This window comes from Microbacterium sp. MTN4-26, from assembly GCF_042846595.1.
Classification (GTDB): Bacteria; Actinomycetota; Actinomycetes; order Actinomycetales; family Microbacteriaceae; genus Microbacterium; species Microbacterium luteum.
In genome coordinates this window covers 113091-169993 of record NZ_BTGO01000005.1, presented here as the reverse complement: position 1 = coordinate 169993, position 56903 = coordinate 113091, and the positions used below count along the sequence as shown (strand labels likewise).

Here is a 56903-nt window from a genome sequence, read left to right as displayed (position 1 = left end):
ATCGACCATCGTGGCGCTGTCGACCATCGTGATCGCGCAGATCACCCACGCCCCCGTCGCGCACGTGCTCTTCGACGTGATCTCCGCCTTCGGCACCGTCGGGCTGTCGACCGGCCTCACGCAGTCCCTGCCCGACCCCGCCGTCTACGTCATGGCGGCGACGATCTTCATGGGGCGCATTGGTACAGTGACACTCGCCGCGGCCGTGGCCGCGACATCCCGATCGCAGCTGTACTCGCTGCCCGTCGAAAGGCCCATCGTTGGTTGAGCGCATCCGCGGCGACGCACCCGTCCTCGTGATCGGTCTCGGGCGCTTCGGTGCGGCCTGCGCCGGCGAGCTCGACCGGCTCGACCGCGAGGTGCTCGCCATCGACGAGAGCCTCGACCTCGTGCAGAAGTGGTCCGAGCGCGTCACCCACACCGTGCAGGCCGACGCCCGCAACCTCGAGGCGCTCAAGCAGGTCGGCGCGCAGGACTTCCAGGTCGCGGTGGTCGCGGTCGGCTCCTCGATCGAGGCGTCCGTGCTCATCACCGCCAACCTCGTCGACCTGAAGGTGCCGCAGATCTGGGCGAAGGCGGTGTCGCAGTCGCACGGCAAGATCCTCGCCCGCGTGGGCGCGAACCACGTCATCTACCCCGAACGCGAGGCCGGCGAGCGCGTCGCGCACCTCGTCAGCGGTCGCATGCTGGATTTCATCCGGTTCGACGACGACTTCGTGCTCGCCAAGATGTACCCCCCGAAGTTCATCCGCGGCGTCGGGCTCAACGAGTCGGGCGTTCGCACCAAGTACAACGTCACCGTCGTGGGCGTGAAGAGCCCGGGCAAGCCGTTCCGCTACGCCGAGGCGGCGACGGTCGTCACCAACCACGACCTCATCATCGTCTCGGGCACCAACAGCGACATCGAGAGGTTCGCCGCCCTCGACCGGTGACGGATGCGCTCAGCGCAGCTGAGCGAACTCCTCCACACGTCGCGTGGGACCGACGACCAAGACCGTGTCCCCCTCGTCGAGGACCGTCGCGGCGTCGGCGTTGGACCATCCCTGCTGGCCTCGCTTGAAAGCCGCCACGGTGACCCCGTGAGCCTGGCGGGTGTTCGTGGCGCCGAGCGGCGTGCCGCTCAGACGCGCGGGGACGCTCGTCTTGACGAGGGCGTAGCCGCGGTCGATCTCCAGGTAGTCCATCGCGGCACCGCGCACCAGGTGCGCCACGCGCCGCCCCATGTCCTTCTCCGGATAGATGACGTGATGCACGCCGAGCTGTTCCAGGATGAGCCCGTGCTGCTCGCTCACCGCCTTCGCCCACACCACCGGGATCCGCATCTGCAGCAGCAGCGACGCGGTGAGGATCGAGGCCTGCACGTCGTCGCCGATCGCGATGACCACGCGGTCGAACTCGGGAACGGCGAGCTGCTCGAGGGCCTCCCGCTTGGTGCTGTCGGCTCGCACCACCTGCGTGAGGACGCCGTTGAGGGACTGCACGGTCTCCTCGTCACTGTCGATGCCGAGCACCTCGGTCCCGGCGTCCATGAGCTCCACGGCGAGGGAGCTGCCGAACCGGCCGAGCCCGATCACCGCCACCGAGTCCGCCTCGGCGATGCGGTGCGACGACGCACCGAACAGGTGGGTGAAGCTAGCCAATGGCGGGCCTTTCCTTGGGGAACTCGTACGACACGCGCCGTTCGCGCAGTGCCAGCGCCGTGCCGATCGTGAGCGGACCGAGCCGCCCGACGAACATCAGCAGCGACAGGATGATCTCCGCCGCCTCGGGCAGGTCCGCCGTGACTCCGGTGGACAGACCCACGGTGGCGAACGCCGACACGCTCTCGAACAGCATCCGATCGAGCGAGCCGCCGGTGACGATCATGAGCGCGATCGTCGAGGCGACGACGACCCCCACCGCGATGAGCACGACGGCGATGGCCTGTCGATGCACCGCCCGGGAGAGCCGCTTGCCGAAGATGTTGACGGCACCGGCGCCGCGGAGTTCGGCGACGAGGATGAACATCAGCACGGCGAAGGTCGTGATCTTGATGCCGCCGGCGGTGCCGGCCGGTCCCCCGCCGATGAACATCAGCACGTCCATGCCGAGCCAGGTCTCGTCGTGCATCGCCCCGACGTCGACGCTGTTGAAGCCGGCCGTGCGCGTCTGCACCGAATGGAAGAATCCGATGAGCACGCGGGCAGCCGGGTCGTACGCGCCGAGGGTGGCGGGATTGGTCCACTCCAGAGCGGTGATGTAGACCGTTCCCCCCACGAGGAGGATGACGGATCCGAACAGCACCAGGCGCGTGTTCATGCTCCACAGCAGGGGGCGGCCGATCTCTCGTCGCAGCTGCATGAGCACGGGGAAGCCGAGCCCCCCGAGGATGACGGCCGCACAGATCGGCAGGCAGACCCAGGGGTCGGCCGCGAAGCGCACCAGGCTGTCGGCGTACAGCGCGAAGCCGGCGTTGTTGAACGCCGAGACCGAGTGGAAGAGGGCGTACCACGCACCCTCGCCCCAGCCGTGACCGTAGCGGAGCGCGAACGACGGGAAGAGCACCAGGAACAGCGCCGCCTCGATCAGCAGCGAGGTCACCACGATCCGCCGCACGACCCCGCGCACGTCGTCCAGCGAGAGCGCCTTCGCCTCGGTCGCGGCCAGCACGCGCGACCGCACGCTGAGCCTGCGGGCCAGCAGCACACCTACGAGCGAGGCGAACACCATGATCCCGATGCCGCCGATCTGGATGAGCGCGAGGATCACGAGGTGGCCGAGCGGCGTCCAGTAGGTCTCCGTGTCGACGACGACCAGCCCTGTCACGCAGACCGCCGACGTCGAGGTGAACAGGGCGTGGACGAACGACGCCCCCTCGCCGTCGCGAGTGGCGGCGGGAAGCATGAGCAGGCCGGTGCCGACGAGATCGGCGAGGCCGAAGCCCGCGACGATGGTCTGTGCCGGGCTCAGTCGGAACGATCGGCGCGGCCGCGTGTCCGACGCAGCGACGCGTGATGTCACGAGCGGAAACATTACGCCGATCCGGCCGGAGCGCAAGACCGGCGCGATCCGGATCTCAGGCGCCGGCGGCGAGCTCCTTGGCGCGGGCGAGTGCGGCGTCGGTCGCCTCGGCGAAGACGGCGCCCAGATGCGCATCCTGCAGCACGGCGATGGCGCGCTCGGTCGTGCCCTTCGGGCTCGTGACGCGACGCCGCAGCTCGGCGGGTTCGTCGTCGGATGCCTCCAGCAGCGCCGCGGCCCCGATGAAGGTCTGCTCGGCCATGAGCCGCGCATCGGCACGGTCGAAGCCCTTCCCTTCGGCAGCGCGCGTCAGCTCCTCCATCAGGAGGAAGACGTAGGCGGGGCCGGATCCGGAGATCGTCGAGAGGGCGTCGATCTTGTCCTCCGGAACCTCGATGACGCTGCCGACGGTTTCGAACAGCCGCCGCACGAGGGCGACATGCTCGTCGGAGGCGTGCGTTCCGGGCGCGATCCCGGTCACGCCCCGCCCGACGAGCGAGGGGGTATTGGGCATCGAGCGCACTACCGCGACCGACGCGGGCACGATCGACTCGAACGTGGCGACGGTGACACCGGCGGCGAGGCTGACGACGATGGTGCCGGGGCGCAGGTGGGGACCGATCTCCCGCAGCAGGTCGGGGACCATCGCGGGCTTGACCCCCACGAGCACCACGTCCGCCCCCGCGACCGCCGCCGCGTTGCCATCGGCATCGCGCTCGAGGGCAATGCTGCGAACGCCGTCCAGACCGGCGAGCGCATCCGCCTTCGCGGCTGTGCGGTTGGTCACCGTCACACCGCCGTGAGCGAGTCCCGACGACACCAGCCCCTGCAGGATGGACCCTCCCATGGACCCGGCTCCGAGGATGGCGATGGCGGGAAGGGGGGAGGCGACGTCGATCATGTGGCCATCCTACGAGCCGTCTGAAAAGTCCCTCGATGCAGCGTGGAGTGCCCGGATATAGTCGAGGATCGTGGGACGGTGACGCCCCACGACGACCCACGGAGGACCCCCAATGACCCTCTTCGACGGCATCACGTCTCGCCTCGTCGAGACCCCGCGCCTGACCGTCAACGTGCTCGAGCGCAAGGGGGATGACGCCGCGACCCCGCCTGAGAACACCGTCGTGTTCGTGCACGGCAACGTCTCGTCGTCACTCTTCTGGCAGGAGACGATGCTGGATCTTCCGGCGGAGCTGCGCGTGATCGCCGTCGACCTGCGCGGCTTCGGCGGGACCGAGAGCCTCCCGGTCGACGCGACCCGGGGCGTGCGGGACTTCAGCGACGACCTGCACGCGACCCTGGCGGCCTTGGAGATCCCGACCGCCCATCTCGTCGGCTGGTCGATGGGCGGGGGTGTGGTCATGCAGTACGCGATCGACCACGGCGCGCTCAGCCTCACACTGCAGGCCCCGGTTTCGCCGTACGGCTTCGGCGGCACGCGCCGCGACGGCTCGCGACTGACCGACGACGATGCCGGCTGCGGCGCAGGCGGCGCCAATCCCGACTTCGTCGAGCGACTGACCTCCGGCGACGCCACCGACGAGGCGCCGACCTCCCCGCGGAACGTCTTCCGATCCGGCTACGTCGCCGCCGGGTACACGTCCGAGCACGAGGACGTGTGGGTCGCCTCGATGCTGTCCACCTCCACCGCGACGGGCAACTACCCCGGAGACGCCGTCGCGAGCCCCCACTGGCCCGGATTCGGCGCCGGCGACCTCGGGGTGCTCAACACGATGGCGCCGAAGCACTTCGACGTGTCGGGCATCGTCGACATCGCCGAGAAGCCGCCGATCCTGTGGGTGCATGGCGACATGGACGCGATCGTCTCCGACGCATCGTTCTTCGATCTCAATCACCTCGGCGCAGCGGGGGTCGTCCCCGACTGGCCCGGAGCCGACGTCGCGCCGGCCCAGGAGATGGTCTCGCAGACCCGGGATGTGCTGGGCGCCTACGCGCAGGCCGGCGGCATCGTCAACGAACTGCATCTCGAGGGGGTCGGACACTCCCCACACCTGGAGAGCCCGATCGAATTCCGGCGCGCGCTGCTGACCGCGATCGGCTACGTCGGGACACCGGCCGATCCCTCCCCGCCGACGGAGGCGATCATCATCCGCTCGGCCGACTGAACAGCCCTGCCAGACTGGGGCGCATGGAGTACTGCATCTTCACCGAGCCTCAGCAGGGCTACAGCTACGACGACCAGCTCGCGATCGCGCTCGCGGCCGAGCGCCACGGCTTCGACGCCTTCTTCCGCAGCGACCACTACCTGCGCATGGGAGAGGGCGATCCCCGTCCCGGGCCCACCGACGCGTGGACGACGCTGGCCGGCCTCGCACGCGAGACGACCGACATCCGCCTCGGAACCCTGGTGTCCTCGGTGACCTATCGCTACCCGGGCGTGCTCGCGATCCAGGTGGCGCAGGTCGATGCCATGTCGAACGGACGCGCCGAACTGGGCCTCGGAACCGGATGGTTCGAGCGGGAGCACCGCGCCTACGGCATCCCCTTCCCCGACAAGCGGTTCGCCCTGCTCGAGGAGCAGCTCGAGGTGGTCACGGGGCTGTGGAGCACGCCGGACGGCGAGACCTTCAGCCACGAGGGAGCGCACTATCGCCTCGAGGATGCGCCGGCGCTTCCGAAGCCGGCCCAATCCCCCCTGCCGGTGATCGTCGGCGGTGGCGGCCCCCGACGCACGCCCGCGATCGCCGCGCGCTTCGCCACGGAGTACAACATCGGGTTCGTCGACGAGCCGACCGTCGCCGACAAGTTCGCCACGGTCTCCGCCGCGTGCGAGCGGATCGACCGCGATCCGGCCTCGCTCAAGCGCTCGGTCGCGCTGACGACGCTGGCCGGCACGCCCGGCGACGTGCGACGACACGCGGCGGCCCTCGGCCGTGACGTCGCCGACATCTCCCCCGACAGCCACTTCATGGGCGACGCATCCGTCATCGCCGAGAAGGTGCACCGTCTGGTCGAGCTGGGAGCCGAGCGCATCTACTTCCAGCTGTTCGATCTCGGCGACCTGGACCACCTGGAATACCTCGGCAGCGAGGTGCTCCCGCTCCTTCCGCGCTGACGCTCGCGACCCGTCCGGTCCGTCCGGTCCGCGAGAAACCACTTCCGCTGCGAGAAACCACGCAACGCGTGATGTCTCGTGCGCGGAGGTGTTTCTCGGCGCCGGTCAGCCACGCGCGGGTCAGGCGCGGCGCGCGTCGAAGAACGTGCGCAACAGCGCGGCGGCCTCGGCGGCGCGAACTCCCGCGACGACCTCCGCGCGCACGGGCAGGCGGCGATCGCGCACCACGTCGTACATCGATCCGACGGCCCCGGCCTTGTCGTCCCATGCGCCGAACACGACGCGGGAGACGTGCGCCTGCAGGAGCGCACCCGCGCACATCAGACACGGTTCGAGGGTGACCACGAGGGTGCAGCCGTCGAGGTTCCACGTCTCGAGGGATGCCGCGGCCTGCCGCATCGCGACGATCTCGGCGTGGGCGGTCGGATCGTGGCCGGCTTCGCGGAGATTGCGACCCTGCCCGATCACGTCCCCGGTCGAATCGAGCACGAGGGCGCCGACCGGCACCTCGCCCGCATCCAGCGCCCCCGACGCGAGGTCCAGTGCGCGCTCCATCGCGGCGGTGTCGGAAGCGGACGGGGGCAGGCTCACGCCCCCAGCGTAGGGCGGGGCGAGCGAGTGGAATACCCTGGGACTCATGCGCTTGCATGTCGCCGACCATCCGCTCATCACCCACAAGCTCACCGTGCTGCGCAACCGCGAGACGTCGTCGCCGGTGTTCCGTCAGCTCACCGAGGAGCTGGTGACGCTGTTGGCGTACGAGGCGACCCGGAACGTGCGCGTCGCGCCGATTCGCATCACGACGCCGGTCACCGAGACGATGGGCGTGAAGATCAGTGAACCGCGGCCGCTCGTGGTGCCGATCCTGCGTGCGGGGCTCGGGATGCTCGAGGGCATGACCAAGCTCGTGCCCACCGCCGAGGTGGGCTTTCTCGGCATGGTGCGCAACGAGGAGACCCTCGAGCCGCAGACCTACGCCGAGCGCCTTCCCGACGACCTCAGCGATCGTCAGTGCTTCGTGCTCGACCCGATGCTCGCCACCGGCGGTTCGCTCGGCGCCGCGATCGACTTCCTGTTCGCCCGCGGCGCGCAGGATGTCACCGCGATCTGCCTCCTCGCCGCCCCGAAGGGCGTCGAGGCCATCACGGCGCAGGTCGGCGACCGCGACGTGACCCTGGTCCTCGGGGCCCTCGACGAGCGGCTCAACGAGAAGGGCTACATCGTGCCCGGTCTCGGCGACGCCGGAGACCGCCTCTACGGAACGGTCTGACAGCGAGCGGCGCGCCGCTGACGACCCGCGACGCGCTGACAGCCGCTGACGACCGGGCGTGAACCAGGGCTGACGCCCGGAGCCCGAGGGAGCGGCACCCGCCCCTCGCCGAACGGGTGCCGCCGCGCCCTGAGGCGCTTCGCCAATCTACGATCGGGCCGAGGCGACCTGAACGGGGTTGACATCGCCGACGGCGGACCCTAGCTGCGCGTCGCCGCCCGGCCCGGCGCCGAACGACGCATCCGGGTCGGCGCCCACCAGGCGCGCGAACGCGCTGAGGCGCGCCACGCCCTCCGGCGTGCGGGGCAGGTCGTCGAGCAGCCCGGGTGAATACACCACGAACGCGGCGTGCATCGCGCGCGAGACCGCCACGTTGAGGCGGTTGCGCAGCAGCAGGAACTCGAGCCCCCGCGGGGCGTCGCGCCCGGCCGACGCAGCGAGGGAGACGATCGCGACCGCCGCCTCCTGGCCTTGGAACCGGTCGACCGTGCCGACGCGCACGTCGCCGTGACCGGCGGCCTCGAGCGCCTCTTCGACCGCGACCTGCTGCGCGTTGTACGGCGTGACGACGATGACGTCGGCGGCGCTCAGGGGACGCGCAGGCTCCGAGACGGACCGACCGGATGCATCGGTGCGCACCGGCTGCCACGATCGACCGATGAGATCGGTGACGATGCCGGCGACGACCTCAGCTTCTTCGGGCGACCACGTGGCGTTCCCGCGGTGCCGCACGGGATGCGCGTGAAGCCCGGGAGCGATGCCCTCGAGGGTTCGCCGCGCGGTCGACGGGTGCGCGCGCAGCGCCCCGCCGTAGGACAGCGTCGACACCGATGCCGCCACGTCGGGGTGCATCCGCCACGTTCGCGCGAGGAAGTAGCCGTACTCCGCCGGGATGACGTCTGCGCCGTCGATCACCCACCCGAGCGCGGATGTGTCGACCGGTTCCGGATGCGTGCCCTGACTCACCTGGGGCAGCTGCTGAGGATCGCCGAGCAGCAGCAGGCGTGAGGCCGCCAGCGAGACGGCGATCGTGGAGGCGAGCGAGAACTGCCCGGCCTCGTCGATCACGAGCAGGTCGAGACTTCCCCGGGGCACGCGGCCCTCGTGGGCGAAGTCCCACGCGGTTCCGCCGATGACGTACCCCGTCTCGGCGTGCGCCGCGGCGAATTCGGCGATGCCGTTCTTGGCGAGCGCGGTGAACGACGGCGTGACGGCGGCATCCTTCGGCGCCTTTCCGACCTGTGCCGCCGGCACGCCCGCGGCGATCACGCGATCGAGCATGTTCTCGACCACCGCGTGCGACTGCGCCACGACGCCCACGGTGAATCCGTGCTCGGCGACGAGCCGCGCGATCACATGCGATCCGATGTAGGTCTTCCCCGTTCCCGGCGGGCCCTGCACAGCGAGGTAGCTGCGGTCGAGGTCGAGCACGCTGCGCACGATGGCATCGGCGTCGTCACCCTCGGAGACCGCGAGTGCGCCGGAGCGGGTTCGCGGCGGCCGCCGGCACAGGATGTCCGTCGCGGGCTCCTCCGGAAGCTGCGGCGCTGCGGCGATCACGGCGTCGGCCCATGCGTCGATCGCGACCTGCTGGTTCGCCGCGGGCGGGGGCGAGGCCGGCGTGAGCGCGACGGGAAGCTCGGACCACGTGAATCCCTGGACCGCGCTCTCCGAGACGATCACACCGTCGTCGAGCACTTCCACGACGCTCACCCGGTGGTCCGCGTGGATCCAGCGCGGAGCCGCGTCGAACGGGTAGGGGGCGGGCAGGTCGTAGAGAGCGAACGGCGAGGAACCTTCGCTGAGCCGTGTGCCCGGCGCCAGCTCGCCGCGGATCTCGAGGACGCGTCGGTCCGTGCGCGCCCCCTCCGGCCGATGCCAGTCCTCGACGACGCGGCACCGGGCCGGATCGATGACGACCACGTCGCGGCTGTCCTCCCACAGCGAGACCGGCTCGCGCAGCCGCAGGTAGTGCGTCGCCCAGAAGGTCTTCGCCTCGCGCGGGTAGTAGTCGATCGCCGCAGCCCCCAGCCGCAGCGACCGCGCCGGCACCGAGTCGACGGGGAGCGATGCGGCCATCTCGGCCAGCGTCGTGGCACGGTGGGATGGCCGGTAGGCGTTCTCGGCCGGATCGGCGTCGGGGGTGGGGCGCAGGGCCGCCTCGCGCGCACGGTCCACCAGCCAGTCGCGCAGCCGCAGGGTCGATACGCAGTCGTAGCGGTTGTAGTCGGCGAGATCGTCGAGCACCACGCGCGCGGCAGCCTCCTCGCCGCGGTCGTGCAGCGCCCTCGCCTCGACGTAGCGGACGATCGAGTCGTCGCCCTTCTGCACGTCGCTGGTGCGGATCTCATCGCCCATGTAGAGCGGTTCGAGCTTCTTGATGGAGTACGAGCGCGATCCGACCCGCAGAGCGCGCCGCACGACGGGATAGAGGTCGACGAAGACGCCGTCCCGCAGCAGCTGGTCGACCTCGCCCTCCCGCACGCCGTGTCGAGCGGCCATCGCCAAGAGATGAGTCGGCTCGTACGGCGCGTAGTGATAGATGTGCATGCCCGGATGCTGCTGCCGACGCATCCGCACGATGTCGAGGAATGTCTCCAGCGCTACCTTCTCTTCGGCGAACGAGTGCGCCCAGAGCGCGGTGTAGCGCTCTCCCAGATCCACCCAGCCGAAGAGATAGTCGATGCCCCACTCGGCGCGCCCCTCGCGCGGCGCCTCGGTGTACAGCGGGTCGCCTTCGAAGTCGAAGAAGATGTCGCCGGCGTTCGGCCGGGGCAGCGCCCCGAGCGCCTTCGGGGCGACCACGCGGTAGGTCGGCACCTGCGGTCGCGACATCTCGATGCCGGCGGGGCTCTCCAGCTGCAGTCGCGCCTGCACGCGAAGCATCGAGAACGTGTCGGGGTTCATCCCGGCCGGGCCCGATGGCGTCGCGGCGAGGTCGTCGATGGTGAGGATGCCGGCCGACCGCAGCCGCTGTCGCTGCACCGGTCGCATGCCGGCCACGAGCAGCAGATCCCGCGAGGCGACCACCTCGAGCTCACATGTCGCGCAGCGACCGCACGCGACGACATCGAGGTCGCCTCGCGGGTCGCCCCAGGCGACCGGTGCTCCGTCGGCGCCGGCGGCGAGATCGCGATCGGCGACCAGGGCGCGCAGGCGCGCGGCGCGCAGCTCGAACACGGGCAGCAGATCGTCGACGGCGTGGGCGCTGACGGTGCCATCGCCCAAAAGCAGCTCGACGCGGTCCGATCTGGGAACGCCGAGACGGTCGAGCTGCGCGACATATGCCGCCAACTGCATGAGGGCGGTCACCCGCGCGCGACGCGCGAGCTTGGAATCCTGCACCAGCCAGCGGCCCTGCTCGTCGCGCGCGAGAAAGTCGGCGAACCCGACGAACTCGTCGGTCGAGAAGGCCGCCTGGTAGACGATGTCGGCATCGGAGGCGAGGGCGGCCGCCGTGGCGGCGACGGCTCGCTGCAGCCCGTCGGCGTCGCGCGACTCGGTGGCATCGATCTCCCACACGCCGGCACCGAACTCCTCGCGGTAGCGCTCGAGCACACGCTGCTCGTGCGCGTCGCCGAGGCGACCGGCCCGCTCCAGGGTGAGGTCTTCGGGGTCTTCGACCACGGCGACGCGGCCGAGCTTGGCGTCGATCGCCCGCAGCCACGCGAACTCGCATTCGGCGGCCGCCTTCAGATCGCTGGCGCTCCAGACGATCCGGCCCTGGTCAGGTATGTAGCGCATGCTCTCCTCTTGGTCGCCTTCGACAGTAGCGAGGACCGCCGACACGGCCTCACCTGCCAGACTGGGCGGGTGAGCACTCCTCTCCCGTTCGACAGCGCCTACCGCCACGGGTTCGCGCGCGTCGCGGCGTGCACCGTGCCCGTCGCGATCGCCGATCCGGCGACAAACGCCGAGGCGATCCTCGACGCCGCACGCGCGTGCCACGACGACCACACCGCCGTCGCGGTCTTCCCCGAGCTCGGACTCACCGGCTACGCGATCGATGACCTCGTGCTCCAGGATGCGGTGCTCGACGCGGTCGACAGCGCGATCGAGCACCTCGCCGCCGAGACCGCCGATCTCCTGCCGGTGCTCGTCGTCGGAGCTCCGCTCCGCCACCGGAACCGCCTGTACAACTGCGCCGTCGTCATCCACCGCGGTCGCGTGCTGGGCGTCGCTCCGAAGTCCTTCCTGCCGACCTATCGCGAGTTCTACGAGCGCCGCTGGTACGCGCCCGGCGACGACCAGGCCGGTGGCGTCATTCGCATCGCCGGCGCCGACGTGCCCTTCGGGCCCGATCTGCTGTTCCGCGCCCGCGACGTTCCCGACCTCGTCGTGCACGCCGAAGTGTGCGAAGACGTCTGGGTGCCGATCCCGCCCTCCTCCCGCGCGGCGCTGGCCGGCGCGACGGTGATGGTGAACCTCTCGGGAAGCCCCATCACGATCGCGCGCGCCGAGGACCGCCACGAGCTGTGCCGGTCGCAGTCCCTGCGCTGCCTCGGAGCGTACGTCTATGCCGCCGCCGGCGCGGGCGAGTCGACCAACGACGTGTCCTGGGACGGCCAGACGATGATCTACGAGGTCGGCAACCTCCTCGCCGAGACCGAGCGCTTCCCCGACGGGCCGCGCCGCTCCGTCGCCGACATCGATCTCGACCGCCTGCGACAGGACCGCCAGCGACAGGGGACCTTCGACGACAACCGCCGAACCCACGCCGCCGACACCGTCTTCCGCACCGTCGAGTTCGACCTCGCGCCCCCGGTGTCGCCGACCGGCCTCGCGCGGCCGGTCGACCGCTTCCCGTTCGTGCCCGACGACCCGGCACGGCTGGCGCAGGACTGCTACGAGGCGTTCAACATCCAGGTGACCGGTCTGGTGCAGCGGATGCGGGCGATCGGGAACCCCAAGCCCGTGCTCGGCGTCTCCGGCGGCATCGACTCGACCCACGCGCTCCTGGTGATCGCGCGCGCGATGGACCTGCTCGGTCGGCCCCGCTCGGACATCCTCACCTACACGATGCCGGGCTTCGCGACGAGCGAGCGCACCAAATCCAACGCGATCGCCCTGTCCCAGGCGATGGGCGCGTCGATCGAGACGATCGACATCCGCGGTGCAGCGACGGAGATGCTGGAGAAGCTGGGGCACCCGTTCGCCGCGGGAGAGCCGTTGCACGACATCACCTTCGAGAACGTGCAGGCGGGGCTGCGCACCGATTACCTCTTCCGCCTGGCCAACCGCAACGGCGGCTTCGTCGTGGGCACCTCCGACATGTCCGAGCTCGCCCTCGGTTGGGCCACCTACGGCGTCGGCGATCACATGAGCCACTACGCGGTGAACGCCGGTGTGCCGAAGACCCTCATCCAGCACGTGATCCGCTGGGTGATCTCCCACCGCGAAGGCGTCGACGACGCGGCCGCGGCGATCCTGCAGGGTGTGCTCGACACCGAGATCAGTCCCGAGCTCGTTCCGGCCGACGCCGACGGCAACATCCAGTCCACCGAGGACCGCATCGGGCCGTATGCCCTGCACGATTTCACCCTGTTCCACGTGCTGCGGTTCGGGATGCGCCCGTCGAAGATCGCGTTCGTGGCCGCACACGCGTGGAGCGACGCCGAGGCCGGCGCGTGGCCGCCCGGATTCCCCCACGACGACCGCTACGCCTTCACGCTCGACGAGATCGCCCGGTGGATGCGGGTGTTCCTCACGCGCTACTTCTCGTTCGCGCAGTTCAAGCGCTCGGCGATCCCCAACGGACCGAAGGTCTCCCCCGCCGGCTCGCTGTCCCCGCGTGGAGACTGGCGGGCGCCGTCGGACGGCAACGCGCGCGTGTGGCTCGCCGAACTCGATGCGGCGCTTCCGCCGAGCTGATCACGCCGCCGAGTCGGTGCGATCCCGCAGGCCCACGCGGTCGGGGATCTCGAACGGGATGTGCGGCAGCCACGACGACGGCTCCGGCCAGGGCGGCGAGGTCGGCAGGGCCGTCAGCATCCGCCGCAGTCCGTCGTCTCCGGGCGACACCGGACGGGCGGCGGGGATCACCCGGCGCGGGGCGTGGTGCCCGAGCGCGCCGCACCACCAGTGGCGCCACGTGGTGTCGACGTCTTCGGGATCGAGCACGATGTAGTAGTCGGGCATCACCGCCTCCGCCGCGGCGAAGTGGGCGAGCGCGGTCTCGACCTCCAGCTCGAGGGCGCCGAGGGTGGAGCGCTCCTCGTACAGCTCCACCCATGCGGCGGCGACGTGCTCCAGCGGATCGGCGTCATGCACGATCCACGGGGTGCGGGTGGCTCCGATGCGGCGGGCGGCGAGGGCCGGCTCGCTCCCCCGCAGCGTCAGGATCTCGACCCCTCGGATCCCGTCGAGCGTCTCGATCGCATCCTCCGCCGCGTCGCCGACGACCGCGACGACCGTTCCCCTGTCGGCTGTGTGCTCCATGCTTCACGATATGTCGCGGATCGTTGCGAGCGCGTGACACGCGACGATCGTCTGCGTTTCGTGACCTGCGCGGCGCCTTCACCCGTCGCGGCGCCTTCACCTGTCGCGAAGTGTCGCCACCGGGCGGCGTGACGACATCCGGCGGCAACCGAATCGACGCGATCCGGACGCGCGCGTGCGGTTCCGGTGGCGGGCGTGCATGATGGGAGGGCGAGTGGCGGACGACCGATGGGGGCGGGATGACGACGCATCGCGATTCGACGGATGCGCTGTCGGACTTCGCGGATCTGATGGCGGGATCCGAGACGGTGTCCGCCGACACCGCGGCCGAGCGCGGGCGCACCCGCAGGGTTCTCGGTCGCATCCTGCTCGCGATGGTGCTCGTGATCGCCCTCGGTGCACTGTCGGCGGGCGGATACGCGGCGTGGGCGCTCGGCGCTCCGCTCCCGGCACCGACGGCACAGCTGCAGGATCGGGCCGTCGCCGCATCCGAGCCGGTCGCGGTCGCGGAACCGTCACAGGGGGCGTCGGCGGTGACGGTGTCGGGTGCGCCGGAATATCTCGGCGTGGACGGACTTCAGGCGGCGAGCGGCACCACGGATGCCGTGCCGATCGCGAGCATCACCAAGCTCATCACCGCTCTCGTCGTGCTCGACGCCCATCCCCTGGGCGAGGGGGATGCCGGCCCCACGCTCACCTTCGGCGCCGCCGACCACGCTCTCTACGACGCCTACTACGTGCGGGGCGCGACGATCGCGGCCATGCCCGCGGGCAGCACCATGACGCTGCGAGACGCCCTCGCAACGATGCTCATCCCGTCGGCGAGCAACTACGCGCACGCGGTGTCGACGTGGGCTTACGGCTCGCAGTCCGCGTTCCTCGGCGCGGCGCGCGCCTGGCTCGAGGCGAACGGACTCACCTCGACGAGGATCGTCGATCCCACCGGTCTTGATCCGGGGAACGTCAGCACCACCGCCGACCTGCTGCGCTTGGGCGCACTGGCCGCGGCGGACCCCACGATCGCGGAGCTCGCGGCGACGCCCTCGCTCACGCTCCCCGCGACCGGTCCGATGCGCAACACCAACGAGCTGCTCGGCGTCGACGGCATCACGGGTCTGAAGACCGGGAACCTCGGCAACGGCACCTTCACCCTGCTGTACACGGCATCGCTCGACGTCGGACTCGGTGAGCCGCTCGCCGTCACCGGCGCGGTCGTGGGCAGCCAGACGCGAGAGGCGACGAACGACGTCGCGCTGCGCACGCTCGCCAGCATCCGCGCGGGGTTCCACGACGTCGCCCTCGCCGACGCCGGCGACGTCGTCGGCACGATCACGACGCCGTGGGGCGAGTCCGCCCAGGCGGTCGTGGCGCGCGACGCCGCGCTGCGCACGTGGTCGGACACCCCGGTCGAGGTGACCGTCGACACGCGCGCGCCGGAGGTCTACCGCGACGGCGCCGTGGTCGGCACGATCACGTGGACCGCCGGACCCGAGACCGCCACCTCCGACGTCGTCGTGGCGGGCCACATCCCGGAACCCACCGCGTGGTGGCGCCTGACACATCCCGATCAGCTCGGCTGACCCGGTCCGTTCGCGTGGCAGCGGGGGTCAGGCGGCGCGAGGTCACGCCGGGAGTGCTCCGTAGGCGAGGGTGATGATCCAGCCGTCACGGGAGAGGTCCGCCAGCTGGTAGTGCACCCGCCGGTCGGGAATCCACCCCCTCGCTTGGGGCGCGTCCAGGCGCACGTGCTCGCCGCGAACGCGGGTTCCGCGTCCGTCCGCGTCGCGGACGGCCTGCACGCGGGTCCAGTGCCGCACGAGGGCCTCGACGTCGTTCTCATCGAAGAGATGGGAGTGACGCTGCATCTCGTGCAGCGTGGCGTCGTCGGGCCGGTTGTCGCGAAGGTCCAGTCCCAGCGGCACCGCGGGGTCGGCGACGGCGACGACCGTCGCGGCACGGAAGTTCGCGTTCCGGATGCCGAGCGGCACGTCGGCCCCGTCGACCTCGGCGATCAGCTGCGTGTGGAAGCCGAACTGTGCCGGCGCCTCGCGCTCGACGCGCACCTTCTTCGGCTCCAGACCCAGGTGATCGGCGACGATCTCCCGTGCGAGGGCGCGCTTGCGGTCGTGCTCGCTCATCGCCGGGTCCCAGCCCAGTCGCATCGCGATCCCCTCCGGGGCATCCAGGACCACCGATTCCATGAGACCTCCTCGCTCGATGCCTCCATCCTGCCGCGCCGGGTCGCGGGAAGGAACCGTCGTCCCGGCGCGTGGGCGAGATCACCGCTTCGGAGCAGTGCCACACTGGGGCCATGGCGAGGCGTGCGACGGTCGTGGGCAGCGGCCCGAACGGGCTCGCCGCGGCGGTCTCGCTCGCGCGCGCCGGCTACGACGTCCACGTGCTCGAGGCCTCGAGTGCCATCGGCGGCGGCGTGCGCACGGCCGGCCTCACCCTGCCCGGGGTGCGGCACGACGTCGGGTCGGCGGTGCATCCGGCGGCGCGAAGCTCGCCGTTCTTCCGCGCGTTCGGGCTCGGCGAGCGCATCGAGTGGATCACGCCGGAGGCCTCCTACGCGCAGCCGCTCGACGGCGGACGGGCGGCGATCGCGTGGCATGACCTCGACCGCACGGTGGACGATCTCGGGGCCGGAGGTGCCGCCTACCGCAGGCTGATCGAGCCGTTGTCCCGTCGCATCCACGAGCTGGTGGCGGTCACCGGCGACCAGCTCCTGCGGGTGCCGCGTCATCCCCTCGTGATGGCGGGGTTCGGAGCAGGGATGCTTCTGACGGGCACGAAGGCCGGGCAGACGACGTTCTCCGCCGACGTCCAGGCTCTGCTCGCGGGCGTGCTCGCGCACGGGAACACCCCTCTCCCTTCCCTGGCCGCTGCCGCTTCCGGCCTGTTCCTCGCCGCGCACGCACACACCCCCGAAGGGTGGTCTCTCCCGCGCGGTGGAGCACAGCGGATCGCCGACGCGCTCGCCGACGACCTGAGAGCACACGGTGGCAGCGTCGAGACGGGGTCTCACGTGCGAAGCCTCGCCGACCTGGATTGGGGCGACCCGGGCGCCGGCGACCTGCTGCTGCTGGACACCGCCCCACGGCTGCTGCTGACCCACCCGGACATCCCCGACCGCTATGCCCGCGCGATCCGCGCCTACCGGCACGGGTCGGCGGCCGCGAAGGTCGATTTCGCTCTGGACGGCCCCGTGCCATGGGCGGCGGCCGACGTCGAACGCGCCCCCACGGTGCACCTCGGCGGCACACGGGCAGAGGTCGAGGCAGGTGAGAACGCGGTGGCAGCCGGCCGGATCCCCGAGCATCCGTACGTGCTCGCCGTGCAGCCCACCGTGGTCGACTCCTCGCGCGCCCCGGACGGCACGCATGTGCTGTGGGCCTACATCCACGTGCCGCCGGCGTCGACGCTCGATCCGACGGAGCCGGTGACCCGACAGGTCGAGCGGTTCGCGCCGGGATTCCGTCGCCTCGTGCGGGCCTCGCATGCGGTGACGGCCGCCGAGCGCTCCCGCGTGAACCCGTCGGACATCGACGGCGACATCCTCGGCGGCGCGTTCACCCTCGCGCAGGCGGTACGCCGCCCGGTCGTCTCACGCACGCCGTGGCGCACACCGATGCCCGGTGTGTACCTCGCGTCGGCGTCGACGCCGCCGGGGCCGGGGGTCACGGGCATGCCCGGATGGCGCGCCGCCCGCCAGGCGCTCACCGATCGGACCGGCGTGCCGGTCTCGCTCGACGATCTCTTCGGCTGACCGCGAAGCCTACGACCGCGAGAAGGCGGCGCGGAGGAGGAAGAAGACGACGAGCGCCACGATCGCGACGATGACGAGCTTGAACAAGAAGACGATCGCCGTGAAGACGAACTCGACGAGGATCCAGGCGATGACCACCGCCGCGATGACGCCGAGAATGGTCCAGATCGTGCTTTTGGTCATGTCCTCCAGCCTACGTGCCGGGAGCCGCATCACGTGATCGAGGCCACACCCTGCCGCAGCGTGCTGGGCCCCTCGCGGGTGGCTTCCACGACCAGCTGCGCGGGGATCTGCTCCTTCATGGCCGCGACGTGGCTGATGAGGCCCACGGTGCGTCCGCCCTGGCGGAGCTCGTCGAGCGTGCGCATCGCGAGGTCGAGCGTCTCGGCGTCGAGGGAACCGAAGCCCTCGTCGATGAAGAGGGTGTCCAGGCGGACCCCGCCCGAGCGGGATGTGACCACTTCGGCGAGACCGAGCGCGAGAGCCAGCGAGGCGAGGAAGGTCTCCCCGCCCGACAGCGACTGCGCGGGACGGGCCTGTCCGGTGTGTGCGTCGAGCACGGTGAGGCCGAGACCGCTGGATGCGCCGCGGGCCGCGACGGCATCGCTGTGCCGGAGCGTGTAGCGACCGGATGACATCTCGGACAGGCGCAGGTTGGCCGCCTCGACGATCTCCTCCAGCTCGGCGGCGAGCACGAAGGATTCCAGCGACATGCGGTGGGTGTTGGGGGCGCGGCCCGCCACGGTGTTCGCGAGCCGCGCGATCACTGCCTGCTCCTGTGCCAGATCCGACGTGGCCGCGAGAGCTCCGCCGGCACGGCCGCGGAGATCGGCCAGCCGCTCCCGGCGCTGCGTCGCGGCGGCCGCCGCGTCGACGGCCGCGCTCCATCGGTCTCGCGCCTGGCCGAGGGCGGTCGCGGTCTCGTCGGTGTCGATCGGTTCGTCGCCGACGCCGGCGAGTTCGAGTTCCAACTCGCGGAGTCTGTCGCGCTCGCTCCGCAGCTGCACGTCGTGATCCGTCACGGCCGCGTCGAGGTCTCGGCGCTCCGATGCCGGCAGCAGCGCCGCACGGGCATCGTCGACCGACTCGAAGCCGCTCTCGGTGAGCCGGCCATCGATGTCGCGACGAGCGACCGACTCCGCGTCGACGCTCGCGAGGTGCTCGCGCGAGGCCGTGCGCAGCGCCTCGGCGGCGCTGCGCCGCCGGCGCGCGGCGGCCAGTCGCGACGCGACGCTGTCGTGCTCACCCCGGGCAGCGTCGACGCGTCGGCGCGTCTGCGCCAGCTCCTGGTCGGCGACGGCGATCTCCTGCCGCCGTGCCACCGCATCCGCGACGAGCAGCTCCCGTTCGGCCGCCGCCTGCGCGTCGGCTTCCACGAGGCCGCGGCGCTGCTCGGACAACTCCCGACGTCGCGTGTCGGCCGCGTCGGCCAGGCCCAGGTCAAGGTCGGCGCGTTCGAGATCTGCGGTGAGCGAGTCGACGGTGGCGTCGCCGACGGCGCCGCGCACCTCGGCGACGGCTGCCCGCGCATCCGACGCAGCGGTCGCCGCGTCGCGCTCGGCGTCGAGGGCCGCCGCGTGACGCGTCTCCGCCGCGGCGATGTCCTCGTCGCTCACGGGCTCGTCGGCACCGACCGCGGGAGCCGGATGCTCACGTGATCCGCACACGGCGCAGGGCTCACCCGCGACGAGGCCGGTGGCGAGCTCTCCGGCATGGCCGTCGAGACGGCGACGCAGCAGCGCTCGCACGGCGGCGGTGGCCGATTCGAGCAGGCCCAGCGCCTCGGCGTGGGCGCCCTCTGCGGCGCGAAGGTCGGCGGCGCGCCGATCGAGGGTGGCGGCGGAATCGAGGCGCGCTGCGATCGTGGCGCGCCGTTCGGCGAGAGCGTCGCGTGCCCCGGCCGCTTCGGTCGCGGCCGCCAGATCGGCCTCGAGTTGCGCGAGACGCACCGGCAGTTCGGCCCGGCCCGCGTCGATCGTCGCGAGGAGCCCGTCGAGCTCGTCGAGGCGCTCGCGCGCGGTGGTGAGGCGCGCGACGAGCCCGGGGAGGGCCGCCTCGTCGTCCGCGGCGCTCTCCGCGACGGCGATCTCTCCCGTGCACTGCTCGATGATCGCCGCGAGGCCGGCGTCGTCGGCCTCCGCCTCACCCAGCCGAGTCCACTCACCTTGCGCACCGCGCCACGCGGCTGCGGCCGCCGCCGCGGTCCGGTGCGCCGCGTCTGCGGCGTCGATCGAGGCACGCAGCGCTTCCGCGTCCGCGGCTCGATCGCGGCGGTGCCGCTGGTCGGCGATCTCCTGCGCACGTGCCTCGAGGTGCACGAGCGCCTGCCGCGCTCGCGCACGTGCATCGTGGCGTTCCCGCAACCCACGACGGGCCGTGTGCGCGGCCTCGGCAGCGCGGTGCGCGGCGTCGGCGTCGTCGCGCTCGCGCACGAGCGCGTCGGCACGGTAGTCCAGACGAGCCTGCGCACGAGCGGCGAGCGCCGCTCGCGCCGTGACATCGGCCGCCTCGGCGCCGTCGGTGTCGTCATCGCGCCACAGATCGTCGGCGACGCGCTCGGCTTCGTCGAGGAGCACGACGGCCGTCTCGAGCGCCGTCGACAGCGCGCGTTCGCCGTCTCGACGGCGCTGCTCGAGCGCATTCTGATAATCCTCGTAGGTCTTCGTGCCGAAGAGGGTTCGCAGCAGCCGCTGCCGTTCGTCGTTCTTGGCGAGCAGGAACTCCGCGAAGCGGTTCTGGGCGAGCAGGATGACCTGGAGGAACTGCTGCTGGCTGAGCCCCACGATCTCGTCGAGCTCGAGCGCGACGTTGCGGGGACCGCGCTGCCGCCCGATCCACTCGCCCTCGACGTACTCGTCGAGGTGCGCGTCGGGAGCGAGCGTCGTGAAGCCCTCGCCGCGCTTCTTCGGCCGCTGGTATTCCGGGGATCGGGTGACCTTCCATCGGCGATCGCCGACGGTGAACTCCACGCTCACGCGGGTCGGATCCTCGGGAGCGCAGTGGTCGCTGCGCAGTCGCTTCTCGGCGCCGTCGTAGCGCGGGGCAGAGCCGTAGAGCGCGAAGCACACGCCGTCGAGCACGCTCGACTTGCCGGCACCGGTTCTACCGGTGATGAGGAAGATGCCGTCGCCCTCGTAGGCGTCGAAGTCGACCACCTGGCGGTCGCGGAACGGCCCGAACCCCTCGAGTTCGAGACGGTGCAGTCTCACGCCGTCGCCTCCGCGAGGCTGCGCTGGTCGATGATGTCGCGGATGAGCTCGTGCTCGAGCTCGCTCGCGCCCTCGCCGTCGCGCACGTGCGCGAGGAAGGCGTCGACGAGCTCCGCATCGCTGCGTACCGCGCGCACCCGGCGCGCGTATCCGCCGGAGGCATCCGCGGCCGGTGTCGCCGGAGTGTGCATGACCGTCGCGCAGAACGGGAAGCGGGCGAGCAGGCGGCGCATCGCGTCGATCTGCGGCGTCGCGTCGGTGTACTGCGCGCACACCCAGGCGTCGACGTGGGCCTCGTAGTCCTCCGCCTCGAGCAGCTCGTCGAACGTCGCACGAAGGGTCACCAGACGGCGCGGGATCGGAAGGTCGAGCCACGTCGCCGCGACCTCGCCCGCGGCATCCATGTCGATGAGCCATGATCCGCGCGGCTTCGCCCCCTCACCGAAGCTGTAATGCAGCGGCGCCCCGGCGTAGCGCACCGTGGGCGCGAGCTGCTGCCGGCCGTGGATGTGGCCGAGGGCGACGTAGTCGACGCCGTCGAAGCTCGACAGCGGCACCACATCGAGGCTCCCCTGGCGGATCTCGCGCTCCACGCCCGGAGTCGGCTCGACGCCGGCGGTGAAGCAGTGCGAGATCACGACGCTGCGGGCCGGATGCTCCTGCAGGTCGGCCCGCACGAGGCTCATGGCATGGTCGATCGCATCGGCCTGCGTACGCATCACGGCGCCCGGCCACACGTGGCGGACGATGCCCGGCTCGAGGTACGGGATGCCGTAGAAGCGCACGGGTCCGTCCGCATCGTCGATCACGACCGGGTCGTCGAGTCTCAGCGGGTCGGTGAGCACGTGGATGCCCTCACGCAGAAGCCCTGCCTGGAATCCGAGGCGTGCCGCCGAGTCGTGGTTGCCGCTGGTGACGATCACGTGCGCGCCGGTGTCGGCCAGGCCGCGCAGCGCGTCGCTGAGGAGCGTGTAGCACGCCGCCGCCGGTGCCGCAGAGTCGAACACGTCGCCGGCGACGATCACGACGTCGACGTCGTGCTCGCGCACCTGCTCGACGAGGTGTTCCAGCACGCCGCGCAGCGCATCGAGCGTCGAGTGACCGTGGAAGGATCGCCCGATGTGCCAGTCGGAGGTGTGCAGGATGCGCATGCCGACAGGGTAGATCGACCCTCCGACACGGTCGTCGAGGCGCTCCGCTCAGTCCTCGGTGTCGCTCGCGATCCGCCGCGAGAGAGCGGCGATGTCGGCATCGGAGACGTCGAGGCCGGCTTGCGCGACGCGGCCGCGCACGGCATGCTCGACGGCTGCGAGCGGCTCTCCGGCGAGGTCGGCGCGCATCTGCTCGACGAGCCCGTCGAGCTTCTCCGACGCGGAGGCATTGTTCTCCGACATCGCGGGGCGGGACTGCTCGCCGCGCTCGTCGAGAGCACCGGAGCGCTGCGCCTGATCGACGGTCATCGTGTCGCGTCCGCCATCGTGCCCGTAGTGGTGGCCGTCCGGGGTCGCACCCGCCGGTGAGGGCGAGTCGGTGCTTCGGGTGTCGGCCTCACCGGTCGAGGTGGTCGTGTCGTTCGCGTCTTCCGCATCCCGGCGATCGGGATAGTTCACGCCCGGTTCGTCGAACTCGTTTCCGCTGGTGCTCACGAGGTCTCCTCCTCGTCGTCTGCGGCGAGGTCGGGATCGGTGTCGGGCTGCGCGCCCTCGACCGGTCCGACGTCGACACCCGGGTCGGGTTCCTGGTGCTCGAGCGTGAGGTCCGGGCTGCCCGTGGCTTCGCGGTCGGCCTCGGCGGTCTCACCGTCGGCCACGGCGCCGCTCTCCCACCCGCCCGCGGGTTCGGCGTCGATGACGCCCTCCGGCAGGTCGCGTTCCTCATCCATGCCGACTCCTTCCGTCTCCCTTCAGCGTGACGGGTGCCTCGGATGCGTCTCGAGGGCTTGACCGGCAGGCGCGGGCCGGGTAGGCGTCAGCGCGGCTGCAGGATGCCCGCCCGGGCCGGGTGCGCGGCGAACCAGTCGGCGACGTACCAGCAGACCGGGCTCACCCGGCGGTCCCCCGTGCTCTCGATGTCATCCACCGCGCGCTCGACGATCTCGGCCGCGTACCCGTGCCCTCGGAAGGTCGGCACGGTGTAGGCGCGCGTGAGGGCGACGGTCCGGCCGTCGTCGCGGTAGTCGAGCACGCTGACGAGGTCGTCGCCGCGGTGCAGCGTGTAGCGCGAAGCGTCGTTCTGTCGGGTGAAGCGCAGGTCTGTCACGGCGATAGCGTACGCCTGCCGCGGGCCGGCGGCGCCGGAACACGCTCGGCTCGCACCGCGCGCGCAGATTGCGCGCCGGGGGTCATCCGTCTCCGGTCGTCACCTGCGAGACCAGCCGGTCGACCTCCTCGTCGGACAGGTCCTGGCCCGCCTGTCCCAACCGTTCGCGGAGGGTCTGCGCGACCTCTTCGCGCGAGGCGTCGCCGGAATCCGAGCGCACCTGCGCGACGATGCTCGCCACGTCGTCGACGTCGCCCCCGGCCTCCGAGACCTCGTCGGCTCCCGCAGACCCCGATTCGGTCGGCGCCTCGCCGATGTCGTGTCCGCCGATCACGCCGATGCCGACCGCCACGTGGTCGACGTCGTCGGACGCCTTCTTCTCGTCGTTCTCGCTCATGCGGGTCTCCTTCCGTGGATTCCAGCTTCGCGCCGTCGAGGTGCGCGGTCACGGGGTTGACACGCCCGCCTCGATGCCCCGTTTCACCCGGGCGTCGTGGTCACTCGGGCAGCACGCCGGTGCTCGCAAGCCGGCGATACCAGTGGCCGGAATCCTTCACCGTGCGTTCGAGGGTGTCGAAGTCGACCCGCACGATGCCGAAGCGCTTGGCGTATCCGTAGCCCCACTCGAAGTTGTCCAGCAGCGACCACACGAAGTAGCCGCGCAGGTCGACGCCCCGCTGCAGCGCGCGGTGTGCGGCCGTGAAGTGCCGGCGCAGGTAGTCCAGCCGCTCCGGATCGGGCACCGATCCGTCGGCGGCGACCACGTCGTCGAACGCCGCGCCGTTCTCGGTGACCATGAGGGGCTGGTCCGGGAACTGGTGCGACAGCGATACGAGCAGCTCCTCCAGGCCGTCGGGCGCGATGTTCCAGCCCATCGCGGTGTACGGCCCGGCCTGCTCGAGGAACTCCACCGACGTGTCGCTGCCCGGCCACGCCGTGCCGCCGCCGGCGGCCTTGTGGCCGTCGTTCTGCTGCCGCTCCGCGACCCCGTCCCACATCTGCACGGTCACCGTGGAGTAGTAGTTGACGCCGAGCACGTCGATCGGCTGATTGATCTGTGCGAGATCGCCGTCGTGCACGAACGACCAGTCGGTGACCGCCGCGGTGTCCTCGACAAGATCCTGCGCATATTCCCCACGCAGCATGGGACCGGTGAAGGCGCGGTTGGCGAGCGCATCCACCCGTCGGATCGCCTCCTCGGCGCGATCGCCGCGTCCGCGCGGCACGTGGAAGTTCAGGGTCACGGAGTACTGCGGGTCGCCGGTCGACGTCTCACGCAGTGCCGACACGGCACGTCCGTGGGCGAGATTCAGGTGGTGCACGGCGGCGAGGGCGGATGCCGGCTCCCGGCGTCCGGGTGCGTGCCCGCCCTGGCCGTATCCGAGGTAAGCAGAGCACCACGGCTCGTTCAGGGTGGTCCAGGTGTGGACGCGATCGCCGAGCGCGGCGCCCATGACGGCCGCGTACTGCTCGAACGCGTCGGCGGTCGCGCGGGCCGGCCACCCTCCGGCGTCTTCGAGAGCCTGCGGCAGGTCCCAGTGGTACAGCGTCGCCACGGGACGGATTCCGCGCTCGAGCAGACCGTCGACGAGCCGGGAGTAGAAGTCGATGCCCGCCTGATTCGGCGCACCCGTGCCGGTCGGCTGGATGCGCGGCCAGGCGATCGAGAAGCGGTACGCACCGAGCCCGAGATCCTTCATGAGATCGAGGTCGCGCTCCCAGCGGTGATAGTGATCGCACGCGACGTCGCCGGTGTCGCCGTTCCAGACGTTTCCGGGCGTCTTGCTGAAGGTGTCCCAGATCGAGGCCCCTCGACCGCCCTCGTCGAAGCCGCCCTCCACCTGGTACGACGCCGTGGCAGAACCGAAGACGAAGCCTTCCGGGAAGACCAGTCCGGAGTCGCGGTAGTCGGAGTTGCCGATTCTCATCGGGTCACCTCGTCGAGATCGATGTCGAAAGATGCGCGCTGCCCGTCCGGGGTGGTGACGGCCACTGTGCGGGTGCCCTCGCCGCCCGGGAACACGCGCAGACGAAGTCCTTCCCGGTAGTCGTAGTCCGGCCGGTCGTCGCGCGCGCCCCACGGGATCACCGCACCCGGCCGGGCGTAGAGCGGCAGCGAGTCGAAGCCGTGAGTCTCGCGGCGCCACCGCGCACCCTCGACCTCCTCGCCCGTGAGCAGGTTCGTCCACGTGCCGGCGGGGAGGTAGAACTCCACCTCACCCTCGGCGCTGAACACCGGGGCGACCAGCAGCTCGGAGCCGAGCATGTACTGCCGGTCGAGGTAGGCGACGGCGGGATCGTCGGGGAACTCCATCATCATCGGGCGCATGACGGGCACGCCGGTGGCCGCCGCGTCGACGCCCTGCTGGAACAGGTACGGCATGAGACGCATCTTGAGCTTGGTGAAGATGCGCGTGACATCCACCGCCTCTTCGTCGAACTGCCACGGCACCCGGTAGGACTGCGACCCGTGGAAGCGGGAGTGGCTGCCCAGGAGCCCGAATGCGGTCCAGCGCTTGAAGACCCCTGCATCCGGGGTGCCCTCGAATCCGCCGATGTCGTGGCTCCAGAACGCGAAGCCGCTGGCCGCGAGCGAGAGGCCGCCGCGGAGGGTCTCGGCCATCGACGCGTACGTCGAGGTGGAGTCGCCGCCCCAGTGCACCGGCATGGTCTGTCCGCCGGCCGTGGCCGAACGGGCGAACAGCACGGCGTCGCCCTCTCCCCGGGCCTCGACGAGCACCTCGTGGACCGCAGCGTTGAACAGGTGCGTGTAGAGGTTGTGCATGCGCGACGGATCGGAGCCGTCGAAGTACACCACGTCGGTCGGGATGCGCTCACCGAAGTCGGTCTTGAAGCAGTCGACGCCCTGCTCGACGAGCCGGCGCAGGTGCGACTGATACCACGCGGTCGCCGCGGGATTGGTGAAGTCGACCAGCGCCATCCCGGCCTGCCACATGTCCCACTGCCACACCGACCCATCCGGCCGTGTGACCAGGAATCCCTGGTCAGCGGCCTCGCGGAACAGCGGTGAGCGCTGGCCGATGTAGGGGTTGATCCACACGCTCACGCGCAGGTCCTTCTCGTGGAGGCGCTGCAGCATGGCGTCGGGCTCGGGGAACACGCGCGGGTCCCACTCGAAGTCGCACCAGTTGAATTCGCGCATCCAGAAGCAGTCGAAGTGGAACACCGACACCGGCAGGTCGCGCCGGGACATCTCGTCGATGAACGACGTGACTGTCGCCTCGTCGTAATCGGTGGTGAAGCTCGTCGACAGCCAGAGCCCGTAAGACCACGCGGGCACCACGGGGGGCCGCCCGGTGAGCGCGGTGTAGCGCGAGAGCACGTCTTTCGGGGTCGGGCCGGCGATGACGAAGTACTCCAGCACCTCGCCCGCGACGGAGAACTGCACGCGCTCGACCGCCTCCGAGCCGATCTCGTAGGAGACGTGTCCGGAGTCGTTCACGAGAACGCCGTAGCCACGGCTGGAGAGGTGGAACGGCACGTTCTTGTATGCCTGTTCGCTCGACGTTCCTCCGTCGGCGTTCCACACCTCGACGCTCTGCCCGTTCTTCACGAGCGGACCGAACCGCTCTCCGAGCCCGTAGACGAGCTCACCGACACCGAGGTCGAGCTGCTCGTGCACGAACGTCCCGCCGCGGGACACGGTCGTGCCGGCGCGCGCGTCGCCGACGATCCCGGGATCCACCTGCGCATCCTCACTCAGCTGCACGTATCCCTGTGCCTTGTGTCCGCTGCCGGTCACGCGGCGTCCGTCGACCTCGAAGGAGAGGTCCCACGGTGCACCCGAGGTGATACGCGCCGTCAGCGCGCCCGTCTCCAGCACGCCGCCCGACTCGTCGAGGGATGCCTTCCCGGCGCCGGTCGCGCCGGGAAGCCCGAATCCGCCGTGCCAGGCACCGCCGTCATGGTGGGCGATGCGTACCCTCACGACACCCTCCATCGGCGAGGACAGGGTTGTCGTGAGCACCGCCCGGTTGAGCGTGTCGCCGCGCTTGGCGATGCGCGCCGTCGGCGCAGTGACCACCAATCCCTCGCCGTCGGCCGTGTCGGCCGTGTGCCAGATGTCGTACGCCTCCTGGGCGTACAGGGCGGTGACGCCGGGTCGCAGCTGCCAGAACCCGTCGGTGAACTTCACGCGGTACTCCTGTCGATGGGTGTCGTTGAGGGAAGGGGAAGTGGGAGCGGGACCTCGATCACCCCACGGGCGGGCACATCGATCACCGCGCGACGACTGCCGTGCGCGACCGTGACCGGACCGGCCGTTGACGGCTTAACCGCCTCCAGGGTCAGAGCGACGGGCTCGCTATCGCACCAGTCGAGGTCGAGACGGATGCCCGGCCGGGCGATCAAGCCGCGCACCCGGCCGGTACCCATCTCGGCCGGCAGGGCGGGCAGGAGGTCGATCCGGCCGGGGCGGTGACTCTGCACGAGTGCCTCCAGGACGCCGCTGACGAGACCGAAGTTGCCGTCGATCTGGTACGGCGGGTGCGAGGCGAAGAGATTGGGATAGAGACCGCCGCGGTGCCCGCCCTCGGGGGAAGCGGCACGCGTGGCCAATCGCAGGAGACACGAGACGGCCGCGGCGTCACCCAGTCGTGCGCGGAGCGCGATCTTCCATGCGAGGGACCACCCCGTGGAATCGTCGCCGCGCGTGTCCAGCGTGTGCGCCACGGCGGCGTGGAGGTCGTCCCTGCCCCCGTCGCCGGGGTACCACTCGTAGAGGTGAGAGAGATGGCGGTGAGCGCGGTCCTCGTCGTCCACCTCCGACCCCCATTCGAGGATGCGCCCGTCGGCCTGCACACGCGCGGGAGCCAGCCGCGGGAGGGCCTCCCGGGCGGCGGCGACCACCGGATCGTCCGGTTCACCGGCGTCGTCGGCGAGATCGACCACGAGGCGGAGCACCTCTCGGATGAGTGCGAGGTCCAGGGCCGAGCCTTCGGTCAGCGCAACCGGTCTGCCGCCTACGAGGTAGCGGTTCTCGGGCGACGTCGAGGGCGACGTGGTCGCCGCTCCGTTCGCATCGGTGCGGAGCCATCCGAGGAGGAATCTCGCGCAATCGCGCGCGACCGGCCGGAAGCGGGCGCGAACCTCGGGGGTCATGTCCCCGTGGCGACGCTGTTCATCGAACTGCCGCACCAGCCAGGCGCCACCGAGGGGCCAGTGCGACCAGGCCGCATCACCCGCCGTCGGCAGCGTGTACGCCCACAGATCCGTGTTGTGGTGGGAGACCCAGCCCTCGATCCCGTAGAGCCGCCGGGCGGTGTCACGTCCGCGGTTCGCGAGGCCCTCGAGGAGGTTGAGGAGCGCCGTATGAGGACCTGAGAGCCCCACACTCTCGGCCGCCCAGTAGTTCATCGGCAGATTGATGTTGAGGGTGTATGCCGAGGACCACGGCGGCTGCATCTCGGCGTTCCAGATGCCTTGCAGATTGGCCGGGGGCCCCGTCTCGGTGCTCGAGCATCGAAGCAGATACACACCGTAGGAGATGAGGGCCGACAGGACGCCCGTGGGGAGTACGTCGCGTCGCTCGGCTTCGATGATGGCCCGGTGCGGGTCGCCGATGACTTTGAGGTCGCCGGCGAGCTCGAAGGCGAAGTTCGGAGCGGAGGCGCGGAACGCATGTTCGTGCCGGTCGATCGCCTCACGCGAGTCTGCGGCGGCGAGGAGGCCCTCCGCGCGCGATCGGGCCTTCTCGCGAGGTTCCGGAGGGGCCGCGACGCCTCGGATCGTCGTGGTCAACGCGATGCGGATGTCAAGACGGTTCGCACCGGACACGACGAGATCGCCGCCGGACCAACGGGCGGCCCCGTCATGTTCGACGTCGACGATCACCACGACGGTGCCCGTCGACACGTCATCGGCCTCCCAGGTGACGGCCGGCGCGTCGGGCTCGTGCGTGGGCGCGACATCGGCGGGAAGGTCCAGCACGACGACGGCGCGGGCGTCCGCGCGTTCCTCGTCGACGCGGCGAAGTGGCGTGTCGAAGGAGACCACGGCGTCCGTCGGCCGCGCGTACGACTCCCGGTGGACGATGAGACCGCTGTGCCACGACACGATGGACGTCGCGGTGACGCCCTCGGCGCGGCACACGTGAACGGCGGTTTCGAGGTCGAGCTCGCGGACGATCTCCTTGGCCCGATCTGGACGCCCGGCGGTCGTGATCGTCACCTCTCCGACGGGCAGGAACGCCTGAGCGTAGCCGTGCTGGAGTGTCCGCATCGCGGTCTCCGCGCGCTGTGGATCTCCCGCCGAGACGGCAGCCCTCGCCGCGGCGAGCGCTTCAGCCGCCGACGCCGGGTCGACGAGGTCGCGGTCTGCACTGGCGAGGCCCCCGGACCACGCGGTCGCCTCGTTCAGCCCGAGGCGGCGCGCGGACGCGTCGGCACCGACCATCAGGCCGACTCGACCGTCCCCCAGCGGGAGACGGTCGAGCCAGGTATCGCTCGCCGTGGTGTATCTCAGCACCGTCATCGGGTCAGAACTTCATCCCGCCCGCGGCGAGCCCCGAGCGCCAGTAGCGCTGCAGCGACACGAACACGATAATGATCGGGATGATCGACAGCAGCGAGCCGACGATCACCAGGGTCTGCAGTCCCGGGATCGTGATCGCCGCCTGGCTCCATCCCGAGAGACCCACGGTGACAGGCTGCAGCCGCGCATCGCTGAGCACCAGGAGCGGCAGCATGAAGTTGTTCCAGCTGCCGATGAACGCGAACAGCAGGATGGTCACCGCGCCGGGTGTCAGGAGCTTCAGCGCGATCGACCAGAACGCTCGCCACTCGCTCGCCCCGTCGAGACGGGCCGCCTCGAGCAGCTCCATCGGCACACTCGTCTGGGCGTAGATGAAGCCGAGCATGACCCCGAACGGATACACGAGGCTCGGCAACAGCACGCCCCACATGGTGTTGTTGAGCCCCATCTCGACCAGCAGCACGTAGGTCGGCTGCGCGAGAACGGTCTGCGGCACGAGCATGCTGCCCAGTGCCGCCGCGAGGATCACGGTCCGACCGCGGAAGCGGTACATCGCCAGCGCGTATCCGGAGATGACGCTGATGAAGGTCATGAGCACGCTGCCGAGGCCGGAGTAGATGAGCGAGTTGAACATCCACCGCCAGTAGATGCCGTCGGCCTGCTCGGTGAGATCGACCAGGTTCTGCCACAGATTGAAATCGGCGAAGAGGAAGCCCGGGGTGGAGAAGAGGTCTCCGGTGGACTTGGTGGACGCCACGATGAGCCAGTAGACGGGCACCAGGAAGTAGAGCGTCACGGCGATCATGAAGATCCAGCCCACGGTGCGGGCCGTGCGGCTCGGTCGCTCGCCTTCGGCGTACACCTGCTGACGCCTGCGGGGCGAGGGTGCGACCGAGGGGTGCGCGGCCGTCTCGGGCGCAGGTGCGATCTGCGTGGTCATGCCGACGCTCCCTTCTTGCGGTTCTGGAACACCGACAGGACGATCGAGAGGATGAAGGTCGCGATGCCCAGGATGATGGCCATCGCCGAGCCGAGGTTGATGTTGCCGCCGAGTGTCGTCGCCTGGAAGATCGCCATGTTCGGCGTGTAGTCGCCCGTGACGTTCGAGGTGATCGAGCGCAGGGTCATCGGCTCGTTGAACAGCTGCAGCGTGCCGATGATCGAGAACAGGGTGGTCAGCACGACGGCCGGCAGCACCATCGGGAGCTTGATCTGCAGAGCCGTGCGGAATTCACCCGCACCGTCCATGCGTGCGGCTTCGTACATCTCGCGCGGAACGGTCTGCAGGGCGGCGAAGATGATGATGACGTTCACGCCCGTGACGGTCCAGATCGTGACGTTCGCGATCGACCACAGCACCGTTCCCGGCGCCAGGAAGTCGACCGAGATGCCGATGGAGGCGAGTCCCTCGACGATCGGACTCACGCGCGGCTGATAGAGGAAGCCCCACACGAGCGCAGCGACGACGGACGGGACCGCATAGGGCAGGAAGACGCTGAGCTGGAAGAAGCGCTTGGCGCGAACGACGGCGGAATCGAACAGGAGCGCCAGCGTGATCGCGAGGATCATCATGACCGGAACCTGCACCACGCCGAACAGGAGCACACGCCCGAAGCTCTCGAGGAATCCCTGGTCCTGGAACGCGCGGATGTAGTTGTCCAGGCCGACGAAGGCCAGGTCGTTGCTGTTGTCGAACCCGAGTCCGCCGCGCTGCACCGAGAAGAAGCTCATCCACAGCGCCGTCAGGATCGGCAGGATGAGGAAGACGACGAACAGGATGATGAACGGCGCGAGGAAGAGGTACGGGGCGAGGCGCACGCCCCACCCGCCGCGGATGCGGCGGGGGGACGTGCGCGTCGGGACGGCTGTCGAGGTCATGATGCGACGTTGAGGCCCATCGCCTCGAGCTCCTCGACCGTCATGTCCTGAACGTTGTCGAGAGCCTCTTCGAAGGTGATCTCGCCGTTGGCGACGCGCCCGAACTCGTCCTTGAGGGCGTTGACCGTGAGGTCATGGGTCGGGCCGGCCGTCCACGTGCCGGGCACGCGCTCCGCGGCATCCGCGAAGACCTCGTTGATGACCTGACCGCCGTAGAACTCCGACGGCTGCAGGAGCGACTCGCTCGACAGGCCGGTGACCGCCGACGGGAAGACCCCGCCGTCGATGAGGTACTCGACTCCGGAATCACTGGAGTTCAGCCAGGTGATGAACTCGACGGCCTGCTCCGGGTGTTCGGAGTTCGCCGTGACCACGTTCACGCTTCCGCCCGATTCACCGGCGGTGTTCTTGCCGGAGAACAGCGGGGTGTCCGCGACCGCCCAGTTCCCGCTGGTCGACTCCGCACTCTCCTCGAGCAGCACCGGGAACCATGCCGCGTAGTTGATGGTGGCGATCGTGCCCGCGTTCACCTCGGCCCAGTACTCGGGCGTCCACATCTCGACGACCTTCACGAGGTCTTCGTCGAGGAGCGTCTGCCAGAGCTCGGCGACCTCCAGGCTCTCCGGCCCGTTGACGGTGACGTCCCAGGCGTCGTCTTCGATCTGGAAGAAGCTGCCTTCGTTCTGCCACACGGTCTCCATCCACAGGCCCGCCTCATTGGGCGAGAACTGAGCGATGTAGATGTCGGGGTTGGCAGCCTTCAGATCGCGGCCTGCCTGCACGTACCCCTCCCACGTGGTGGGAACCTCGATGCCGTACTCCTCGAAGATGTCGGTGCGGTACATCAGACCGGTGGGGCCGGAATCCTGTGGGATGCCGTACACCGCATCTCCGAAGGAGACCGTGCCCCACGAGCTGGCGGTGAAGTCCTCAGCCAGGCCGTCGACGTACGGGGTCAGGTCGGTGAGCCGATTGTTGATGATGTGACCCGGCAGCGAGTGCGCGGACATCTGCACGACGTCGGGGGCCGTGTCGGCGTCGATCGCGGCGGGGATCTTGTCGCCGTCGTCGCCGGTCATCCGGAAGAACTCCACCTGGATGGCGGGGTTGTTCTCGTTCCATTCGGCGACCGCGTCCTCGAGGCCCGGGACCCAGCCCCAGAACTCGATCGTCACGTCTTCCGCGGCACCGTCGTCGCCGGAACCGCCATCGCTTCCTCCGGAACATCCCGCGAGCGCGAGCGCGGCTGCCGCCGCCAGTCCGGTCGCGGCCAGGCCGCGCTTTCTCCAGGTACTGCTGTGTGCCATCGTCGGCACTCCTTTCTCGGTCACTTGCGTGAACCCTCGGGTGAGGTCTCGATCCGGACGATGAGGACATCGCCCGCTGCGACGGCGACGTCGCCGTCGACATCCGTGTTCGACAGGACGTTCCTGCCGGTGGCCCGAACGGTCTGCGCCCGCTCGGTGTGATTGATGAAGATGCGCAGCGCGCCGGTCTTCGTGCGTCGCACGACGTGCTCGACGCCGTCGGGAAGCACGGCGGCCTCGATGCCCGCGTCGGCGACGATGCGTGCAAGATGGCGTTGCAGATCGTCGCCCTCCACGCGCGTGGAGATGTAGTGCACGACTCCGGAGCCGCGGACGTTGCGGGTGATGGCTGCCGAGCCGGGTGCGATGACCGCCGGCGCGTCGGCGCCATAGGACGCGACCACCTCGGCCCCGCGTACGTGGAGGACCTCACTCCAGGCCGACGCGCATGTTCCCTCGCTGAGAGTGAGGTTTTGGCCGTCCCGGAGCGGCGCATGCTCTTCCACCCGCACGCCGGCGAGTTCGGCGAACGCCGCCGAATAGCTTCCCTCACGCACGCGCAGGTGCTCGTCGGTCGATCCGGAGAGGTACCAGACAGCCAGGTGTCCGCCGTTCGCGACGAAACGGTCGAACGCCTCCCGTTGGGAGTCGCTCACGGCGATCATGCTGGGTACCAGGACGAGGTCGTACTGCGAGGGGTCGCCGTTCGGGTCGACGAAGTCGGCCGTCACGCCGGACCGCCACAGCGCCTCGTGCACGCGGCGAAGCGCCGGGAGATAAGCGACGTCGGCAGAGGGCAGCATCCGCGTCTCGGTGGCCCACCACGCCGTCGAGTCCCACACGATCGCCGTGCGCGATTCGACGACGCGCCCCTCGATCGGACCGGCCGACAGTTCGGGGACGCCTGCGAGCTCGGCGCCCAGGTCGCGGATCTCCCGGAAGATGCGGGAGTCGGGACCGACGTGGGGCACCATCGCCGAGTGGAAGAACTCCGCCCCGACGCGCGGCGCACGCCATTGGAAGAATAGCGATCCGAAGGATCCGCGCGCCAGGTACTGATAGGTGTTGCGGCGCATGCGCCCGGGCGCCTTGGCGAGCATGCGACCGCCGGCGTAGTCGTAGACCAACGACGTCGCCTGTTCCATCAGGAGCCACGGCCGACCGCCCGCGAAGGACCGGGCCAGATCCGCCGCGAATGCCACCTGCGCGTCGCCAGAGGGGCCGTCTTCCGGGTAGTGGTCGATCGTGACGACATCCAGCTCGCGCGCGAAGTCCCATTCGTCGTAGTGATGCCATGTCGGAAGCATGAAGTTCGTGGTCGTCGGTACGCCGGGCGTCACCTCTCGCACGATCTCGAGCTGGTCGCGCAGGCAGCGCAGCAGCATGTCCGAACTGAAGCGCTTGAAATCGAGGAGGTGCGCGGGGTTCGGAATGTACTGCGTCCTCTGCGGCGCGTGGATGTCCTCCCAGGAGGAGTACACCTGTGACCAGAAGGCCGTGTTCCAGGTCGCGTTCACACGGTCGAGGTCTCCGTAAGCATCCTGCAGCCACTCACGGAAGGCGACGTCGGTGACCGGACCATAGGAGACCGTGCCGTACTCGTTGTGCAGGTGCCACATCGCCAGCGCCGGGTGGTCGCCGTAGCGCTCGGCCAACACTCGGGTGATGCGGCGGGCAGCGTCTCGGTACGCCGGAGCGGCGGGATTGTAGGTGTCGCGGCTGCCGTGGATGAGCCGCACGCCGTCGGGCGTTACGGGCAGCGCCTCGGGGTGCAGCCGGGAGAACCACGGCGGAGGAGACGCGGTCGGCGTCGCGAGGATGACCTTGACGCCCGCGGAGTGCAGGCGGTCGAGCGCGGCATCGAGCCAGCCGAAGTCGTATTCCCCCGGCTGCGGCTCGAGGGCAGCCCAGGAGAAGACGCCGACCGTCGCGGTGTTCACCGCAGCCTGCTGCATGAGATCGATGTCTTCCAGCAGCACCGCCTCCGGCCACTGCTCCGGGTTGTAATCACCGCCGAACCACACGTGGGAGATCGGTCGTCGAAGCGCTTCGATTGCGGGCGTGGGCGTCTCGCGCTCCACCATGATCAGGCCACCGCCCTCTCGTGTCGCGGGCCGATGGACCCGTACGCGTGATACCGCGGCGCTATCAGGTGCACTGCTGGCTCCGGGTGACCGTCGACAGCGGCGAGTGCGAGATCGACCGCCGCATCGCAGGACGCCTGCGGATCGAGCGGGAACGAGTCGATCGGCGTCTCGAGGGTGGCGGTGTCGAACGAAGCGCCCACCGACACCACCGAGATGTCCTCCGGCACCCGCAGGCCGCGCTCGGACAGCTCCGCCAGGATGGAGCCGTGCGCTTCCTCCGCCGTATGGAGCACGAGAGCCGTCGCGCCGAGGGAGATCATGTCGGCGACGGTCCGCCGGGCCGCCGTGCGACTCGCCCGCGCCCCGCCCGACGTGCCATGCACCGCCTCGACATCCCGCTCCTCGGCGCGGCGAAGGAAGGCCTCCCTCACGCGCGGCGGGAAATTGGACTTCTCGTAGGCGGCTTCGGCTTGCCCGACGAGGCCGATCGACGTGTGGCCGGCGTCGGCGAGAAGGTCGACCGCGCGAGCGGCTGCCGCCTCGAAGTCGAGGTCGACGCAGATCAGACCCGCATGGTCGCGAGGAACGCCGATGAACACCGTCGGCGACGCGATGGACCGAGCGAGCCCCACCCGCGGATCATCGGGTGCGACGTCGAGCACCAGGATGGCGTCGACCAGTCGATTGGCGGCGACGCGCCGCATCCCCTGCTGAGCCTCCTCCTCGGTCAGGAGGAGCACGTCGTAGTCGTGGCGGCGGGCGGCGACGCTGGCCGCCAGCACGAATGCCATGTGCGTCGGTGCGTGAGTGTCTTTGCGAAGAGGCTCGGTGAGGGCGAAGATCTGCGTGCGCCGCCCGGCGAGCATGCGGGCCCCGGCGTTCGGAAGATAGTTGAGATCCTGGACGGCCTTCTCGATGCGACGGCGCGTGTCGGGAGAGACCGCCCTCTTTCCGCTCAGCGCATACGAGACGGTGCTGATCGACACACCGGCAGCCTTCGCCACCTCGTTGATGTTCGCCATTCCGACTCCGTCGTCCACGATGCTTATCGAAGCGCTTCGCTAAACGCTTCGACGACATCGAAACACATGTGACGGCTTCTTGCAAGTAGTTTCGCGCCACAAACAACAAACGCGTGCACCCTCGCACGACATCCCCATGGGTGCGGGACTGAGCGATCTGCCACATCGGCCCGTGCGGAGCGTCATCGTCCTTCGCGATTTGACGCATAGCGACACGTTCGGTCATAATCGGGCGCATGACTGACGACGCACGCTCTCTGTCCGCCCTGGAGGCGAACGGGACTGCCGGCATGATGGTTGCCGGTCGCGCTGTCATGTGTTGTCGAATGTGTCGCTGATTCGGTGACCCCCGCTGGACTCGACGGTCTTCTCTCGCTCCGACCCGAGTTCCCGACGCACCACTGCGTACCCCGACCCCGGGTACTCGAAGGCGTCGCTTCCGGCCCATTCGACGGGCCGCATCGCAACACACACGTGAATCCCCTGAGCCGCACCCGGCCGGATTCCCACCGCTGAGGACCCATCATGTCGACCACCGCTCTCCTCGACCGCCCGACCCCTCCCGCTCGCCATCTGCGCGCCGTGACCGGGCCCGTCCCCACCGTCGCCGACCCCGAACCGGCGCCGGCCGCATCGGCCGCGCGCACGCTCCCGCCGGGCACCGAGCCGCGCGGATTCGCCCTCTACGTGGGGCTCGACGAGGCGAAGGCCGCGGCCGCGGGGGTCGACCTCGGCGTGCTCGTGGATGCGCTCCGCCGCACCGTCGCCAACCTCGCGCCGTCCGCGGAGACCTACGCGACCGTCGCCCTCTCCCCCACCGGCGCGGGTGGACGCGACGTCGACGTCGTCCGCCTCGCCCTGCACGAGCCGGCCGCCGTCGCCCGCACAAAGCGCGACGAAGAAGAAGCCGAGAAGGATGCCGTGCGCGGCGTCGTCGTGGACATCTCCCGCAAGCGTGTGCTCATCGACGGCGAGTCGGCCGCGTTCACCTTCAAGGAGTTCGAGCTCCTCCAGTACCTCGTGCTGCGCGAGGGGTCGACGATCGAGCGTGCCGAGCTCGTCGCGTCGCTGTGGCGCGCGTCATCCGACGAGGAAGCACCCGGCGAGCGCACCATCGACGTGCACGTGCGTCGCCTTCGCGCCAAGCTCGGTCGCTACGAAGACATCGTGCGCACCGTGCGCGGGGTTGGGTATCGCTTCGACCGACACGCCGACGTCGTCATCCGCTACGGACACGGCACCCCCTCGCCCGACCGCTTCTGACACACTTCGCGCCCGCGCACCCGGATGCGTGTCGGCGTGACGACATAGGGTGTGCACCATGAGCATGCCGGTCCGCGCGACGACGTCGCGCACACCGGTGCGTGGCCTGCGCGTCGCTCACGGCGGCCGCCCCCTCGAGACCGAGTACCGCCCTCGGCATCCCTTCGACCTGCGTCGCACGGTGCTGTTCCAGCGCCACGGCGCCAACGACCCGACGATGGTCCTCGCCGGCACCGTCATCTGGCGCGCGAGCCGCACCCCGATCGGCATCGCGACGCTCGCGCTTCGAGAGACCTCCCCCGGAACGATCCGCGCTGCAGCATGGGGCCCCGGCGCATCGTGGGCGCTGGCGCAGGTGCCCGGCCTGTGCGGGGAGCACGACACCACCGACGGCTTCGATCCGTCGCCCCACCCACTGGTCGCCGAAGTGCATCATCGTCATCCTGGGCTGAGGCTCGGCCGTACCGATCTCGTCTTCGAGGCCCTGGCGAGCGCCATCTTCGAGCAGAAGGTCACCGGCATGCAGGCCTTCGCGGCCTGGCGTCGCATCGTCACCTGGTACGGCGAGCGCGCCCCCGGACCGACACCGGTGCCGATGTTCGCGCCGCCGTCGATCGACGGCTGGCGACGCGTCCCGTCGTGGGCGTGGCACCGCGCGGGACTGGAGCCGCCGCAGTCGCAGACGGTGGTCCGAGCCGCCCGCCGCGGCGATGCCCTCGAGCGCGCGATCGCCGACGCCGCCGACGGCGAGGCGGTCGACCGCATCCTCATCTCGCAGCCGGGCATCGGGCCGTGGACCTCGGCGGAGACGCGCATCCGCGCGCTCGGCGACTCCGATGCGGTGAGCGTGGGCGATTATCACCTCGCTCACCACGTCGGCTACGCCCTCACGGGTTCGCGCACCGACGACGACGGGATGCTGCAGCTGCTGTCCGCATGGCCGGGCCACCGGCAGCGCGTCATCCGGCTCCTCGCCGCCGGCGGGGTCCGTGAGCCGCGTCGCGCGCCCCGGCTGCATCCGGAAGACCACCGCGACCGCTGACGGCTGACGCCGGAGGGGTGGACGCGGTGCCTCGTCCGCGCGACGATGAGGTCATGATCGAGACGATCGACGATGTTCCCGACGGCGTCCTCGGCTTTCGCGCCGTCGGCGACGTGACCGCCGAAGACTACGAGAAGGTGCTGGATCCGGCCCTGGACCGAGCATTGTCCACGCACGAAAAGGTGAACCTCGTGATGGTGCTGGGTGACCGGTTCGAGCGCTACTCGCTCGGCGCGATGTGGCAGGACACGCTTCTGTCCGGCAAGCCGCGCCGCGTGTGGGGGCGCTGCGCCGTCGTCACGGGACACTCCGTCATCGCCGAGATCATCCACAGCCTCGCGTTTCTCTTCCCCGGCGACCTGCGCTTCTTCGCCGTCGACCGCGAAGAAGCGGCGATCGCGTGGGCGGCCGGAGGCGACGACTGACCTCAGGCGTCCACGTTCGACGGCGCGGGCCCGAGGCCTTCGAGCGCGCCCCAGACGTCATCGGGCACGGGCGTCGCCGCAAGCTCGTCGAGCTCGGCGAGGCGCGACGGAGACGAGACCCCGACGACGGTCGAATCGACCAGCGGTGACCGCAGCGAGAAGTGGAGCGCAGCAGCCCGCAGCGAGACCCCGTTCGCCGCACACACCTCTTCGGCCGCCTGCACCCAGCGCCGCAGGTCGTCGGGCACCTCGCGATAGCCGTAGCGAGCCCCGGAGGCCGACCCCTTGGCGAGCAGTCCGGCGCCGAAGGGCGCAGCGTTGAAGACCGTCATCCCACGCGACTTCGCGTCCTCGAACAGGGCGCGCGCGGTCTGGTCGACGAGCGTGAAGCGGTTGTGGCACAGCACAGCGTCGAAGGCGTCGGTATCGACGTACTGCTGCACGAGGGATGCGGGCGCGGCGGCGATGCCGATCGCATCGACGGCACCGGTGTCGCGCAGATGCCGCATCCCGTCGAGCGCACCGCCCGGGGCGACCGCCTGCTCGAAGGTGATCGTGAACGGGTCGTGCAGGTGCACCAGGGAGACGCGATCCACGCCGAGCCGCGCGAGGGATTCCTCGTAGGAGCGCAGCACGCGGTCACGGTCGAAGACGCCGGTCTCGGGATCGCCATCGACCTTCGTGACCACCGGTGGCTGCCCGGCCGAGCTGACCTCGTCCGGGCTGAGCGCGGCCAGCGCCTTGCCGATCACGGCTTCCGAGCGCCCCCCGGCGTAGGCGTTGGAGGTGTCGAGGAGCGCGTGGTCGCTCCGCAGCAGGGCCAGCACCAGGTCTACCGCGGCCGCCTCCTCGACGGAGCCGACCTCCGTGTCTCGTCCGAGTCCGGATGTGCCCAGGGTCAGTGCGGACGGTGCGGGAGTGATCGCGGCGCTCATGCGCTCCACACTCCCACGGATGCCGGCGGCCCGTCACTCCGCGGACGGCATCCCGCGGCCGGCATCCGTCGCCGGCGTGCCCGTAGGCTGGCGACATGTCTGAACCTCGCACCGGGTTTCCGCGCGGCCGGCTCCAGTGGCTGCTCGGCACCGTTCTGCTGTTCGTCGTCGGCGTGCTGATCGGGCTGATCCTGCAGAACGTGTGGCTCGGCGTGATCCTCGCCGGGGCGATCTCGATCGGATGGCTCATCGCGTACGAATCCTGGCGCGGTCGCCGGGTCGGACTCGAAGATCCCGACGACGACGGCGCACAGGTCTGAACCGATCGTTCGAGGTCAGACGACTCCAAAGCCGACTTAGGCTAGCCTAAGTCGCGATGACTTCCTCGGCTGAGACACCCACTTTCCGCATCGAACGCCGGCCGCTCGAGCTCCGGTTCCGGTGGACGACGCTGACCGCCCGGGAGTGGGTCACTCCCGAGTACGTACGCGTGCGATTGACCGGCGACGACCTAGTCGGGTTCGCCTCGCTGGGCGCCGACGACCACATCCGGGTCTTCTTCCCCGACGGCGAGACCTCGACGGTGGAGGAGCTCCGTGCCTCGCCGAGCCGGGAGTACACCCCCCTCGCATGGAACGCCGACGAGGGATGGCTCGAGCTGGAGTTCGCCGTCCACGGCGATCAGGGCATCGGCGCGCCCTGGGCGGCCCACGCTCCCCTGGGCTCTCCGGCGGGCGTGGGCGGACCGCGCGGCTCCGCGGTCATGGCCGGACGACCCGACGCCTGGTTCCTCGCCGGCGACGAGACGGCCGTTCCCGCGATGCGCCGCTTCGTGGGACTGATGGATGCCGACGCGGTCGGCCGCATCCTGATCGAAGTGGCCGGGCCAGACCGTGAGCTGCCGCTTCAGAACGTGCCCGCGGGAGTGTCGGTCTCGTTCGTCCATCGGGGCGACGGTCCCTCCGGCACGGCTCTCGCCGCGACACTCGACGGGATCGGAGCGGACGAGCGACCAGACGGCGCCGTGTTCGGGTTCGTCGCCGCCGAGCAGGCGATCGTGAAGAGCGGACGGGCGCTTCTGCGCGAACGCTGGATGCTTCCGGCGGAGCAGATCGTGGTCAAGGGCTACTGGAAGCGCGGCGAAGCCGAGTACCACGCGCCCCACTGATCCGGCTGTCGATACCGTTCCGGAGATCCCTCCGCGAGTGGGCACGCTGCGCATCGTCGGAGTAAGGTCCGAAAGGCCGCGGTGAGCGAAGGGAGCCGGTGGTGAGCAACGACGGGAACGGCGGATTCTCCGACGACGAGAAGGCCGCGATGAAGCAGCGGGCCGAGGAGCTGCGATCGACGAAGGGTCTGAAGGGCGCGGCGAAGCTGGCGCGCGAGATGGAGGCGTGCGTGAGCGCCATCGACGAGCTCGAGGGAATCGACTCCGAGGTCGCGACGATGTTCCACCGGCTCGTGTCCGAGGAGGCCCCGGACCTCGCGCCGAAGACGTTCTACGGCTTCCCCGCGTACGCCAACGGCGAGGGCAAGGTCGTCATGTTCGTCCAGCCGAAGTCGAAGTTCGACACGCGCTACCCGACCGTCAACTTCGACGAGCACGCGCACCTCGACGACGGCGCGATGTGGCCGACCTCGTTCGCGGTCGTCGAGGTCACATCCGAGGTCGAGTCGCGCCTGCGCGACCTCGTGCGCCGCGCCGTCGCCTGACCCCCGACACGGCGACCGGAGTCACATCTCCTCGTGGATGTCGGGGTCGCCGCCCCACAGACGTCCCCGCTCGAGGGCGGAGATCGCCGCGACCTCGTCGTCGGTGAGCTCGACGTCGAACACGTCGGCGTTGTCGCGCTGGCGATCGGGGTCGGCGGATTTGGGGATGGGCGTCGAGCCGAGCTCCACGTGCCACCGCAGCGCGATCTGCGACGGCGACTTCCCGTGGATCTCGGCGAGTTCGCGCAGGATCGGCTCCGTGAGCAGCTCGCTGCGCTTGGCCAGTGGGCTCCAAGACTCGGTGCGGATGCCGTGCTCGGCGTGGAACGCGCGCAGGGCCGCCTGCGGAAAGTACGGGTGCAGTTCGACCTGATTGACCGCGGGCACGACTCCGGTCTCCTCGATGAGGCGCTCGAGCATCGGCTGGGTGAAGTTCGACACCCCGATCGACCTGATCTTGCCCTCGCCGCGGAGGTCGATCATCGCCTTCCACGTGTCGACGTACTTGTCGACGCTCGGATTCGGCCAGTGGATGAGGCTGAGATCGATGCGGTCCAGACCGAGCACGTTCAGCGAACCGTTGGTCGATTCGATCGCCAGGTCGTAGCCGTGGTGGCGTCCCGGGATCTTCGTCGCCACGAACAGCTCGTCACGGTCCGCGCCGCTGCGGCGCACCGCCTCTCCGATCTCCCGCTCGTTCTCGTAGTTCACCGCGGTGTCCAGCAGCCGGTAGCCCGAAGCGATGGCGGCCACCACGGCCTCGATGCCCTCGTCGCCGTTCAGCCCATAGGTGCCGAGGCCCACCTGTGGGAAGAGCGTGTCGTCGTTGAGCGTGACTGTCGGGATCTGCATCACCGAGGGCTTGTCCTGAGGAGTCATTCGTTCGGCACGTCGCCGTCGGCCACGCCTTCTCGAGCGGCGCGCTCATCGGCGTCCGCCGAGTTCTGGGTGTCTTCGTCGACATCGGGGTCCAGCACGGCATCCCGGTCTCGTTCGAGTCGTTCGCGGTCTTCGGTGCGCTCCTGGTCGGCGTCCTGCGCATGACCGTCGCCGTAGAAACCGGGGGCGGGGGGAATCGGGAGGTTGGACATGGTGGTCTCCTTTCCGTGCGGACCTCCACCGTAGGAGGGGAGGCGCGCGCCGCGCGACGGGGTTGCGTGCGAAAGCGACGGGAGCTATCGACGCTCGTGCACGGGTTCACCGTCGACCAGGACCAGGCGGATGTCGGCACACGTCGCCTGCCACACCAGCGCGAGCACGGGGTCGCGCGGCGGCTGGAGGTGCGACCCGCCCGTGTCGACGAGCACGAGGTCGGCGCGCTTTCCCGGCTCGATGGAGCCGAGCTCCGCATCCCGCCCGAGAGCTCGAGCGCCGTCGATGGTCGCGTGCGCGAAGATCTCGTGCGCGGTCGCGCGCGCACGCCCCGTACCGGCGACCCGGTCGAACATGAGCGCTTGGCGCATCTCGGCGCCCATGTCGGCGGTCGTGTTCAGCGTGGCGTTGTCGAGACCGAGGCCGACGGCGACACCCGCGTCGCGAAGCGCGCCGAGCGGACTCGACGTGCCGCCGAGCAGCATCGTCGCGGCAGCGCAGTGGGCCGCACCCATGCCGCGGTCCGCGAGGAGGTCGCGGTCGCTCGCGTCGGCGAAAACCGCGTGTGCCGCGACGGTGCCGGGTCGGACCAGCCCGAGGCGATCGAGCCGCGCGACCGCGCGCTCACCGCCGACGTCGACGGCACCCGCCTCGGATGCGCACACGTGCGTTGTGAATCCGACGGAGCGCGCGCGTGCCACGTCACCGAGGCCGGCGAGAAGCGCGTCGCCCGCCATCTCGGGCAGTTCCACGCTGGTCCACACCTCGACACGACCGGTCGCGAGGTCGCACGCGGCATCCGCGAACCGCCGCGCGACGTCGGTCGGCGCGACGAGGTCGGCCGGTTCGACCGCGTGGCGGTCGAGGAGCGCATCCCACCCCGGCGGGAGCCGGTCCGAGACCTTGGGAGCGACGATCCACCGCAGACCCGTGCGAACGGCCGCCGCCACCGAGGCGACGAGACAGGCGTCCGCGCGGCGGCTACCCACGCCCCCGACACCCCAGCAGTCGACCACGGTGGTGATCCCGGCCCGCGCCAGGTCGGCGCCGGTGAGCGCAACGGCCCGACCGGCGTCCGCGTCGCCGTAGCCGAGCACGGTCCCGTAGTAGGTGCCGAACAACCAGTCGAAGAAGTCCGGCGCCTCATCATGCGCGGCCCGACCGAGCGCATCCATCGCGTGCTGATGCGTGCTGAGGAACCCGGGATGAACGATGCCGCCGCGCGCATCCACTCTCTCCCGCGCCGTCGGCGCCCGCCCGGAACCGACAGCGGTGACGGCGCCGTCGTCGATCGCGATCCAGCCATGCACGACATCGCGTCGCGCGTTCATCGTGACGATGACGGCGTCGTCGACGACGAGGTCGTGCACGGCGGTCACCGCGGGAAGAGCGGGATGCGGCCCAGCGCGAACAGCCGATTGGCGTAGGACGCGAGGGCATCCGGCCACTCGTCACCCTCGGCCAGGAGCGCCCCCACGCCGACGATGTCGGCTCCCGCCTGTTCGAGGAGAGCGAGCGCCGCACCCGACGACGATCCCGTCGAGATCACGTCGTCGACGAACAGCACGCGACGGCCGCGGATGTCATCGAGCCGGGCACGGTCGAGCAGCAGCGATGCGCTCGACGTGCTCGTGATGGCGTGAACGGGCGCTTCGAGGGCGTCGCCGAGGTGCACCTTGCGGGTCTTCTGCAGGATGACGTAGTCGTCGAGACCGAGGGCGCGGGTGACCTCGATCGCCACGGGGATGCCGAGGGTCGCCGGCGCGACGACGATATCGGGCGCGGCACCGGCGAAGTGCGCGGCCAGCTCGCGTCCCGCTGTCTCGATGACCGACACCGGCTGGTCGATCACCATCATGAGCGCGATCGACAGGTCGTCGGAGACCGGGATCACCGGCAGCGTCACGTGCTGGCTGCCCATCTGTGCCGTGTAGGTCTCGGGGATGCCGGGGGTCTCGTCCATGGAATGCACGGTACGCAGGCGGGATGTCGCACACGTTTCGGAGCGCTGCGGGCATGACCGCGCGCTCATGTCGATGCGGCAGCGTCTTGCCCTCCACAGGCGCGTCCGTGCCTCGCTTTATCCACAGGTATATGCCGGTCAGAGAGGCTTTTTAGCCCCGCGGGAATGTCGGAGGCCCCGGGCACAATGGGGGCATGGAACAGTTCGCGAGTCGCCTCGATCGAGCGCAGATCGCGCTGGCGGAAGCCACCGCGGATGCGTTCGTCGACGGCACATGCCGCGAGCTTGACGATGAGGACCTGCTGGGTATCGTCAAACAGGTCGCGCACGTGGCGCGGCTGGCCGAGGCGCTGCTCGTCGATGCCGCGGGAGAGGTACAGGATCGCGTCGACTCCGCGGTGCCGAGCGAGCGACTCACGACCGTGCGCGGATGCCGGTCGACGAAGGAGCTCGTTCAGCGCCTCACACGCGGATCCTCCCGCTCGACGACGGAGCTGCTGCGGGCAGCGAAAGCCGTCAGCCGCCCCACCGCGCTCGCCTCCGGTGAGGCACTGCCGGCGCGCTATCCGGCACTTCGGGCCGCGCTCAGCCGCGGTGACGTCGGCATCGACGCGGTCGCGACCGTCGCGGGCACGATCGATGCGGCCGGTTGCGCGGCAGAGGCCCGATGGGCGGCGGATGAGGAGCTCGCAGCCTCCGCGTGCGGCACGGGCGCAGACGGCGCCCCCGCGGCCGGGGTCGACGAGCTGCGGCTGCAGGCGCAGGTGTGGGCCATCTGGCTCGACCAGGACGGCGCCGAACCTCGCGAGGCGCGGGCGATGCGCAAGCGCGGCGTCACTCTCGGTGCTTGTCGCGACGGACTCGTTCCGATCTCCGGGAGCCTGCTCCCCGAGGTCGCCGGCCAACTCGGAACGCTCTTCGATGCGATTCTCAACCCGAAGACCGACGGCCCAGCGCTGCCTGACGGGCCGAGGTTCACCCCGGACGAAGACACCACCCGCTTCGGCGTCGAATCGCTGCGGGAGCAGGTGACGGATGCTCTCGAGTCGTCACGACCGGATCTGCGCAGCCGCGTGCAGCGGCAACACGACGCATTCGCCTCGATCCTCGGCGTCGCGGCCCGGTCGGGAGACCTGCCGACCATCGGGGGTGCGGCTCCGACCCTCGTGGTCGCGGTGAGTGCCGACGACCTCCGCACCGGCACGGGCTCCGCCCACATCCCGAGCCTCGGCGCGGAGCCCGTTCCGCTCGGCGTCGCGCGTCACACGGCGTGCACCGGCGCTGTCCAGCGCGTGTTCTCGGACGACAACGGTCGCATCCGCGCGATCCACACCGTCGAGCGCGTCTTCGATCAGCATCAACGCCGAGCCATCACGCTCCGTGACGGGAACTGCATCATTTCCGGCTGCGACGTGCCGGCAGCATGGTGCGAGATCCATCACGTCACTGAACACTCTCACGGCGGACCTACCCACACCGACAACGGCGTGCTGCTCTGCTGGCACCACCACCGCACGCTCGAGACGAGCGGCTGGCAGATCCGGATGCGAGATGGCGTTCCCGAGATCAAGGCGCCGTACTGGATCGACCCCGATCAACGCTGGCGGCCGGCGACAGGCTCACCCACCCGCCTCCGACAACGTCGACGGCGAAGATAGACAACGTGGCGCGGACCTCAGTCGTTGTGCCGGCGTCATCGACGTGCGGGAACGCACCGTCACAATGTGCGTCCGAGGGCCTCGGCCGTGCTGGTGAAGTCGAGAGGCGCAGGCCTCAGCGGGCCCGCGTGGCTCGTGGGTCGGGTGCCATCCACCACGATGTCGGCGTAGCGGCGCCAGAGGCCCGGAGCGGTCTCGCCGGTTGCGGCGACGATCGTCCGAACCATGATCGCGAGCACGGTCGTATCCTGCCGCGTGAAACCGGCACGCAGTTCGCCGGCTTCGATGGCCGCGGCGATCAGGCCGTCGGCGGTCGAGGCCAGCTGATCGGACAGGTGAGCAGGAAAGCGATCGACGCGATTCGACGTGAACAAGACGGTCGCAAGACTCCGGTCGAGCGAGTGCGCCTCGATCATGCCCCAGAGATAGGTGCGGAACGCGACGCCGGGGTCTTGCACTTCCGCGGCCTCGACGGCGACTCGGATGACAGTGTCGATCTTGTCGTCGAAGAGTGCGTCCAGCAGCGATTCCTTGTCGTCGAAGTTGCGGTAGATCGTTCCGATTCCTACTCCGGCCGTTCGGGCGACATCGCTGAGCGTGGCCGCGGGACCTTTCTCGGCGAACACACTCGTCGCGGCATCGAGGATACGACGACGATTGCGCGTCGCGTCGGCCCGCGGCTGCCGGCGCGACGAAGAAGGCCGATCGGACATGACACAAGCTTACCGGAGAAAACGGAAACGGAATCTCCGCTTCCGTTTCATGATACGCTCACAGACCGAAAGAGAGGACACGATGACCTTCGCCGGAAAGAATGCACTGGACACGCCGATGGAGGGGCTGCTCTCCGGGCCGACCTCGCGACTCCCCTACCAGCAGAATGTGCTGCTCCGCTCGTACGTTCTCGAGCGTCCGCAGGGCAACATGATCGTCTACAACTCCCCCGGGGTGAGCGAGGCGGCGGCGGCCATCCTCGACCGCGGCCGACCAGCGCGCCTGCTGATCAACCACGCCCACGAGGCGATGTACCGCCAGCCTGCGCTCGACGTGCCCGTGTGGGTGCACACGAAGGACCGCGCCGAGACTGCGCGCTCGATCCGAATCGCCGGCACGTTCGACAAACGCCAAATGATCGCCGACGACCTCGAAGTGATTCCCACTCCGGGGCATACGGCGGGAACCACCTCGTACCTGTGGGACAACGGCACCCACCGGTTCCTGTTCACCGGCGACTTCATCTGGATCGAGGATGCCGAATGGAAGGCCGTCGTGCTGGACCCGCGATCTCGCAGCGACTACGTGGCGAGCCTCCAACGGGTTCGTGAGATCGAGTTCGACGTGCTCGTGCCGTGGGGAACCACCGAGACCGACGCGCCCTACGGACTGGTCGCCGACCAGCACGAGAAGCGAGCCCGCATCGACGCGGTCATCGACCGAGTGCGCGCGGGCGGCAGCCGCTGATGTTCGACGCCAAGCGCTTTGACAGCGGTGATCGCTCAGGTTCCGCGGAAATCCGCATGAGCAGCTGTGCGCAATCCAGCGTCCAGCGCCACACGCTACGTCAGTGCAAGACGCCGGCCGCCTCGGCATCCTCGTTCGTGGGCCGACGGTCCACCACCGGACGATGTCTTCGGCTCCTTGTATGCTCCGACCATGGCCGATGCGGAACAACCGACTCATGTGTCGGCGCTCCCCGCTCTTGACCCGATCCTCGGCACTCTGCCTCCCAGCCCATTGCCGTATCGGGTGACAATGTCGGACGTGCATTCGCTGTTCGTTGCCAGCGCCCCCTTCAAGGAGCGTCGCGAACGCCTGTTCAGGGCGTTCACCCTCTACGCGGAGACCATCTGGACGGAGATCCCTGGAGCGCTTCTCTGGGTCGACGGCGGTTTCATCACGCATAAGTCATGGGAGGAGCCGCACGATGTGGACGTCGCGATCATTGCAGACGACGTTCCAGCGGAGTCCAAGCGACGCCTCGCGACACAGGGCCTCCTGACCTTCGACGACACCAGTGGCACAGTCAATTCGAAGCAACTCCAGATCGGCAAGCTCGCGCCGTTCGGGGGGATGATCGACTCCTACTTGGCGTCGTCCCTGACCGCTTCGGTATACCGCATTCAGTGGTCGAGAGTCCGCGGCCCGGACGGTCAGATCATTCCGAACGCATCAAAGGGGTTTTTGGAGGTGGCTCGTGGACTCATCTAGCGCATTCACCGCCTCCAGCGAGCTTCGTCGCTCAATCCGCCACTTGCTCGCGGAGAGTGACTATGAGCTCGAGCTGGGGTCACTCCTTGCCGTGATCCGCGACGATCCAGAACTGGTTCGCGTTGCTGAAGCCGAACTTGCGCCGCGGAACGGCCACCTGGAGTTGCACCTGGATGGCGGTTCCGTGAAGGGCCACGCGACGGTAGCGAAGTCGTTCGGTCAATTCGTGACTCGAATGGCAGACGCCACCAAAGCAGCCGTGCGTGAAATGGCGGGGCTAGCTGCTCTGCCTGACGAATTGCTCGTGGACGCTGGCGCTGGTTCAGTCCGGGTTACGTTCGTGGCGCCGCCTCGCCATGACCCAGCCGCCGAGATATCGGTCCCCGAGATCGCAGATGAGATTATTCCTGATGAAGACGGCTACTCAGAAGCGCTCCGCCGCATTGCCGTCGTGCTGTCCAACGCCGACACGGCGTCTCTGGACGACGAGGACCTCAACGCAGCTGTTGGGCTCCTACCTTCCGGCGCGCGTCACCATCTGCGAGTGGCGCTCGACCAAGTTCACAAGGGCGCATGGTCAATTGACGGAGAGTTCAGCCAGCGGGGCGTCGGACGCGTGCCGCTCCACGTGGGGGAATCCGCTGTGGCGTATCTGCGCGAGAAGCTCACGGAGACCGTCACCGAGCACGAAGCGCGCGAGGCAAGGGGATTCCTGGACGGGCACACATGGTCAAAGGGAACCATGCGACTGATACTCGAGCCCACCGGGGAGACACTTACTGCCTCGTTCGGCAGCCCTGGCGTCCAGCTCGAGGTTGCCAAGCTCGACGCGAACCCGAGCCAGCGCGTGTGGGTGAAGCTCGACGTCTCGATCACGCGAACCCTCGCGCTTCCGGACGGACGCCGTAGCTATGTCGTCCTGGAGATCGAACCTGTTGACGAAGAATCACTCTTCTCAACCGAGCCGAGGAATGGGACATGAGGGTTCCAGCGAGGGCGGCGTGCGCACATCTTGGGGTCACGGTCCCGGACGACGCGCCTGTCAATCTGTCTCCTGGCCGGCGGCAGCCACCGCCGCGTCCAGTGCGAGTACGTATTCGATCAACATTCTGACCGCCATCTCGACCGACTCTCGCGTAACGATGATGCTCCGGCCGACAACCGTCACGTGCAGCTTGCGCCGCAGGTCGCGTCGAAGTTCGTTCGCCCGAGACCAGTTGGCTGTCTGAAACTCAGTCAGCGCCCCGTCGCCATGCGCGAAGGCATTCCGCGCATCGACCACTAGGAGCAAGTTCTGCATGACCGTCTGAGGTTCGATCGCAACTCCGAACCCATCCCGCAGAATCTGGTGCCGACTCGACCAGGTCTGCTTGAAGGTCGATATCGAACGCTCGATCAAGAAACCACCGAGCCGGGAAGTGCGCGCGTCCGACAGATCGAAGAGTTGTTGAATAGTCGAGTCGACGTGGGCTTCCGTGGTCGCGACCGCGACTGTAAGCGCGGATGAGGGAGGAGTCCTCTCAACGAGCACTCGCGCCAGTCGGCGCACAGTCACCTCGGCTTCGGCACCTACTGTGCCCTCAACCAGCATTTGCCGTCCCCCACTCGTATGCGGCGCGAACCAGCTGCGAGTCTGCCTGCATTGCTTTGCCGAGTTTCGACGGAGCCGCACCGTCCAGCACGCCCGCGACTGCGGAAACGCCGCATCGCGTGATGCTCGTCGACTCCACGAACAGGTCGCCGAGTTGCTCGGCTGTGATGGATTTCGAATGAGCCAGCGCCCAGGCTGCTTCTGCTCGGACCACCTCAGACTTGTCCATGAGGCATCTCTGAGCCCACTGATCGAATGCAGCACGGTAGCCGACCTTTGGCGCCGCAAGGGTCTCGGCCATCCTGAGCAGCCAGACTCGCGCCCACGGCGACGTTCGGGGCAGCGCGAGCAGACGAGCCACCGTGGCCCAGTTCTTGCGGTGTTCCTGCCTCGCGCGCAGGTAGACGAGTACGTTGCGAAGATGAGGGGGCTCCCGCGCGACGATTTCCACCAGCCAGTCGTCCGGAAGCCGCTTGGGCGCGGTTCGGAGAACACGCAGCGCGCGCGAACCGTACGTCGCGTGCAGAGTGCGCTGTTCAGGATCGCTCTGCACCCAGTCCTTGACGATGCCCTTCAGCGCCTCAAAGTCGACTTCATCTTCGGACGCATCGACCTCTTCGAGCTCAAAGTCGTCGTACCCGACTTGGACAAACTCCACCGAGCGGAGGTTGTCCGCCGCGCGCGATCGATAGTCGTTGAGTAGCGCCTCGCGCTCCGCCTCCGCCTCCTGCAATTGCTTAACCGAGTGGATCCGCGTCTTACCGTCGGCGAGGGTGAGCCCAATCGACCGAGCTTCCTCCACGACCAGTTCGATGGCCTGGTGTGCCGACGCCCAATCCGGGGAAATGACCCGGAAGTCATCCGCGAAACGACTGACCTCGTAGCCTCGTCGACGGATCCCGCGCTCGATGCGGTCGAGGTAGACATCGGCGAGCAGGTGGCTTGCCGACATCGCCTGCGGGATTCCGACCGCTCGCGGGAACAGGTCACCAAGCAGATCCGAGAGCGCGCGCGTTGCCTCCGAATCTAGGCTCTGCATCAAGACCTCATCTGCCAGGATGTGGTGGTCGACGTATTCGTAGCAGGCAGCGATGTCCATATCGACGATCCGCACTTCGGACGGTCGCCCCTCATCGACGCCGAACGCGCGATGCGCGCCGATTCCTTGTTCACGAGACGGCTTCGCCAAGTGCGGTTGAAGTCGACCGACAATCGACTCGTAGATCGTCCTCGCAACTGGCGAGAGAATGCCGATCGGCCTCGGCCCGTATCCCCGCTTTGGCATCGCAATCACGTCCATGGACGGCGTGTGACCAGCGGTCGCCATCGCGGAGGCAGACGCTGCGAGGACATCCACTCGGTCAGCCAGCGCCCGTTCTGAGACCAGCAGCGGCAACTCCAGGAGTGGTCGAGAAACCACGTCCTTCGCCGCCTCCCCGAAGCCGAGACTCTTCGCGAACTCCGCTGACAGCTTCACCCCTGCCGTCCATTCAGTTTGCGCGTCGAAGGGTCGTAGACGAAGTCGACGATGTCGCCGGACGCAATGAGTGAGACCGCCTGATCGATGATCTCAAGTGGAACGACGTACCACTCGGATGGTTCGTACCGGCGTCCGTCCTTGCCAACCTGGCTCACGTCGAGGCGGACCTCCGCGAACACTCGGTGCAGCAAGTTCTCGAGCGCCGAGGTCCTCATGTTGTAGGTGCGATAGCTAGCCACGAGCTCCACGGGAGCCATCAGGTAAGTGGGCTGCTTCTCGGCATGCGCGATGCGCCCCTCTACCGGACCGCGTGAGAACCCGATCTTGTGGAGGTCCGCGATCGCGGAGATCTGCGGATCGTCGCTCAGCGACCGGAGCACGTAGACGTATCCCGTCGCAACATCATCGGCCAGGATCGAGTCGAACTCCGCGGGCACAACTGCTTGACCGTCGCCCTCCCCCATGCGGATGCCCAGGGACTGACGGTACATAGACGACTCAGTGCCGTTCTCGAAGATGACGCGCAGCCGCTCGCGGCGGTTGACACGTACCGTCGACTCCTTGTACTCGGTTTCACCAACCTCGGCGACGAACAACATCACTCCGTTGAGCACGAAGAATGAGCCCTCGACGATGTGTTGGATGCCGGGGAACGACACGAGCTTCGCCGATCCCGCGGCGAGCTCCGCGTGCTTCTGCTCAAACAGCGGCTGGAATGCCTCGAAGTCTTCTGCGCGGACACGTTGTGCTGCATCCAGCGATACGTCGGGGCTCTTACGCTGAGGAAGGTCAGACGTGTCGAGAATCCCCGTGCCGTCGTCTAGTAGCCCGAAGTCGTCTCCCTCGAGCAACTCGTCGAGCGATGCGGGCGCTTCCGGCTCTGCGAGTAGCCCGAACTCGTCGAGGTGCGCCAACGCGGCGATCTTCTCGTCGTTCGCCAGGAGGCCGTCAAGTCGCGCGCCGAGCTTGCGCTCCGCGATCTCCCGGGTATCCGAGCGCGGCGCCCGGTCGTGCTCACGATAGAACTCGACGATCTCGAGGAACGACCTCTCCAGCCGATCGGAGCTAGTGAGCTTGGGCGCCTTCTCCGGGGTGTCGAGGAGGCCGTCTTCGTCCGAGTCGAAGATGGTTTGGAAGTCAATGTCGCTCATGGCTCCTGCAGCTTCTGCTGGGCGTCGTGCTCGCGCTTCTTCTTGCGTAGGAACAGCAACGCCTCGGCGTATCGCTTTTCTGTCGGGTCATCGCTGCGCACGTCTGGCTGGCGACGGTTGACCTTGGCGAACTGCTGGATCTTGGGCCAGAGCAGCAGCGCCTCCTCCTCCGTGATCTCGATGCGCGTCGCGGTGATCGTGTCCTGGATTATGCGCAGCACCTGCGGTGTCACAGATTTCGAGAGCACTTCGAACGCACGCTGGAATGGGTTCACCTTGTCGATCAGATTGATATCGAGATTGTCGACATCGAAGAAGCGGTTGTTCAGAATGAACTTCTTGCTTCCGCCGACTTCGCGCGCCTCGCCGTTCTTGATCACGGAGTCGACGACGACCTGCTGACGCAGTTCCTCGACCTGCGTCTCATTGAGGTCGGGATATCGCTCCCGGATGATCTTCGGGATCAGCACCTTGTTCGTGACCTCGGCATCGAGGTTGCCCGCCGCGGCTTTGACGAAGGTGTCGTCCTGCAGGATGGTCGCCTTGAGGTCGTTGAGATCGGTGGCAACGATCTGCTTAACGCGATCGGTCGACGGCTCCTTGAATCCCTTGATCCGAAGCTCCCCGGGATGCGGGGCGTCGTCATTGCCAGCCTTCGTCTTGAACGTGAAGTTCGGCGCCAGCACCTGCTCCATGAGCAGCGATGCAGTGATCGCCTTAAGCATGTTGTTGACCGACAGCTTCACTTCGTCCGTGGTCGCGTCCGGCTGAGCGATGAGGTTAGTGAACTGCGCGTGCTCCTTGCCAGGGCTGTCACGCGTGACCCGCCCGATGATCTGGATGACCTCGGTGAGCGAGGCCCGGTAGCCGACCGTGAGGGCGTGCTCCGCGAAGGGCCAGTCGAAGCCCTCCTTCGCCATGCCCAGCGCGATGATGATGTCGACTGCGTCGCGCTCCTTCGAGGCCACCGATGTCAGGTAATGGAGGGTCTCGGCGCGGGCGATCTGGTCGGTGTCGTCGACAAGGTCCGCCACGAGCACGATCTCGCCGTTGTCGCGGCGACGAATCCGCATGACGTTTGACTCCTCGGTCTCGGTCGCAATGACCTCGCCCATAGCATCGAGAATGAAGCCGACCTCCTCGATCTTGTCCTTGGTCGACTCGCCGCTGTTGACGTTCGGGATGTGGATGATCGTCTTCTTGTCGAGATCAAGGATCTCGTGGATCGCGCTCGTGTATCGACCCTGGTAGAAGTGGTGCCCGATGCCGAGCGACTTGAGGTACTCGTACCCGTTGAGCTGGTCGTAGTAGTTGAACGTGACCGGCGTGAACTTCGCCTCGTCCTCCGGCACGAGCACTGGCACCGAGTCACCCCGGAAATACGAGCCGGTCATCGCCACGATGTGCGCATCGGACCCTGCCATAACGCCCTTGAGGAGCTCGCCCAGCCGATTGCTCGCAGTGTCCGCCGAGACGTGGTGGAACTCGTCGATAGCGAGCACGGTGCCGTCGAATGCCGAGGCGGGCAGCTTCTCGTAGGCGAAGCGCAGAGTTGCGTGCGTGCAGACGAGCGTCGCGTCCGGCCCGCTAAGGAAGTTGATGAACTGCTGCACCTTGCCCGACGAGGAGCCGGGCGTGCAGAGGTTGTTCTTCTCCTTGATCTCCCAATCGGCGAAGAAGCCGAACCGAGTCAGGTTCGTCGTGGCGAACGAGCCGCCGATGGAGCGCTCCGGCACGGCGACAATGACCTTCTTGCGGCCCTGGTTGTAGAGCTTGTCGAGCGCCACGAACATCAGCGCTCGGGACTTGCCCGAGGCCGGCGGCGCCTTGACGAGCAGGTACTGCGCACCACGCTGCTCCCAGACGCGTTCCTGCATCTCGCGCATGCCGAGCTCATTAGTGTGGACGCTGCTACCGGTCCGCGCATACGTCACGTCGACGACATTGGTCGGCTTCTTGATCGACGTCACTTGCGCTTCTCCTCAGCAGTCATCTGCTCATACATCCCGAACAGGTACGACAGCCGCTCCTCGTCGTTGTCGAAGCCCCGCTTGCGATACACGGAGTCCACCAAGTCGTCCAGCTCCTGATGCGCCAGCCGGAGGTCGTCGGGCATCATGTCGGGGTCGTACAGTTCCGCCAGCGTCTTCTCCGAGTGGTACTCGCGCACGTCAAGCACGCGGAGTGCCGCTTCCGTGAGCTGCTCTTTGGTCGAAGCGGTCAGCCGCGCCACCGGGAAGTTGTTGTAGACGATCAGGTTCGAGTAGCGCAAGCGGTTGTCCTTGCGACCTGCCACAGCCTTCACCCATGTCATGTGCATGCGAGACGTGATCAAGCTGAAGACCCACGGCTCTGGATCAAAAACCGCGAACGCGAGGTCGGACACGACATCGGAGCTGTCGACAAACCCAATGGGCACATAGTCGCGTCGTTCCGATGACGTCTTGGGGACGAGAATCGATGCCAGCCGAGAGCTTCGTTGCTCCCGAAAGCTCCACGGCGTCGCCGACTTCTTCTTCGTTCCCATGTCAGATCGCGACGCCCTGAACTCGCGGGTGCGCTCGACGCGATCAGCGATGAACGGGTGGCTCAGCGCCTCTTCCAACTCCGGCTCGGTGATCCACAGGCAGTAGCGCTCAAGCCCGTGGATGTACTCCTTGCTGCCATACATACGTCGTACGAAACGAAGCGCGTACGGATCCGACTGCGCTAGCTGCGCCCGTTCGGCAGTCGTGAGAATCAGGCCCCCGCCATCCAGTGCCATGTTTCCGAAGTACATCTCCGGCATCGCGCCGCCCAGGGGCTTGGCTCGGCGAGAGATGTAGATGTCATCACCCTCCGCAAGGTATCCGTTGATGTTCTTCGCTTCTATACGTACACCGTCCGTATGGATGTACTTCGGTCCCGGCCTCGCGCTACGAAGGCTGATAACTGCAACCGTGACGACAGCGTTCCGCTTGGCGTTGTTCACCCATTTGAAGGCGGTGTACGCGAACCCGATCTCCACCCCCATGGCGAAGAGCATCGGAAACATTAGCCCTACATGCTCACCACGCGACACCGAGTTCGTTGTGACGAAAGCGAGTTCGGCGCGCGAACCAGAGATGTACTCGGCCCCCTTCACGAACCAGAGCGAAATGTAGTCGAGGTTCTTTGAGAAGGGCCTGCGTCCGAACACGGGCGCATAGTCCGCCTTCTGCTCAGCTGTCTGATCACGTGTACCGGCGTAGGGCGGGTTGCCGATTAGGTAAATCTCCTCGTCGCCATTGTTCGAACAGATCGTGTTCCAATCGATCCGCGCGGCGTTGCCCTGCTTTACCTGACCCGTTTCCTTCAGCGGGATGAGCGGGATGTTCAGCCTGAACTTCTCGAAGAACTCACGGTTCATCTGGTGCTTCGCGATCCAGAGCGACAGGATCGCGACCTCGACGGCGAAGTCGTCCAGCTCGAGACCGTAGAAGCTCTCGATGTTGATCTTGGACTCGGCGTACAGCGTCTGGTGGCGAGTATCGATCTGCGCGAGCCGCTCCAGGATGGCGTGCTCGAGCTTGCGCAGCTCTTTGTAGGCGATGACGAGAAAGTTGCCCGAGCCACAGGCCGTTATGTGTACGTTCGGTCAGTGTCTCAACGACCCACCCGACTGCACCCCCGGAGCATGATGTATCTGCGTTTCGTCGACCACCAACTCGCCCCCTCAACCGACTTCGACGCGCGCGCCAGCGACATCTACTCGCGCACCCGTTCGCTCCCCGAGGGGATGCCGATCCTTCTTGACGATCGGTGGCGGCCGGTTGAGCCGTGGTTGACGTACTTCCGGATCGTCGCAGCGTCGACAGACCCGGCGACGCTGCGCGCGTACGCATACGACGCCAGGCGGTTTGCGTCGTTCCTCGCCACGCGACAGACCGACGTGATCCATGCGTCGAGCGACGACATCGTCGCGTTCCGCGAATGGCGGCTGAGCGGCTCCGAGCGCCCGGTGTCGCCGGCGACGTGGCGACGCGACGTGGTCGTGATACGCGGGATCTATCAGCTGCTCACTCAGACCGGGCAGATCCAGCGCGAACCGTGGATCACCATCGGAAGGTCGTCGCCGCTCCGGATGCGTTGGAGGAGCGAGCCCGACATTCGGCCGCTGACGCAGGCGCAGTGGCGCACGTTCCTCGACGTCGGTCTCGGCGGACGAACCGCCGCGGGCGATCTGGACGAGAGTTGGCGGGGCACAACGAGCCTGCGTTCAAAGGCGGGCGCGCAGCTGGCCGTGACGACGGGGATGCGCCTCGGTGAGTTCTCCACACTGCTCGACGCTGAAGTCCCGCCGCCGACGGGCACCGGCATCTCCGTCTTGCTCGAGGCGTGCGCGAAGTACCAGAAGCGTCGACGCGTCCACGTCCCCCTCACGACGCTTCGGGCGGTCGATCTCTACCGGCAGACGGAGCGCCGAGCGGTCGTCCGCGCGTCAGCTGCCTCCCTCTGGCGACGCCGCTCCGAGCTGTTCGTCGTCGACGAGATCGACGTGTCGGCAGGCATCCTGCGAGGCCGGGTGAATGGGCGGCGATCGAGATGGCGGCTGCA

General features: G+C 68.8%; 53 protein-coding genes (2 of these 53 cut by a window edge). 19 read left to right on the top strand and 34 right to left on the bottom strand.

The window, feature by feature from the left end; translation table 11 throughout:
• Nucleotides 1–268: the end of a TrkH family potassium uptake protein gene (locus ACGG9C_RS06050; protein WP_194384664.1), read on the top strand. 1187 nt of this gene lie to the left of the window's left edge; 268 of the gene's 1455 nt are visible here — the last part of the coding sequence; the start codon falls outside the window, past its left edge; it ends in the stop codon at nt 266–268.
• Complete coding sequence (locus ACGG9C_RS06045) at nt 261–932, top strand: TrkA family potassium uptake protein (RefSeq protein ID WP_071043942.1); 672 nt, start codon at nt 261–263, stop codon at nt 930–932. The genes ACGG9C_RS06050 and ACGG9C_RS06045 overlap by 8 nt, the downstream gene beginning before the upstream one ends.
• A gap of 9 nt (nt 933–941) precedes the next feature.
• Here ACGG9C_RS06045 and ACGG9C_RS06040 read toward each other — a convergent pair whose 3' ends face one another.
• From ACGG9C_RS06040 to proC, 3 genes are read right to left on the bottom strand one after another with little or no spacing between them, the layout of a single operon-like run.
• Nucleotides 942–1640 (bottom strand): TrkA family potassium uptake protein, encoded by a 699-nt coding sequence (locus ACGG9C_RS06040; protein WP_228480939.1) that lies wholly within the window; start codon nt 1638–1640, stop codon nt 942–944.
• Nucleotides 1633–3012, bottom strand: coding sequence for a potassium transporter TrkG (locus ACGG9C_RS06035; RefSeq protein WP_194384663.1), 1380 nt, complete (start codon nt 3010–3012; stop codon nt 1633–1635). Before ACGG9C_RS06035 ends, ACGG9C_RS06040 begins: the two co-directional genes overlap by 8 nt.
• 43 nt (nt 3013–3055) lie before the next feature.
• Entirely contained in the window at nt 3056–3901 is an 846-nt protein-coding gene (gene proC / locus ACGG9C_RS06030) for a pyrroline-5-carboxylate reductase (protein WP_194384662.1), read from the bottom strand.
• Between the two features lie 112 nt (nt 3902–4013).
• Here proC and ACGG9C_RS06025 point away from each other — a divergent pair, with 112 nt between their 5' ends.
• Both ACGG9C_RS06025 and ACGG9C_RS06020 read left to right on the top strand, forming a co-directional pair.
• Entirely contained in the window at nt 4014–5126 is a 1113-nt protein-coding gene (locus tag ACGG9C_RS06025; protein ID WP_194384661.1) for an alpha/beta fold hydrolase, read from the top strand.
• 23 nt (nt 5127–5149) lie between these two features.
• Nucleotides 5150–6076, top strand: a complete 927-nt coding sequence (locus ACGG9C_RS06020; RefSeq protein ID WP_194384660.1) for an LLM class F420-dependent oxidoreductase — start codon at nt 5150–5152, stop codon at nt 6074–6076.
• A gap of 120 nt (nt 6077–6196) precedes the next feature.
• On the opposite strand, the gene ACGG9C_RS06015 is transcribed toward ACGG9C_RS06020, so the two are convergent.
• Nucleotides 6197–6667 carry a nucleoside deaminase gene (locus ACGG9C_RS06015; RefSeq protein ID WP_336510684.1) on the bottom strand — a complete coding sequence of 157 codons (471 nt, stop codon included), beginning with the start codon at nt 6665–6667 and terminating at the stop codon, nt 6197–6199.
• Nucleotides 6668–6713: 46 nt separating this feature from the next.
• Here ACGG9C_RS06015 and upp point away from each other — a divergent pair, with 46 nt between their 5' ends.
• The gene (gene upp, locus ACGG9C_RS06010) at nt 6714–7346 is read left to right on the top strand and encodes a uracil phosphoribosyltransferase (protein ID WP_194384659.1); all 633 of its coding nucleotides are present in this window, start codon (nt 6714–6716) and stop codon (nt 7344–7346) included.
• Nucleotides 7347–7493: 147 nt separating this feature from the next.
• Here upp and ACGG9C_RS06005 read toward each other — a convergent pair whose 3' ends face one another.
• Nucleotides 7494–11090, bottom strand: coding sequence for a bifunctional RecB family nuclease/DEAD/DEAH box helicase (locus ACGG9C_RS06005; protein ID WP_194384658.1), 3597 nt, complete (start codon nt 11088–11090; stop codon nt 7494–7496).
• Between the two features lie 69 nt (nt 11091–11159).
• Between ACGG9C_RS06005 and ACGG9C_RS06000 the strand changes: the two genes are divergently transcribed.
• A complete protein-coding gene (locus ACGG9C_RS06000) occupies nt 11160–13217 on the top strand; it encodes an NAD(+) synthase (RefSeq protein ID WP_194384657.1) in 2058 nt (685 codons plus the stop codon).
• Here the strand turns inward: ACGG9C_RS06000 and ACGG9C_RS05995 are convergent, their stop codons facing one another.
• Entirely contained in the window at nt 13218–13784 is a 567-nt protein-coding gene (locus ACGG9C_RS05995) for a hypothetical protein (protein ID WP_194384656.1), read from the bottom strand.
• 239 nt (nt 13785–14023) lie between these two features.
• Between ACGG9C_RS05995 and ACGG9C_RS05990 the strand changes: the two genes are divergently transcribed.
• The gene (locus ACGG9C_RS05990; protein WP_194384655.1) at nt 14024–15364 is read left to right on the top strand and encodes a D-alanyl-D-alanine carboxypeptidase family protein; all 1341 of its coding nucleotides are present in this window, start codon (nt 14024–14026) and stop codon (nt 15362–15364) included.
• A gap of 42 nt (nt 15365–15406) precedes the next feature.
• Here ACGG9C_RS05990 and ACGG9C_RS05985 read toward each other — a convergent pair whose 3' ends face one another.
• Complete coding sequence (locus ACGG9C_RS05985) at nt 15407–15985, bottom strand: hypothetical protein (RefSeq protein ID WP_194384654.1); 579 nt, start codon at nt 15983–15985, stop codon at nt 15407–15409.
• Between the two features lie 110 nt (nt 15986–16095).
• Between ACGG9C_RS05985 and ACGG9C_RS05980 the strand changes: the two genes are divergently transcribed.
• Nucleotides 16096–17553, top strand: coding sequence for an NAD(P)/FAD-dependent oxidoreductase (locus ACGG9C_RS05980; protein ID WP_194384653.1), 1458 nt, complete (start codon nt 16096–16098; stop codon nt 17551–17553).
• A 9-nt stretch (nt 17554–17562) separates the two neighbouring features.
• On the opposite strand, the gene ACGG9C_RS05975 is transcribed toward ACGG9C_RS05980, so the two are convergent.
• The 15 genes from ACGG9C_RS05975 to ACGG9C_RS05905 all read right to left on the bottom strand — a co-directional run bounded on the left by ACGG9C_RS05975 (nt 17563) and on the right by ACGG9C_RS05905 (nt 35825).
• Nucleotides 17563–17736, bottom strand: a complete 174-nt coding sequence (locus ACGG9C_RS05975) for a hypothetical protein (protein WP_176759383.1) — start codon at nt 17734–17736, stop codon at nt 17563–17565.
• A gap of 29 nt (nt 17737–17765) precedes the next feature.
• Nucleotides 17766–20762 (bottom strand): AAA family ATPase, encoded by a 2997-nt coding sequence (locus tag ACGG9C_RS05970; RefSeq protein ID WP_194384652.1) that lies wholly within the window; start codon nt 20760–20762, stop codon nt 17766–17768.
• Nucleotides 20759–21913 carry an exonuclease SbcCD subunit D gene (locus ACGG9C_RS05965; protein WP_194384651.1) on the bottom strand — a complete coding sequence of 385 codons (1155 nt, stop codon included), beginning with the start codon at nt 21911–21913 and terminating at the stop codon, nt 20759–20761. Before ACGG9C_RS05965 ends, ACGG9C_RS05970 begins: the two co-directional genes overlap by 4 nt.
• A 48-nt stretch (nt 21914–21961) precedes the next feature.
• Nucleotides 21962–22408 carry a hypothetical protein gene (locus ACGG9C_RS05960; protein WP_194384650.1) on the bottom strand — a complete coding sequence of 149 codons (447 nt, stop codon included), beginning with the start codon at nt 22406–22408 and terminating at the stop codon, nt 21962–21964.
• Nucleotides 22405–22644: a hypothetical protein gene (locus tag ACGG9C_RS05955; RefSeq protein WP_194384649.1), complete on the bottom strand. Its 240-nt coding sequence runs from the start codon at nt 22642–22644 to the stop codon at nt 22405–22407. The genes ACGG9C_RS05960 and ACGG9C_RS05955 overlap by 4 nt, the downstream gene beginning before the upstream one ends.
• 86 nt (nt 22645–22730) lie before the next feature.
• On the bottom strand, nt 22731–23021 hold the full coding sequence (locus tag ACGG9C_RS05950) for a GNAT family N-acetyltransferase (protein ID WP_071043956.1): 291 nt from the start codon (nt 23019–23021) through the stop codon (nt 22731–22733).
• An 82-nt stretch (nt 23022–23103) separates the two neighbouring features.
• Nucleotides 23104–23418 carry a hypothetical protein gene (locus tag ACGG9C_RS05945; protein ID WP_194384648.1) on the bottom strand — a complete coding sequence of 105 codons (315 nt, stop codon included), beginning with the start codon at nt 23416–23418 and terminating at the stop codon, nt 23104–23106.
• 100 nt (nt 23419–23518) lie between these two features.
• Complete coding sequence (locus ACGG9C_RS05940; protein ID WP_194384647.1) at nt 23519–24949, bottom strand: GH1 family beta-glucosidase; 1431 nt, start codon at nt 24947–24949, stop codon at nt 23519–23521.
• Entirely contained in the window at nt 24946–27177 is a 2232-nt protein-coding gene (gene yicI, locus ACGG9C_RS05935; protein ID WP_194384646.1) for an alpha-xylosidase, read from the bottom strand. The genes ACGG9C_RS05940 and yicI overlap by 4 nt, the downstream gene beginning before the upstream one ends.
• A complete protein-coding gene (locus ACGG9C_RS05930; RefSeq protein ID WP_194384645.1) occupies nt 27174–29513 on the bottom strand; it encodes a glycoside hydrolase N-terminal domain-containing protein in 2340 nt (779 codons plus the stop codon). Before ACGG9C_RS05930 ends, yicI begins: the two co-directional genes overlap by 4 nt.
• 4 nt (nt 29514–29517) lie before the next feature.
• The gene (locus tag ACGG9C_RS05925; protein WP_390178402.1) at nt 29518–30453 is read right to left on the bottom strand and encodes a carbohydrate ABC transporter permease; all 936 of its coding nucleotides are present in this window, start codon (nt 30451–30453) and stop codon (nt 29518–29520) included.
• Nucleotides 30450–31391, bottom strand: a complete 942-nt coding sequence (locus tag ACGG9C_RS05920; RefSeq protein ID WP_071043961.1) for a carbohydrate ABC transporter permease — start codon at nt 31389–31391, stop codon at nt 30450–30452. Before ACGG9C_RS05920 ends, ACGG9C_RS05925 begins: the two co-directional genes overlap by 4 nt.
• Nucleotides 31388–32698 carry a sugar ABC transporter substrate-binding protein gene (locus tag ACGG9C_RS05915; RefSeq protein WP_194384643.1) on the bottom strand — a complete coding sequence of 437 codons (1311 nt, stop codon included), beginning with the start codon at nt 32696–32698 and terminating at the stop codon, nt 31388–31390. The genes ACGG9C_RS05920 and ACGG9C_RS05915 overlap by 4 nt, the downstream gene beginning before the upstream one ends.
• 20 nt (nt 32699–32718) lie before the next feature.
• A complete protein-coding gene (locus ACGG9C_RS05910; RefSeq protein ID WP_194384642.1) occupies nt 32719–34782 on the bottom strand; it encodes a beta-galactosidase in 2064 nt (687 codons plus the stop codon).
• A gap of 2 nt (nt 34783–34784) precedes the next feature.
• Nucleotides 34785–35825, bottom strand: a complete 1041-nt coding sequence (locus ACGG9C_RS05905; RefSeq protein WP_228480937.1) for a LacI family DNA-binding transcriptional regulator — start codon at nt 35823–35825, stop codon at nt 34785–34787.
• A gap of 507 nt (nt 35826–36332) precedes the next feature.
• Here ACGG9C_RS05905 and ACGG9C_RS05900 point away from each other — a divergent pair.
• Genes ACGG9C_RS05900 through ACGG9C_RS05890 form a run of 3 tightly spaced genes read left to right on the top strand, consistent with a single transcriptional unit; the run spans nt 36333 to nt 38537 of the window.
• The gene (locus ACGG9C_RS05900; RefSeq protein WP_194384641.1) at nt 36333–37070 is read left to right on the top strand and encodes a winged helix-turn-helix domain-containing protein; all 738 of its coding nucleotides are present in this window, start codon (nt 36333–36335) and stop codon (nt 37068–37070) included.
• Between the two features lie 58 nt (nt 37071–37128).
• A complete protein-coding gene (locus tag ACGG9C_RS05895) occupies nt 37129–38112 on the top strand; it encodes a DNA-3-methyladenine glycosylase family protein (RefSeq protein ID WP_390178401.1) in 984 nt (327 codons plus the stop codon).
• Between the two features lie 53 nt (nt 38113–38165).
• Nucleotides 38166–38537 (top strand): STAS/SEC14 domain-containing protein, encoded by a 372-nt coding sequence (locus ACGG9C_RS05890; protein WP_194384640.1) that lies wholly within the window; start codon nt 38166–38168, stop codon nt 38535–38537.
• Nucleotides 38538–38539: 2 nt separating this feature from the next.
• Here ACGG9C_RS05890 and ACGG9C_RS05885 read toward each other — a convergent pair whose 3' ends face one another.
• A complete protein-coding gene (locus ACGG9C_RS05885) occupies nt 38540–39472 on the bottom strand; it encodes an aldo/keto reductase (RefSeq protein WP_194384639.1) in 933 nt (310 codons plus the stop codon).
• 95 nt (nt 39473–39567) lie between these two features.
• Here ACGG9C_RS05885 and ACGG9C_RS05880 point away from each other — a divergent pair, with 95 nt between their 5' ends.
• From ACGG9C_RS05880 to ACGG9C_RS05870, 3 genes are all read left to right on the top strand, one after another.
• Entirely contained in the window at nt 39568–39792 is a 225-nt protein-coding gene (locus ACGG9C_RS05880; protein ID WP_194384638.1) for a hypothetical protein, read from the top strand.
• Nucleotides 39793–39848: 56 nt separating this feature from the next.
• Nucleotides 39849–40640, top strand: coding sequence for a siderophore-interacting protein (locus tag ACGG9C_RS05875; protein WP_194384637.1), 792 nt, complete (start codon nt 39849–39851; stop codon nt 40638–40640).
• A gap of 101 nt (nt 40641–40741) precedes the next feature.
• Nucleotides 40742–41185 (top strand): hypothetical protein, encoded by a 444-nt coding sequence (locus ACGG9C_RS05870; RefSeq protein WP_390178400.1) that lies wholly within the window; start codon nt 40742–40744, stop codon nt 41183–41185.
• A 21-nt stretch (nt 41186–41206) separates the two neighbouring features.
• Here the strand turns inward: ACGG9C_RS05870 and ACGG9C_RS05865 are convergent, their stop codons facing one another.
• The 4 genes from ACGG9C_RS05865 to ACGG9C_RS05850 all read right to left on the bottom strand — a co-directional run bounded on the left by ACGG9C_RS05865 (nt 41207) and on the right by ACGG9C_RS05850 (nt 44240).
• Nucleotides 41207–42040 carry an aldo/keto reductase gene (locus tag ACGG9C_RS05865; RefSeq protein ID WP_194385423.1) on the bottom strand — a complete coding sequence of 278 codons (834 nt, stop codon included), beginning with the start codon at nt 42038–42040 and terminating at the stop codon, nt 41207–41209.
• A 20-nt stretch (nt 42041–42060) separates the two neighbouring features.
• On the bottom strand, nt 42061–42276 hold the full coding sequence (locus ACGG9C_RS05860) for a hypothetical protein (RefSeq protein WP_194384636.1): 216 nt from the start codon (nt 42274–42276) through the stop codon (nt 42061–42063).
• Nucleotides 42277–42360: 84 nt separating this feature from the next.
• The gene (locus ACGG9C_RS05855; RefSeq protein WP_194384635.1) at nt 42361–43656 is read right to left on the bottom strand and encodes an amidohydrolase family protein; all 1296 of its coding nucleotides are present in this window, start codon (nt 43654–43656) and stop codon (nt 42361–42363) included.
• Nucleotides 43653–44240: a phosphoribosyltransferase family protein gene (locus ACGG9C_RS05850; protein WP_194384634.1), complete on the bottom strand. Its 588-nt coding sequence runs from the start codon at nt 44238–44240 to the stop codon at nt 43653–43655. The genes ACGG9C_RS05855 and ACGG9C_RS05850 overlap by 4 nt, the downstream gene beginning before the upstream one ends.
• A 194-nt stretch (nt 44241–44434) precedes the next feature.
• Between ACGG9C_RS05850 and ACGG9C_RS05845 the strand changes: the two genes are divergently transcribed.
• Entirely contained in the window at nt 44435–45898 is a 1464-nt protein-coding gene (locus ACGG9C_RS05845; RefSeq protein WP_194384633.1) for an HNH endonuclease signature motif containing protein, read from the top strand.
• Nucleotides 45899–45957: 59 nt separating this feature from the next.
• Here the strand turns inward: ACGG9C_RS05845 and ACGG9C_RS05840 are convergent, their stop codons facing one another.
• Nucleotides 45958–46611: a TetR/AcrR family transcriptional regulator gene (locus tag ACGG9C_RS05840; RefSeq protein ID WP_194384632.1), complete on the bottom strand. Its 654-nt coding sequence runs from the start codon at nt 46609–46611 to the stop codon at nt 45958–45960.
• Between the two features lie 82 nt (nt 46612–46693).
• Between ACGG9C_RS05840 and ACGG9C_RS05835 the strand changes: the two genes are divergently transcribed.
• Both ACGG9C_RS05835 and ACGG9C_RS05830 read left to right on the top strand, forming a co-directional pair.
• A complete protein-coding gene (locus tag ACGG9C_RS05835) occupies nt 46694–47359 on the top strand; it encodes an MBL fold metallo-hydrolase (protein WP_194384631.1) in 666 nt (221 codons plus the stop codon).
• A 192-nt stretch (nt 47360–47551) separates the two neighbouring features.
• A complete protein-coding gene (locus tag ACGG9C_RS05830; protein ID WP_390178399.1) occupies nt 47552–48106 on the top strand; it encodes a DUF6932 family protein in 555 nt (184 codons plus the stop codon).
• A gap of 79 nt (nt 48107–48185) precedes the next feature.
• Here ACGG9C_RS05830 and ACGG9C_RS05825 read toward each other — a convergent pair whose 3' ends face one another.
• Entirely contained in the window at nt 48186–48329 is a 144-nt protein-coding gene (locus ACGG9C_RS05825; protein WP_390178398.1) for a hypothetical protein, read from the bottom strand.
• A 12-nt stretch (nt 48330–48341) separates the two neighbouring features.
• Between ACGG9C_RS05825 and ACGG9C_RS05820 the strand changes: the two genes are divergently transcribed.
• Nucleotides 48342–49088, top strand: coding sequence for a hypothetical protein (locus tag ACGG9C_RS05820; RefSeq protein WP_390178397.1), 747 nt, complete (start codon nt 48342–48344; stop codon nt 49086–49088).
• Between the two features lie 60 nt (nt 49089–49148).
• On the opposite strand, the gene ACGG9C_RS05815 is transcribed toward ACGG9C_RS05820, so the two are convergent.
• The 5 genes from ACGG9C_RS05815 to ACGG9C_RS05795 are packed head-to-tail and all read right to left on the bottom strand — an operon-like array spanning nt 49149 to nt 55932.
• Nucleotides 49149–49697 (bottom strand): hypothetical protein, encoded by a 549-nt coding sequence (locus ACGG9C_RS05815; RefSeq protein WP_390178396.1) that lies wholly within the window; start codon nt 49695–49697, stop codon nt 49149–49151.
• Nucleotides 49687–51174, bottom strand: a complete 1488-nt coding sequence (locus tag ACGG9C_RS05810) for a reverse transcriptase domain-containing protein (RefSeq protein ID WP_390178395.1) — start codon at nt 51172–51174, stop codon at nt 49687–49689. The genes ACGG9C_RS05815 and ACGG9C_RS05810 overlap by 11 nt, the downstream gene beginning before the upstream one ends.
• Entirely contained in the window at nt 51171–52328 is a 1158-nt protein-coding gene (locus ACGG9C_RS05805) for a GIY-YIG nuclease family protein (protein WP_390178394.1), read from the bottom strand. The genes ACGG9C_RS05810 and ACGG9C_RS05805 overlap by 4 nt, the downstream gene beginning before the upstream one ends.
• Entirely contained in the window at nt 52325–54298 is a 1974-nt protein-coding gene (locus ACGG9C_RS05800; protein ID WP_390178393.1) for a DEAD/DEAH box helicase, read from the bottom strand. The genes ACGG9C_RS05805 and ACGG9C_RS05800 overlap by 4 nt, the downstream gene beginning before the upstream one ends.
• Entirely contained in the window at nt 54295–55932 is a 1638-nt protein-coding gene (locus ACGG9C_RS05795; protein WP_390178407.1) for a class I SAM-dependent DNA methyltransferase, read from the bottom strand. The genes ACGG9C_RS05800 and ACGG9C_RS05795 overlap by 4 nt, the downstream gene beginning before the upstream one ends.
• Before the next feature lie 51 nt (nt 55933–55983).
• Here ACGG9C_RS05795 and ACGG9C_RS05790 point away from each other — a divergent pair, with 51 nt between their 5' ends.
• Nucleotides 55984–56903: the 5' portion of a tyrosine-type recombinase/integrase gene (locus ACGG9C_RS05790; RefSeq protein WP_195692253.1), read on the top strand. 496 nt of this gene lie beyond the right edge of the window; only the first 920 of its 1416 coding nucleotides appear in the window; the start codon lies at nt 55984–55986; its stop codon lies beyond the right edge, outside the window.

Excerpts from the sequence above, each read along its gene's own strand:
- ACGG9C_RS05805 (WP_390178394.1), bottom strand. The coding sequence starts at position 52,328 with ATGAGCGACATTGACTTCCAAACCATCTTCGACTCGGACGAAGACGGC.
- ACGG9C_RS05880 (WP_194384638.1), top strand. The coding sequence starts at position 39,568 with ATGTCTGAACCTCGCACCGGGTTTCCGCGCGGCCGGCTCCAGTGGCTG.
- ACGG9C_RS06025 (WP_194384661.1), top strand. The coding sequence starts at position 4,014 with ATGACCCTCTTCGACGGCATCACGTCTCGCCTCGTCGAGACCCCGCGC.
- ACGG9C_RS05940 (WP_194384647.1), bottom strand. The coding sequence starts at position 24,949 with ATGAGAATCGGCAACTCCGACTACCGCGACTCCGGACTGGTCTTCCCG.
- ACGG9C_RS05835 (WP_194384631.1), top strand. The coding sequence starts at position 46,694 with ATGACCTTCGCCGGAAAGAATGCACTGGACACGCCGATGGAGGGGCTG.
- ACGG9C_RS05980 (WP_194384653.1), top strand. The coding sequence starts at position 16,096 with ATGGCGAGGCGTGCGACGGTCGTGGGCAGCGGCCCGAACGGGCTCGCC.
- ACGG9C_RS06005 (WP_194384658.1), bottom strand. The coding sequence starts at position 11,090 with ATGCGCTACATACCTGACCAGGGCCGGATCGTCTGGAGCGCCAGCGAT.
- ACGG9C_RS05920 (WP_071043961.1), bottom strand. The coding sequence starts at position 31,391 with ATGACCTCGACAGCCGTCCCGACGCGCACGTCCCCCCGCCGCATCCGC.
- ACGG9C_RS05985 (WP_194384654.1), bottom strand. The coding sequence starts at position 15,985 with ATGGAATCGGTGGTCCTGGATGCCCCGGAGGGGATCGCGATGCGACTG.
- ACGG9C_RS05965 (WP_194384651.1), bottom strand. The coding sequence starts at position 21,913 with ATGCGCATCCTGCACACCTCCGACTGGCACATCGGGCGATCCTTCCAC.
- ACGG9C_RS05845 (WP_194384633.1), top strand. The coding sequence starts at position 44,435 with ATGGAACAGTTCGCGAGTCGCCTCGATCGAGCGCAGATCGCGCTGGCG.
- ACGG9C_RS05895 (WP_390178401.1), top strand. The coding sequence starts at position 37,129 with ATGAGCATGCCGGTCCGCGCGACGACGTCGCGCACACCGGTGCGTGGC.
- upp (WP_194384659.1), top strand. The coding sequence starts at position 6,714 with ATGCGCTTGCATGTCGCCGACCATCCGCTCATCACCCACAAGCTCACC.
- ACGG9C_RS05850 (WP_194384634.1), bottom strand. The coding sequence starts at position 44,240 with ATGGACGAGACCCCCGGCATCCCCGAGACCTACACGGCACAGATGGGC.
- ACGG9C_RS05995 (WP_194384656.1), bottom strand. The coding sequence starts at position 13,784 with ATGGAGCACACAGCCGACAGGGGAACGGTCGTCGCGGTCGTCGGCGAC.
- ACGG9C_RS06035 (WP_194384663.1), bottom strand. The coding sequence starts at position 3,012 with ATGTTTCCGCTCGTGACATCACGCGTCGCTGCGTCGGACACGCGGCCG.
- ACGG9C_RS05840 (WP_194384632.1), bottom strand. The coding sequence starts at position 46,611 with ATGTCCGATCGGCCTTCTTCGTCGCGCCGGCAGCCGCGGGCCGACGCG.
- ACGG9C_RS05915 (WP_194384643.1), bottom strand. The coding sequence starts at position 32,698 with ATGGCACACAGCAGTACCTGGAGAAAGCGCGGCCTGGCCGCGACCGGA.
- ACGG9C_RS05975 (WP_176759383.1), bottom strand. The coding sequence starts at position 17,736 with ATGACCAAAAGCACGATCTGGACCATTCTCGGCGTCATCGCGGCGGTG.
- ACGG9C_RS05990 (WP_194384655.1), top strand. The coding sequence starts at position 14,024 with ATGACGACGCATCGCGATTCGACGGATGCGCTGTCGGACTTCGCGGAT.
- ACGG9C_RS05945 (WP_194384648.1), bottom strand. The coding sequence starts at position 23,418 with ATGAGCGAGAACGACGAGAAGAAGGCGTCCGACGACGTCGACCACGTG.
- ACGG9C_RS05910 (WP_194384642.1), bottom strand. The coding sequence starts at position 34,782 with ATGGTGGAGCGCGAGACGCCCACGCCCGCAATCGAAGCGCTTCGACGA.
- ACGG9C_RS05820 (WP_390178397.1), top strand. The coding sequence starts at position 48,342 with ATGGCAGACGCCACCAAAGCAGCCGTGCGTGAAATGGCGGGGCTAGCT.
- ACGG9C_RS05925 (WP_390178402.1), bottom strand. The coding sequence starts at position 30,453 with ATGACCACGCAGATCGCACCTGCGCCCGAGACGGCCGCGCACCCCTCG.
- ACGG9C_RS05815 (WP_390178396.1), bottom strand. The coding sequence starts at position 49,697 with ATGCTGGTTGAGGGCACAGTAGGTGCCGAAGCCGAGGTGACTGTGCGC.
- ACGG9C_RS05955 (WP_194384649.1), bottom strand. The coding sequence starts at position 22,644 with ATGGATGAGGAACGCGACCTGCCGGAGGGCGTCATCGACGCCGAACCC.
- ACGG9C_RS05890 (WP_194384640.1), top strand. The coding sequence starts at position 38,166 with ATGATCGAGACGATCGACGATGTTCCCGACGGCGTCCTCGGCTTTCGC.
- ACGG9C_RS05860 (WP_194384636.1), bottom strand. The coding sequence starts at position 42,276 with ATGTCCAACCTCCCGATTCCCCCCGCCCCCGGTTTCTACGGCGACGGT.
- ACGG9C_RS05885 (WP_194384639.1), bottom strand. The coding sequence starts at position 39,472 with ATGAGCGCCGCGATCACTCCCGCACCGTCCGCACTGACCCTGGGCACA.
- ACGG9C_RS05875 (WP_194384637.1), top strand. The coding sequence starts at position 39,849 with ATGACTTCCTCGGCTGAGACACCCACTTTCCGCATCGAACGCCGGCCG.
- ACGG9C_RS06020 (WP_194384660.1), top strand. The coding sequence starts at position 5,150 with ATGGAGTACTGCATCTTCACCGAGCCTCAGCAGGGCTACAGCTACGAC.
- proC (WP_194384662.1), bottom strand. The coding sequence starts at position 3,901 with ATGATCGACGTCGCCTCCCCCCTTCCCGCCATCGCCATCCTCGGAGCC.
- ACGG9C_RS05830 (WP_390178399.1), top strand. The coding sequence starts at position 47,552 with ATGGCCGATGCGGAACAACCGACTCATGTGTCGGCGCTCCCCGCTCTT.
- ACGG9C_RS05930 (WP_194384645.1), bottom strand. The coding sequence starts at position 29,513 with ATGACGGTGCTGAGATACACCACGGCGAGCGATACCTGGCTCGACCGT.
- ACGG9C_RS05900 (WP_194384641.1), top strand. The coding sequence starts at position 36,333 with ATGTCGACCACCGCTCTCCTCGACCGCCCGACCCCTCCCGCTCGCCAT.